Here is a 53160-nt window from a genome sequence, read left to right on the forward strand (position 1 = left end):
TGTCGAAGCTATGAAGGTTGTTCACCCGAGGCGGGGGTGAGAGGCTGGGGTTGCGAAGCCGACCAACCCTGACCGAGCGCCCCGGATGAACACGCATCAGCATGCCCGCATGACGGTCCATGGTCGAGCCCTCCTGGTGAACCGGATCCTGGTCGAAGGCTGGCGCGTGGCCGAGGCGGCGCAGGCCGCCGGCCTCAGCGAGCGCTCAGCCTACAAGTGGCTGGCCCGCTTTCGGGCGGGTGGCGCGGGGGCGCTTCGCGACAGAAGCTCGGCGCCCCTCCGACCGAAGGTGCGTGTCACGCCCGTGATCCGCACGCAGGTCGAGGCTCTGCGGCGCACGCGGCTGACGGGTCAGGTCATCGCCGAGCGCCTGGCCCTGCCACGTTCCACCGTCGGCCGAGTCCTGCGCGGCCTGGGCCTCGGCCGTCTCAGCGCGCTCGAAGCCCGACCGCCGGTCATCCGCTACCAGCGCGAGAGGCCGGGCGAACTCATCCACATCGACACGAAGAAGCTCGGCCGGATCGAGGGCGTCGGTCACCGCATCACCGGCAACCGGCGCGATGGCCGGCGCGGCATCGGTTGGGAGGCCCTGCATGTCGCCATCGACGACGCCTCGCGTCTTGCCTACACGGCGGTCCTGCCCGACGAGACCAAGCAGAGCGCGCTGACCTTCATGAACGAGGCGCTGGCGTTCTTTGCCCGGCACGGCGTCACCGTCGAGCGCGTGATGAGCGACAACGGCTCGGCCTACCGCAGCCATGCCTTCCGCGATCTGCTCGCCGAGGCCGGCCTGCGCCACGTTCGGACGCGGCCCTACACGCCGCGCACCAACGGCAAGGCCGAGCGCTTCATCCAGACCTCGCTGCGCGAATGGATCTACGCCGAGCCCTACGCCTCGTCCGCCGAGCGGATACGCGCCATGAGCCCCGGGATCGACCACTACAACACCAGCCGAACCCACTCCGCCCTCAGCCGACAGACACCCTGGCAAAGGCTGAACAACCTTCTGGGCAACGACACCTAGCGCACCCCGAACACCTTGGCCAGCCGCCTTCGAGACTTTGACTCCTCGGCACGAAACCGGCACCCCGGGATCCGAAACGATCACGATTCGTTCTCAGCCAGGATTCGTTCTCAGCCACGAGACGGATGCGATGGAGCCGGGAGGAGATGACGTCGATGTCCGGGCCACCCGCCTATGCCGAGTTGGTCGTCACCACGAACTTCTCCTTCCTGCGCGGGGCCTCGCATCCCGGCGAGATGGTGGGTCAGGCCGCCGAGCTCGGTCTGCACGCCATCGGCATCGCGGACCGGAACACCCTGGCGGGGGTGGTGCGCGGCCATGCCGAGGCGAAGCGGCGGGCCGCGGCCGGTGAGCCCGGCATCCGATTCCTGCCCGGCGTCCGCCTTGTCACGCAAGAGGGCTTCGAGGCCGTGGCCTATCCGATGGACCGGACCGCCTACGGCCGCCTGTGCCGGCTCCTCACCCTCGGCAACCGCCGCTCCGAGAAGGGCCGGTGCCGGTTCGACTTTTCGGAGCTGCTGGCCGCCAGCGAAGGCCAGATGCTGGTCGCGGTCCCGCCGGAGCGCCTCGGGGACGCCGATCCCTTTCTCGGCCATGTCCGCCAGCTCGCCGCCGAAGCCCCCGGCCGGGTCACCCTGGCGGGGAGCCACCGGCGGCGCGGCGACGAGCGCCGTCGCCTGGGGCGCCTCGCCGAACTGGGGCTACGCCTCGGCGCGCCCCTGGTGGCGGTGTCGGACGCGCTCTACCACCACCCCGACCGGCGCCCCCTGCAGGACATCGTCGCCTGCATCCGCGAGGGCTGCACGCTGAATGGGGCGGGCTACCGCCTGGAGGCCAATGCCGAGCGCCACCTGCGGCCGGCCGAAGAGATGGTGCGCCTGTTCACCGACCACCCCGAGGCCGTCGCCCGCACGATCGAGATCGCGCAGGCCTGCGACTTCTCCCTCGACGAACTCAAGTACGAGTATCCCGACGAGCCGGTACCTCCCGGCTTCGGTGCGCAGGATTACCTCGCCCACCGGGTCATGGAGCGGGCAGGCTGGCGCTATCCCGACGGCATACCAGAACAAATCGTGAACACGATCGAGGACGAGCTGCGCCTCATCGAGAAAATGGATTATGCGCGCTATTTCCTCACCCTGTTCGACATCGTCGAGTTCGCGAGGAAGCGCGGCATCCTGTGCCAGGGGCGCGGCTCGGCGGCCAATTCCGTGGTCTGCTACTGCCTCGGCATCACGGCGGTCGACCCCACCGAGATCCGCCTGCTCTTCGCCCGCTTCATCTCGGAGAACCGGGCCGAGCCACCCGACATCGACGTGGATTTCGAGCACGAGCGCCGCGAGGAGGTGATCCAGTACCTCTACGACCGCTACGGCCGCGACCGCGCCGCGATCTGCGCCACGGTGATCCACTACCGCCCCCGCAGCGCCATCCGCGAAGTCGGCAAGGTCCTGGGGTTGCCCCCCGACATCACCGGCGTGATGGCCGACACGGTCTGGGGCTCCTGGGGCAAGGACCTGCCCGACGCGCATATCCGTCAGGCCGGCCTCGACCCGGACAACCCGTCGATCCGGCAGGCGCTGGAACTCGCCCACGCGCTGATCGGCTTCCCGCGCCACCTGTCGCAGCATGTCGGCGGCTTCGTGCTGACCCGCGGGCGCCTCGACGAGACCGTGCCGGTGGGCAACGCCGCCATGGCGGACCGCACCTTCATCGAGTGGGACAAGGACGACATCGACGTGCTCGGCCTGATGAAGGTCGACGTGCTGGCGCTCGGCATGCTGAGCTGCCTGCGCCGGGGCGTGGATTTTCTGCGGGAGGATTACGGGCACGATTATCCGACGCTCGCCGACCTGCCGCGCGAGGACGAAGCCACCTACGCGATGCTGGCCAAGGCTGATTCCGTCGGCGTGTTCCAGGTCGAGAGCCGGGCGCAGATGTCGATGCTGCCGCGCCTGAAGCCGAAGGAATTCTACGACCTCGTGGTGCAGGTGGCGATCGTCCGCCCCGGCCCGATCCAGGGCGACATGGTCCATCCGTACCTGCGCCGCCGCCAGGGGCTGGAGCCCGTCAGCTACCCCTCCCCCCATCCCACTCACGGTCCGGCGAACGAACTCGAGGACGTCCTCAAGCGGACCTACGGCGTCCCCCTGTTCCAGGAGCACGCCATGCAGATCGCGATCACGGCCGCCGGCTTCCAGCCGCACGAGGCCGACGGCCTGCGCCGGGCCATGGCGACCTTCCGGCACAACGGCCAGATCGTGAACTTCCGCACCAAGTTCGTGGAGGGCATGGTGGCACGCGGCTACCCCCGCGACTTCACCGAGCGCTGCTTCAAGCAGATCGAGGGCTTCTCCACCTACGGCTTCCCGGAAAGCCACGCGGCGAGCTTCGCCCTGCTGGTCTACGCCTCGGCCTGGATGAAGTGCCGGCATCCGGACGTCTTCCTCGCCGCGATCCTGAATTCCCAGCCGATGGGCTTCTACCAGCCGGCGCAGCTCGTGCGCGACGCCCGCGCCCACGGGGTCGAGGTGCGCGGCGTCGACGTCAATGCCAGCGCCTGGGACTGCACCCTGGAGCCGGCCTCGGAACCGCCGCCGCCCGGCATCGCGCGTCGCTTCGCCGTGCGCCTCGGCCTGCGCCAGGTGAGCGGCGTGCCGCGGGCTGCCATGCACCGCCTCGTCGCCCTGCGGGGCAACGGCTACGCCAGCATCGAGGGCCTGCAGGCGGCCCTCGCCCTGCCCCGCAACGCCCTCGAACGGCTGGCCGAGGCGGATGCCTTCCGCTCCCTCGACCTCGACCGGCGGGCCGCCCTGTGGGCGGTGCGAGCCCTGGAGGGCACCTCCGCCCGCAAGGCGGCCCAGCGGAGCGACGGCGACCGGCGGGCGCATCTCCTCGACGCGCCGATGCCGCTCTTCGCCTTCCACGCCGACGACGGTCTGTTCCGGGGCGAGCCCGCCGTGGCCCTGCCCGCCATGGCGGCCTCCGAGCACGTGGCGGAGGATTACGCCGCCACCGGCCTTTCCCTGAAGGGCCACCCGGTGGCGTTCTTCCGGACGCGGCTCGCCCGGATCGGCGCGATCCCCGCCCGCGATCATCACGACGACACCCGCGTCGCGAACAACGCCCGGGTCACCGTGGCGGGCCTCGTCCTCACACGGCAGCGGCCGGGCACGGCGCGCGGCACCGTGTTCCTGACCCTGGAGGACGAGACCGGCATCGCCAACGTCATCGTCTGGCGCGACGTGTTCGAGGCCAACCGCGCGACCGCCATGGGCGCGCGGTTCCTCGCTGTGCGCGGCCGGGTGCAGCGCCAGGGCCTCGTGGTGCACCTGCTGGCCGAACAGTTCCGCGACCTTTCGGCGGCCCTGCGCGACCTGCGCGCCGGAGGCCTGCGGCTGCCGCCCGAGACCACCGATTTCGGCGTGCCGGAGGATCGGCGCATTTACCGCAGCCGCGATTTCCATTGAGGCCGAATCGCGGCCGCGGACCGGATCCGCTGGTCAGGGGGACCGGCCCAGACTAGAGCAGTTCCAACCCCGACGAGACCGACGACGCTGTTCCGATCATCGACACACGTATCCTGGTGGAAAGGCTGGCAGGTCGTCCATGCGACCGCGCGCCTGCGCGCGCGCCCGTGGCTCGGCGACGGCGCCGCCGTGGCCGCGTCGAGCCTGGCGCTGGGCCTGCGCTTCGCCCTCGACGACGTCCTGCCGCCGGGCTTCCCCTACCTGACGTTCTTCCCCGCCGTGATCCTCACGACCTTCTTCTTCGGCCTGCGGCCGGGCATCACCTGCGCCGCCCTCAGCGGGCTCGCCGCCTGGTACTTCTTCATCCCGCCGGTCAGCACCTTCATCATCGACGGGCCGACCGCCCTGGCCCTGTGCTTCTACGTCTTCATCGTCGCCGTCGACATCGCGCTGATCCACGTCATGCACCGGGCGGGCGAGCGGCTGCGCACCGAGCGGCAGATCTCGGCGGGCCTCTACGAGCAGCAACGCACGATGTTCCAGGAGCTGCAGCACCGGGTCGCCAACAACATGCAGTTCGTGGCCGCTCTCCTGACTCTGCAGAAACGCAAGGTCGGCAACGACCCGAAGGCGGCGCTCGCCGCCCTCGACGAGGCCCGGGTGCGGCTCGAAACCATCTCGCGCATCCACCGCCGCCTCTACGATCCGAGCAGCATCGATCGCCCGGTGGGGCAGTACCTCCAGGAACTCTGCACCGACCTCCTCGACGCCACCGGGGCGCGGAACATCGTCTGCCTCGTCGACACGCCGCCCGTGCGCTTCGACCTCACCCAGCTCACCACCCTGTCGCTCCTCGTGGTCGAGGTGGTGACCAACGCCCTGAAGCACGCCTTCCCGGAGGGCACGCGGGGCACCATCACGATCCGGCTCGAACGGCTCGATGCGGAGCGCCTGCAGCTCACCATCGCGGATGACGGGCGCGGCATGCCGGTGGATTTCGATCCGGACACCACCCGAAGCCTCGGCTACCGCATCGCGCAGGGCCTCGCCGGACAGCTCGGCGGCCAGCTCGCCTACAGCAACGCGGGCGGCACGGTGGTCCGGCTCGCCTTCACCTCCTGACCCCCCTTCCGACCGGACAGCCGGAGCCCGACCATGCGACCGCGCAGCGCCCTCCTTGCCCTCCTCCTCGGCGCGAACTCGCTCGGTGCGAGCCTGCTCGGCCCCACACCCGCGCACGCCGACGAATGCGACGGCCTCGCCGCGCGGATCGCCGGCGCGATGGGCGGGAAGGTCGGCAGACGCACCGGCCCCAGCATCGACCTCCGGGTCCCCGGCGGCCTCAAGCTCGACCTCACCTGCCGGGCCGAGCCCATCGTGCAGGCGGCCTCCTCCGACCCGACGCCCTCGGCGGCCTATTTCGCCGACCTCGCCCTCGCGGCCGAGATCGTGGTCGGCGAGAGCGCCGGCGCGGTCCAGGCCGCCATCGCCACGGCGCACGCCACCGCGCTGAAGGAGCGGCGCAAGTCCTTCATCCAGCAGAACGGCTGGTCGGCGAGCTGCTACACCGACAGCAGCGGCTCGATCCGCACGCTCTGCTCGGTGGGGCGGATCCCGCCGGGGTGATCCCGCGCCTCGGCGCGTTCGACGCGCTTCGCAGCTCCGTGAGCCTCCGCTGTCGGTCTCCGGAGGAGTGGAACCGTATCCGGCGCCGCTGGGCCAACAACATCCCCTGCTTCGGATAAGGCCGTGCAGGCATTCGTCGTGCGCCCGCAGGCAAGCGCTCGAACGAGCGGTCGGGGCAGTGATTTTTCGCGCTCGCACAGCTTGTCTGTCACGGAGGCGTGATCGATGCTGCGTTGCACCGACCCCGATCCGACGGAAGCCACACATGGAAACGATTGGCCGTGACCTGCGCGAGATGCAGCGCGTCCCCCTCGCCGCCGCCCACGTCACCGCTCTTCGGACCGCCGGAGCCGAGCGGCTCTACCCGGCCGGGACGTTCCTGGCCAGTGCCGGCGAACCGGCCGACCGCTTCGTCTATGTCGAGGACGGCGAGGTTGAGGTGGTCAACCCGTTCACGGACGAGCGCCACCTTCCCTCCACCCTCGGACCGACGCAGTTCATGGGCGAGATCGCGTTCCTGAACGGCGGCAACTGGTCGATGCCCATGCGGGCGGTGCGGGATACCCGGGTGGTCGAAGTGCCGCGGCTCGAGATGCTGCGCCTGATGTCCGAGATTCCCGAGATGTCGGACATCGTCATCACGGTCCTGGCCGCACGGCGGCGGCGTCAGCTCGACTCGCAGGACGGCACCCTGGTGCTCATCGGCGAGGACGTCGACCGGGCCGTCCGCCGCATCGCGGAATTCGCGAGCCGCAACCGGCTGCCCTATCGCTCCTACGCCCTGGGCAGTCCGGAGGCCGCGGCCGTCGCCACGAGTTGCGCGATATCCTCCGACCGGCCCGCCGTGATCTTCGGCCGTGAGAACGTCGTGGCGGACCCGACCCCCGACAAGGTCGCGCAGTTGCTGGGCCTCAACCACGACCTCACCGACGACGAGGCCTTCAACGTGCTCATCGTGGGTGGCGGTCCGGCCGGCGTGGCCGCCGGCGTCTATGCCGGCGCGGAAGGCCTGCGGGCCCTGGTGATCGAGGATATCGCGATCGGCGGGCAGGCCGGTACGTCGAGCCGGATCGAGAACTACATGGGCTTTCCGACCGGCATCTCCGGGGCGGACCTCGTCTGGCGGGGCGAGGTGCAGGCGCTGAAGTTCGGCACGCGGTTCGCGATGCCGCGCCGGGTCGCCAAGCTGGAACGCCTCGCGGACGGCACCTTCTGCGCGACCTTTGACAACGACCAGCGCGTTCGCGGGCACGCCGTCGTGGTGGCCACCGGCGTTCAGTACCGCCGCCTGCCGATCGATCGCCTCGAATCCTTCGAGGGCGCCGGCGTCTACTACGCCGCGACCGAGATCGAGGCCCGCTACTGCAAGAATGCCGAGATCGTCATCATCGGCGGCGGCAACTCGGCGGGTCAGGCGGCGATGTTTCTCAGCCGCTCGGCCGGGCATGTCCGCCTGCTGGTGCGCGGCTCCTCGCTCGCGACCTCCATGTCCAGCTACCTCTCCAGCCGCCTGGAGGCGGACCCGGCGATCACCATCGAGTACGGCGCCGAGATCAGCGCGCTCCACGGCACGGACCGGCTCGACGCCGTGACGATCCGCAAGGTCGGCGATGGAAGCATCCGTACCGTCACGACCTGTGCGGTGTTCGTGATGGTGGGGGCCGCCCCCAACACCCGCTGGCTCTCGGGCCTCGTCGACCTCGACCACCACGGCTTCGTGCTGACCGGGGAGGCCATCGGCGCAACCTCGCCCTACGCCACCTCGCAACCCGGAATCTTCGCGGTCGGCGACGTCCGCGCCGGTTCCGTCAAGCGGGTGGCGTCATCGGTGGGCGAGGGCTCGGTCGTGATCTCCAAGGTCTGGGAGCATGTCCGCGCCTGACGATCGTCCTGGCGCGGACGCGAACGCGGAGGTTCCGAAGCCTCCGCGCACCCTCTCTGGAAAAGCTCAGTACTCGATGACGTCTTCCAGGGCGTAGTGCTTCACCGTCTTCCGGTTCGCGATGAGCTCGTCGATCGTCGGCTCGCCCTTCATGGCGCGGGCGATGGCGAGCTTCGTCGCCTCGTAATTCGTCCGGTAGAGATCCTTGCGGTCGACGTTCGGGTCGGATCCGCAGCGCTCGTCCAGCCAGATCATGATGATCATGCAGAGTTCGTCGAGCCCGTCCTTGGGCAGGACGCCCTCGATCACGCAGTCGATGATGGCGTCCCCCGTGGCGGCCTGGACGACACCGCCGAGCAGTTCGGCATACTCGGCCGTATGGATCGTGACCTTCGTCGTCATGATCGTGGCCGGGCGCACGAGCTGGTTGAGGTCGCGCACCACGAACATCCGGGTGTGACCCTGGACCTGGCCCATCATGCCGGCGAAGGCGTGGCCCGCCGGACCGCGGGTCGAGCCGATCAGCACCTCGGGCATCGCGTCGGTGTACTGTCCTTCGGCCGCGAGCACGGTCGCCTCGCCGGTCCGGAACCAGATCTCGGACATGGGGTCTTCCTCCACTGTATGATTGCCGCGCCCGGCGGCGGGGATGGGTCGGGCGCACAAACACCAGGGGGCGGTACGGCGTCAATCGCGGGCCGCGTTCCCCCGCCCCTGGCCTCGCGCCGGCGGATCAGTCATGCAGGACCGGTCATGCAGGATCGCCGTCGACCGAGAGAGTCGGCGGCGCGGGAGAGGTGCGAGACCCCATGAGCGGAGAACGGGACTGGAGCATCGCGGTGGCGGCAGCACCCGACGGTGTCCGGATCGAGATCGGGCTGCCCGGCATCAGCGGGGCGCCGGTCACGGCGATCCTGGCCCTCAACCGGGACGAGGCCCGCACCCTGGCGCGGGCCTTGCTCGCGGCCTCCGGCGACGCGATGGAGCGGACGTTTCCGCGCGCCTCCGGCTCCGGCGAGCCTTAGAGACCGACGCGGTTGCTACGGCCCGGCAGGGTCTGCACCTTCGTGTCGCGGGGCTCGACCGGCCCGGCGCAGATGTAGGTGAACTCGGTCTGCAGATCGGTGAACACGGTCTCGCCGCGGATCCGGCAATCCTCGCGCCCCGTCTCGTTCAGGTAGGTGCGTGCGGCCTCGCGGAAGCGCTTGACCCGGGTCAGGCCCGGGTCGCCCCCGGCGAGCGCATCGTCGATGTCGCAGCCGGTGGTCTCGCGCAGGGCGTTGGAGACGATCAGCATCTTGCGCACCCGGCGCTGGTCGTAGACCTCGTAGGGGTCCTTGCAGCCGATGGTGACGACCTGCGGCGTCAGGCTGACATAGGTCTTCGAGATGTAGGCGAAGCCCGTGCAACCCGAGGCGATGAGCCCGAGCGCGACGGTGGCGACGAGGGAGCCGGTGAGCCGGTACACGATCGGGGCGCCCTTCGCTGGTCTCGGGCCATGATTGAGCCGGGCCGGCATTGAAGCGCAGCCGTGCCCACGGTCAAGCCTCGCCCGGCCACACTCCAGCGGTTTCGGGTGCCGCCGCCCCGCCAGAGGGGCGGCGGCAGCGCCCTACTCGGCGGCGGCTGCGAGATAGCGGGCCGGATCGTAGTTGAGGATCGGGCCGAGCCAGCGCTCGACCTCCCGCAGGTCCATGCCCTTGCGGACGGCGTAATCCTCGACCTGGTCGCGCTCCACCTTGGCGACGCCGAAATAATGCGCCTCCGGGTGAGCGATGTAGAGGCCCGAGACCGAGGAGCCCGGCCACATGGCGTAGGACTCGGTGAGCTTCACGCCGATGCGCGATTCCGCCTTGAGGAGGTCGAACAGCGTGACCTTCTCGGTGTGGTCGGGTTGCGAGGGATAGCCGGGGGCGGGACGGATGCCGGCATATTCCTCGCGCACGAGGTCCTCCGGCGCGAAGGTCTCGTCGGCGGCGTAGCCCCAGAACTCGCGGCGGACCCGCTCGTGCATGCGCTCGGCGAGCGCCTCGGCGATGCGGTCGGCCAGCGCCTTGACCAGGATCGAGCGGTAATCGTCGTTGGCCCGCTCGAAGCGCTCGGCGATGCGCACCTCCTCCAGGCCCGCCGTGACGACGAAACCGCCGACATAGTCGGCGATGCCGGTCTCGGCCGGGGCCACGAAGTCGGACAGGCAGGTATTGGCGCGTCCGTCGCGCTTCGTCAGTTGCTGGCGCAGCCCGAAGAAGGTCGCGAGTTTTTCGGACCTGCTCTCGCCGGTATAGAGCGCGATATCGTCACCGAGGCTGTTGGCCGGCCAGAAGCCGATGATGGCCTTCGGGTTGAACCAGCGCTCGGCGACGATCTGCTTCAGCATCTCCTGAGCGTCGTCGAACAGGGCTTTGGCCGCTGGCCCCTGGTTGGGGTCCTCGAAGATCGCCGGGTAGCGCCCCTTGAACTCGTAGGTCTGCAGGAACGGCGTCCAGTCGATGTAGGGCACCAAGTCCGCGACCTCGTAGGAGCTGTAGACCCGCACGCCGGTGAAGCTCGGCTTCTTCGGCTTGTAATCCGACCAGTCGATCCTGAACGGGTTGGCGCGGGCTTTCGCCAGCGGCAGGCGCTGCTTGTCGAGCTCCGACCGGGCGTGGGCGTCCGAGACCTTGCGGTACTCGGCGCGGATGTTGGCGATGGTCGAATCCCGCGTCTCCTTCGAGAGCAGGCTGGAGACGACGCCGACGGCCCGGCTCGCATCGGTGACGTAGACGGTCTGGCCCCGGTTGTACGAGGGATGGATTTTCACAGCCGTGTGGACGCGGCTCGTGGTGGCGCCGCCGATGAGGAGCGGCACGTCGAAGCCCTCGCGCTCCATCTCGGCCGCGACGTGCACCATCTCGTCCAGCGACGGGGTGATCAGGCCGGACAGGCCGACGATGTCGACATTCTCGCGCTTGGCGACGTCGAGGATCTTGGCCGCCGGCACCATCACGCCGAGGTCGATGATCTCGTAATTGTTGCAGGCGAGCACGACGCCGACGATGTTCTTGCCGATGTCGTGGACGTCGCCCTTCACGGTCGCCATCAGGATCTTGCCGGCGGCCTGGCGCTTGCCGTCGCCGCCGTTGGCGAGCTTCTCCGCCTCCATGAAGGGCTCGAGATAGGCCACCGCCTGTTTCATCACGCGGGCCGACTTCACGACCTGCGGCAGGAACATCTTCCCTGAACCGAACAAGTCGCCGACCACGTTCATGCCGGCCATGAGCGGCCCCTCGATGACGTGGAGCGGACGTTCGACGCCGAGTCGGGCCTCCTCCGTATCGGCCACCACGTATTCAGTGATGCCGTTGACCAGCGCATGCTCCAGGCGCTTGGCGACCGGCGCCTCGCGCCAGGACAGGTCGGCGGTCTTGGCCTGGACGCCGCCGCCGGACTTGAAGCGCTCGGCCGCCTCAAGCAGTCGGTCGGTGGAATCGTCCCGGCGGTTGAGGACGACGTCCTCGCACAGCTCGCGCAGCTCGGGCGGCAGCTCGGCGTAGATCGCGAGCTGGCCGGCATTCACGATGCCCATGTCCATGCCGACCTGGATCGCGTGGTAGAGGAACACCGCGTGCATCGCCTCGCGCACGGGCTCGTTGCCCCGGAAGGCGAAGCTGAGATTCGAGATGCCGCCCGAGATGTGGGCGTGGGGCAGCGTCTCGCGGATGGTCTTGGTGGCCTCGATGAAGGCGACGCCGTAGCCGTTATGCTCCTCGATGCCGGTGGCCACCGCGAACACGTTGGGATCGAAGATGATGTCTTCCGGCGGGAAGCCGATCTCCTCCGTCAGGACCTTGTAGGCCTTGGTGCAGATCTCGACCTTGCGCTCGTAGGAATCGGCCTGGCCCTGCTCGTCGAAGGCCATCACCACCACCGCGGCACCGTAGGAGCGGCAGACCCGGGCATCGGCGATGAACTTCTCGACGCCCTCCTTCATGGAGATCGAGTTCACGATCGCCTTGCCCTGGACGCACTTGAGGCCGGCCTCGATGACGTGGAACTTCGAGGAATCGATCATCACCGGCACGCGCGCGATGTCGGGCTCGGCGGCGACGAGGTTGAGGAACTCCACCATCGCCTTCTCGGAATCGAGCAGGCCCTCGTCCATGTTGATGTCGATGATGCTGGCGCCCGCCGCCACCTGGTCGCGGGCGACGTCGAGGGCGGCGGCGTAGTCGCCGGCGGTGATCAGCTTGCGGAATTTCGCCGAGCCGGTGACGTTGGTGCGCTCGCCCACGTTCACGAAGGGGATCTCCTTCGTCAGCGTGAAGGGCTCCAGGCCCGACAGGCGCATCAGGCGGGGCACTTGCGGGATGGCACGGGGCTTCACGCCCTCCACGGCCTGCGCGATGGCGCGGATGTGGTCCGGCGTGGTGCCGCAGCAGCCGCCGACCATGTTGACGAGGCCGCTCTCAGCGAACTCGCCCACCAGCTTGCCCATGGCCTCGGGGCTCTCGTCGTAGAGGCCGAACTCGTTGGGAAGACCGGCATTCGGGTAGGCGCAGACCAGGGTGTCGGCGATGCGCGACAATTCCGAGATATGCCCGCGCATCTCCTTGGCGCCGAGCGCGCAGTTCAGACCGATGGTGAGCGGGCTGGCGTGGCGCAGCGCGTTCCAGAACGCCTCCGGGGTCTGGCCCGAGAGAGTGCGGCCGGAGAGGTCGGTGATCGTGCCCGAGATCATGATCGGCAGGACCATGCCCCGCTCCTCGAACACCGCCCAGGCGGCCGCCACGGCGGCCTTCGCGTTCAGGGTGTCGAAGATGGTCTCGATCAGGATGAGCTCGGCGCCGCCATCCATGAGGCCGCGCACCTGCTCCTCGTAGGCTTGACGGACCTGATCGAAGGTCACGGCCCGGTAGCCGGGATTGTTGACGTCCGGCGAGATCGACAGCGTGCGGTTCGTCGGGCCGATGGCGCCGGCGACGAAGCGGCGGCGGCCGTCCTGCTTCTCCGCCAGAGCGGCGGCCTCGCGGGCGAGGCGCGCACCTTCCGCGTTCAGCTCGTGGATGATCGATTCCATGCCGTAATCGGCCTGGGCGATCGTCGTGCCCGAGAAGGTGTTCGTCTCGCAGAGGTCGGCCCCGGCCAGGAAGTAGTCCAGGTGAATCTGCCGGATCGCGTCGGGTTGCGTCAGGATCAGGAGGTCGTTGTTGCCCTTCTGGTCATGCGTGTGGTCGCCGAAGCGGCTGCCGCGGAAGTCCGACTCGCCGTAGCCGAGGCGCTGGATCACCGTCCCCATCGCTCCGTCGAGGACGAGGATTTTCTCGCCCGCGCGCTGACGCAGGGCGGCTTCGATCTCTTTTCCGTCGACGGGGCGCAGGTCGGTCATGGGTTTCTCACGCGTCATTCCGAGGCCGCGGCGCGGCGCCCGGAATCCAGAACCGCGACGGGTCCGGAGAATGAAGTTCGACAGGGTCGGCGTGTCGGGATCCCGGGCGGGCCTTCGGCGCCCCGGAATGACGTCGGGTCAGGCCGCCTTGGCCGCGACCTTGGGCGCCTGGGCCCGCAGGCCGAGCACGTGGCAGATGGCGTAGACGAGATCGGAACGGTTCATCGAGTAGAAGTGGAAGTCGTTGATACCGTGGTCGACGAGGTCGAGCACCTGCTCGGCCGCCACCGCCGCCGCCACGAGGCGCCGGGTCTCGACGTCGTTGTCCAGACCCTCGAACCGGGCTGCGAGCCAGTACGGCACCGAGGCGCCGGTGCGGCGGGCGAAGTTCGCCGCCTGCTTGAAGTTCTGCACAGGCAGGATGCCGGGGATGATCGGGATGTCGATGCCGGCCGCCCGGACCTTGTCGACGTAGCGCAGGTAGATGTCGTTCTCGAAGAAGAACTGCGTGATCGCCTGGTCGGCACCGGCATCGACCTTGGCCTTCAGGGCGTCGATGTCGGCATCGAGCGAGGACGCCTCCGGGTGCTTCTCGGGATAAGCCGAGACCGAGACCTTGAAGTCACCGATGCGCTTGATCCCGGCCACGAGGTCGGAGGTCTGGGCGTAGCCGCCCGGATGCGGCCGGTAGGCGGTGCCGATGCCGTCCTGCGGGTCGCCGCGCAGGGCCACGATGTGGCGCACGCCGGCATCCCAGTAGGACTGCACGACGGCGTCGATCTCCTCGCGGGTGGCGTCGACGCAGGTCAGGTGGGCGGCCGGTTGGAGGCTCGTCTCCTTGACCATCCGGGCGACGGTGTTGTGCGTGCGCTCGCGGGTGGAGCCGCCGGCACCGTAGGTCACCGAGACGAATTTCGGCTGCAGCGGCGCGAGGCGCTCGATCGAAGACCAGAGGATCTTCTCCATCTCCTCGGTCTTCGGCGGGAAGAACTCGATGGAGACCCGGATCGGACGATAGCTGTCGCGGCTGGCGCGATGGTGGGAAGCGGATGGCATCGGGTCGTCCTCTATGTCGGTCGGTTCAGACGGGCGTCGAAAGGTTTCGCGTCGAAGGGGTTCACTGGTCGCGGGATGCCGTCCTCAGGCGACGGCCAACTCCGGTTCGCGTGCGGGCGCCGCCATCTCGGCCGCATCGGTGGCGAGCCAGAGCGTCACGGTCAACTGGTCCTCGACTTCGCCGGTGGGGGCGAGGTCCCGGGTGGTGACGGTGGGCAGGCCCGCATCGTTCAGCCAGCCCGTCACCTGCTCGGGCGCGAAGCCCAGCCGGCGATGGGCCTGGGCCTCGCGCAGGAACTCCAGGTCGTGGGGCGCGAAATCCACCACCAGCAGGCGCCCGCCGGGCGCGACGAGGCGGGCGGCCTCGCGCAGGGCCCGGGCCGGATCGTCGAGGTAGTGCAGCACCTGGTGGACCACGACGAGATCGAACCCGCCGCGTCCGAAGGGCGGCGCGTGGATGTCTCCCTGGCGCAGGTCGACCCGCGACAGGCCCATGCGCTCCAGGTTGGCCCGCGCCACCGAGAGCATGGCGTGGTTCGAGTCGAGCCCGACCGCGCGGGCGGCGCGTCCGGCCAGGAGCCCGAGCATGCGCCCGGTTCCGGTGCCGAGGTCGACGAGGTTCTGGATCGGCCGGTCGCCGAGCACGTCGAGCACCGCGGCCTCGACGGTCGCCTCCGGCACGTGAAGCGAGCGAAGGCGGTCCCACTTCGGCGCGAGACGGGCGAAGAAGGCCTGGGCGGCCTCGGCCCGCTGGGCGCGCACGGCTTGCAGACGGGCGAAATCCTCGGAGAGCGGCGCGCGGGTGGCGTCGAGCCCGGCCACCAGCGGCTCGACCAGGGCGGCGCGGTCCTCGACCAGGCGGAAGAACGCCCAGGCGCCCTCGCGGTGCCGCTCCACCAGACCCGCCTCCACGAGCAGCTTGAGATGGCGCGAGATGCGCGGCTGCGACTGGCCCAGGATGTCGGTGAGATCGGAGACCGACAATTCCCCGGCGGCCAGCAGCGCGAGGATGCGTAGGCGCGTCTCCTCCGCCGCTGCCCGCAGGATGGCGAGGGCGTCGGGAAACGGCAGGGCCGTGGTCGGCGAAGATCCCGTGTTAGACATAAAGATATCTTTATGTGAAAACGGAAGCCTTGACAAGCGCCTCCGGCATCAGCGTCCGCCGCGACGATGCAGGCGTTTCAGGGTGCGTTCCAGAGCCAGGCCGCCCCGCGGACGCCGGAGGCATCGCCGTGCAGGCTCGCGCGGATGGGCGTGTCGAACGCATCCGAGAACACGTGCGGCGCTACCCGAGCCGGCAGGCCCGCGAGGATCTCCGGCACGCGCGAGAGGCCGCCGCCGATGACGATGACGTCGGGATCGAGCAGGTTGATCACCTGGGCCATGCCGCGCCCGAGGCGATCGAGGTACCGTTCCAGGGTCGCCCCGGCATCCGCGTCGCCCGACCGCAGGGCCGAGATCACGGCTTCGCCGCGCAGCGTCGCCCCCGTGCGGCGGGCATGATCGGCGGCGAGCGCCGGGCCGGAAACCCAGGCTTCGAGACATCCGTGCCGGCCGCAATAGCAGGCGGGGCCGGGGCGCTCGTCGTCGCGGGGAGAGGGCAGCGGGTTGTGACCCCACTCGCCGGCGATCCGGTCGCGTCCCGAGAGGGCGCGGCCCTGCAGGGCGATGCCGGAGCCGACGCCGGTGCCCAGGATGATCGCCCAGACGACGGGCAGGCCCGCCCCGGCTCCGTCGATGGCCTCGGACACGGCGAGGCAGTTGGCGTCGTTTTCCAGGCGCACCGGGCGGGCCAGGGCGCGCTCGAGATCCCGGGCGAAGGGCTGGCCGTTCAGCCAGACCGAGTTGGCGTTCTTGACGAGGCCGGTGCGCGGCGAGATCGCGCCGGGCATGCCGATGCCGACGGTGCCGGTGGCGCCCGCCTGCGCCTCCAGGTCCCGCACCAGATCCGCGATGGCCGCGAGGGTCGCCGCATAGTCGTCACGCGGTGTCGCGACCCGGTGCTCGGCCCGGGTCGCGCCGTCGGGCGCGAGGGCGATCCCGGCGACCTTGGTGCCGCCGAGATCGATGCCGATGCGCAGGGTTTCGGACAGGTCCGGGTCCCGTCAGCGCGCCGTGGCCGGGATCGGGGCCGCCGGGCTCGCGGCACTGCTCGCGTCCATGTTCGGCGCATGGTCGGAGATGTCGGTGCCGATCGAGACCGGATGCGCCATGACCTGACGCAGCTTCTCCGTGTCGAGCTCGCCCTCCCAGCGGCTGACCACCACCGTGGCGACGCCGTTGCCGATGAGGTTGGTGATCGCGCGGCACTCCGACATGAACTTGTCGACGCCGAGGATCAGGGTCATGGCCGCCACCGGGACCGGGTTGTTGGGAATGGCGCTGAGCGTCGCCGCCAGGGTGATGAAGCCCGCGCCGGTGACGCCGGAGGCGCCCTTGGAGGTCAGCATCGCCACCAGGATGATCGTGGCGTACTGGCCGAAGGACAGGTCGGCTCCCACGGCCTGCGCCAGGAACAGCGAGGCCAGGGTCATGTAGATGTTCGTGCCGTCGAGGTTGAACGAGTAACCCGTCGGGATCACGAGGCCGACCACCGAATCCGAGGCGCCCAGGCGGCGCATCTTCGTCATCATGTGCGGCAGCACCGTCTCGGAGGACGAGGTGCCCAGCACGATGAGGAGTTCGTCCTTGATGTAGGCTAGGAACTTGAAGATCGAGAACCCGGCCACCCGGGCGATGCCGCCGAGAACCAGGATCACGAACAGGAAGGCGGTGACGTAGAAGGTACCGACGAGCCAGGCGAGATCGATCACTTTGCCGATGCCGTACTGGCCGATGGTGAAGGCCATGGCGCCGAAGGCACCGATCGGCGCGAGCTTCACCACGAGGCCGATGATGCGGAAGAAGATCTGCCCCATCGTGTCGATGGCGTGGGTGATGGTCTCGCCGCGCTGGCCCATGCCGGTGACGACGACGCCGGTGAGGATCGAGATCAGCAGCACCTGCAGCAGGTCGCCGGTGGCGAAGGCGTCGAAGAAGCTCTTCGGGATCAGCGCCATGATGTGGCCGGTCACCGAATCGTCGGCGGCCATCTTGGCGTATTTCTCGACCGCCTTGCCGTCGAGCTTCGTCACGTCGGCGTTGAAGCCGGCGCCCGGCTTGACGACCTCGCCGACCAGGACGCCGATGAGCAGCGCGATGGTGGAGACCACCTCGAAGTAGACCAGTGCCTTCAGGCCGACGCGTCCGACCTTCTTCAGGTCACCGATCGAGGCGATGCCGTGCACGATGGTACAGAAGATGATCGGCGCGATCATCATCTTGATCAGGGCAATGAAGGCGTCGCCGAGCCACTTGACCGACTTGCCCCATTCGGGATGCAACCAGCCGAGGAGTACACCGAGGGCGATGGCGATCAGCACCTGGATATAGAGGACCTTGTACCAGGGCTCCTTGACTGGACGAGGCACTTCGGCCGGTGCCGTTCCATAGGTCGTCGTCTGGGCCATGATCCCTCCCGCTGCGCTCTGCGCAACCCACTGATTGTTAATCCCGACGCTAGCCAGTTTATTCGCGCCGCTCAATCGCAGGCGGTGGTCAGCGATGACAATCGACGGGGGCTCACATGCCCTTCGCGGTCATAAGGGGCGGGAGGACGCGCTGCCGGGCGCGGCGGGAAGGCGCCGGAGGATGCAGGCCAGCATGTGCCCCGGACCGGCCCAGCATCGGTTGTCGATGTCCGTGGACGGACCGCACCGTCATTCCGAGCCACCATGAGGGGGCCCGGACCGGGAGGTGTGCGCCGCCGGCGTGCGATCCAGAGCCGCCGAGGCTGGCGAGGCCGACGCGATCGGCCGGGATCCCGGGCTCCGCCGCACGGACTTCGGGACGCCCCGGCGCCGCGAACAGATTTGGGGGGCGACGCCCCGTCGAGGTGGCCCTCCCTCCTTGGAGAGGGCCACCGGGCAGGGGACTTGGCGTTCGAATCAGGTCTGCTGCGTGCGGCGCGGACGGACGGTCCAGCGCTCGAACTCGGCGGCAATATCGTCCTCTCCGCGCGCGCCGCCCTTCGACTGGGGCTGCGGATTGCCGAGGGCCTGCGACAGGCTCTCGATCACGTCGTCGATGCGCGAGTCGATGTGCGACGGGGTCTCGGCATGCGCTTCGGTCGCGCCGGACTCGGGCTGCGCATGGGCCTCCGCCGCTTCGGGCTCGGCGAGCGCGTGCGCCTCCACCGGGGCAGGCTCTTCGGCCGGGGGGGCCGGCGCTGGGACCGCCTCGGCGGCAACCGGGGCCGCGGCCGCGCCGCTGCCCACGACCCGGCGCAGGGCCTTCATCGTCCCGTCGCCATCGCCGCCGTTGTTGCCGGTGCTGGCCTTCGGACCGCCGAAGCGGCCGAAGCCGAAGCGCGGCTCGACCAGGTCGAGCACGGCATCGAGGGCGGCGTTGGACAGGGCGATCTCGCTGGGTTGCGGCACGCCCTGGAGGGCGACCGCGTGGCGGTCGTAGCTTTGATCGCCCGAGACCTCGGGGCCGAACCAGGTCGGCACCGCGAACGCTTGCGCCTCGTCGGCGCCGTCGAACGACACGCTCACGAGGTCGAACTCGCCCGGAGCCACGTAGCGGTCGATCAGCGCCTCGCGGCCGCCACCGAGGGCCAGCGCGGTGCGGTCATAGGCGGCCTTGCCGGAGCAGACATCCATCAGCGCGTCGCCATGGGCGCGCGGCACGTCGGTGCGCTCCTCGCTCGCGGTGCCGTCCGGCGCCGAGGTCACCAGGACGAGATGGCAGGTCTGCCCGTCGACCCGCACGTAGGAGACCCGGCCGGCCTGGGGCGCGAAATAGCCCTCGGTGATCCGGGCGCCACCGCGTTCCTTGCGGATCAGGCGCACCAGGGAGGGGGCCACGAGAAACCGGCGTACGAGGCTCATCGACATTCTCCGCGAGGTCGGTCGGTCCGGGGGCGTGGGTCCGGGCAGACGCTGACGTCAGGGCCGCAGACCTCCGACGACGCGAGGCGGGCGGACCGGGTTCCGAGTGTCCCCGCGCCGGGCCGGCGGCCCTCCACGTGGAACGATGACGTAGGCTATGATTTATGATCGTTCCCGGCAGCGCCGGGACAGATCGACCAATAATTCGTCATCCCGGACTAAGCAAAACGACGGCGAAATCAAGACCATCCTCGCCGCCGCACCGCCATGGGCTTCGCTCCGTCCCCATCGAAACCCGATGGAGAGGCCCGTCATGCCTCCGGTTCGAAGCGCAGCGAGAGCCCGTTCATGCAATACCGCAGACCGGTGGGCGGCGGCCCGTCGTCGAAGACGTGGCCGAGATGGCCCTTGCAGCGGGCGCAATGGACCTCGGTGCGGGTCATCCAGTGGCTGCGATCGACGGTGGTCTCCACCGCCTCGTCGAGGGGGTCGAAGAAGCTCGGCCAGCCGGTGCCGCTCTCGAACTTGGTGCCGGTGACGAAGAGCGGCGCGTCGCAGCCCGCGCAGTGGAAGACGCCCGGGCGCTTCTCGGCGTTGAGGCAGCTGGTGCCGGCCCGCTCGGTGCCGTGCTCGCGCAGCACGCGGTACTGGTCCGGCGTCAGGCGCTCGCGCCACTCCGCCTCGCTGCGGGTCTCGATCGCGTCCGCGGAATTCGAGGGTATCGCGGGGGAAGACATCGGAGGGGTAGACATCGGGCCTGTACTCCTGAAAGGGGCTCGGGACGTCGCCCCTTAGATAGGCGCCCGGCGGCTCCATGGGGAGACCGCCCTCAGGCCACGGCGCCGAGCGTGTCGGCCATCCGTGCCCGGCGCGCCCCCATGGGCAGTTCGGGTCCGGTGGTGGTGTCGCGCGCTGTCTGATGCTCCATCTCGGCGTTGATCTCGCCGCCGAGCAGAACGATCGTGGTGGAAATCCAGATCCAGGTCATGAAACCGATGGCCGCACCGAGGGATCCGTAGGTCTCGTTGTAGTTGCCGAAGCTGGACACGTACCAGGAGAACAGGATCGAAGCGCCGAGCCAGAGCAGGCCGGCCACAGCGCCGCCGACGCCGACCCAGCGCCAGCGTGGGCGCTCGCGGCTCGGGCCGTAGCGGTAGAGCAGGGACAGGCCCCCGAGCAGGACGAGCAGGAGGGCCGGCCAGCGCAGCAGGGCGATGAGCCAGGCGGTGTCGCTCAGGCCCACGAACTTGAAGACCACCGGCAGCACGACGATGCCGGTGAGCGCCAGGATGGTGAAGACCAGAGCCCCGATGGTGAAGGTGAGCGAGCGCAGGTTCAGCATGATGAAGGAGCGCTTCTCCTCCTCCTCGTAGACCACGTTCAGGGCGTCGAACATCGCCTTCATGGCGGCGTTGGCGCTCCAGACCGAGAGCAGAAGGCTGGTGAAGAAGGTCAGCCCGAGGCTGCCGGTGCCCTTGGCAGCGATGCGCTTGACCTGGTCGCCGATGATCTCGATGGCGCCGGAGGGCAGCACGCCCTGCATGCTGGCCAGATGCTCGTTGATGGAGTTCACGTCCGCCACGAGGCCGTAGCAAGAGACGAGCGCGGCGACAGCCGGGAACAGCGAGAGCAGGGAGTAGAAGGTCACCCCCGCGGCGACCGAGAGCACCCGGTCCTTGTTGAACTCCAGGTAGACCCGGTAGAGAATGTCCTTCCAGCCGGATGCCGAGATCTCGGCGGGCGAGCGCGCGGCGCGGCCCCGCTCGATCTGCGTGGCGGCCACCCGCTCGGCCACCGCCCCCGTATACGAGCGCGCCCCCTGCCCCTCGCCCGGCTCGGGCAGCGGGGCGGGCGCGCGTGGCGCAGCCCCGCGGCGCGGTCCCGCCGCGAGCACGATCAGGGTCGTTCCGAGCAGAAGCGTCCAGAGGACCGGGCTCCCCGCATCGCCTGCGTGCGCGGGGTTGGGGCGGGGCGAAGCGGGCATGGCTGGACCGGGAGGAAGCTGGACGGCACGGGACCGCGCGATGGCTCGGCGCGTGGCATCAACGTGATGCAGGCTTGACCGTTCCGGAGCCTGCCGGCCCGGCCCCCGCGGAGCCCTTCGCGCCAGCGGTCCGAAGTACAGCTCAGGGGACGGTCAAGTTCTCGCCGCCGGATTCGAAGCGTCTTTCCGGCACGAACCCGCCCGCCGCACGGCCGTCGCGTTCGCGAACCGGTGCTGGCGCATCACGCCCGCTCGCATCATCCGGATCTCTCGTCGAGACTCACACGAACCGTCCCGTCGGGATACCCGACATTCGATCCGATACACGATTCAAATCCCGAAATATCTCGGTATATTCAGTCAAAATACCATCAATATAGAAGCGACGACTGAATAATGGAATTTTAGGAAGACTAGAATAGAGACCCGTCTTGCCGACCCATGCGACGGGCGGCGCGTCGTCAAGACAGCGGGAGCGCAGATCGTGAAACTCGTCAACAGAGCCAGCGTGTTGGCCAAGATCGCCATCCCCCTCGTCGCCCTGGGTCTTCTGACGATCGGACTTGTCCTTTATGCACGGACCAAGCTGGACGGGGTCGCCGGCCAGACGCGGAACGTGATCGAAGTCCTCAGCGCGCGCCAGGAGGCGTATCTGAGGCTTCAGATGAACGTTTCCGAGGCCGGCCTGATGGCGCACAACGTCATCCTGGAATCCCGGCAGACGGAGATGGCGCGGTACCAAGAGCTGTATCGGGCCGCCGTCGCGCGAGCCGACGAGTCGATCGAAAAGCTGGTGACGCTGGCCGACTCGCCTGCGCGCCGAAAGATCGCCGAGGAAGTGCGTGTGGCGACGAACAGCTACTTCGCGGCCCTGAACCGCGGCCTCGAGCACGGACTCCGAAACGACGACGCCACCGCGATCGAGATCATCCTGCGGGAAGGCCCGCCCGCGCGATCCCAGTTGAACGCGCTGGTGGATCAGCGCACGCGCGTCATCGTCGAGCAGATGCAGGCCGGTAAAGTGGCCCTCGAGGCGGAGGTGTCCGGCACGATCGAGAACCTGATCGCGTTCGCGGTCATCGGGCTCGTCCTCGCCGCCCTCCTGTGCGGGAGCATCGTGGTGTTCGGGATCACCCGGCCGCTCGGCCGCCTCGTCGCGGTCCTGCGCCGGATGGCGGAGGGCGCCATCGACGCCGACATCGCGGAGGCGCGGCGCAGCGACGAGATCGGTGCGGTCGGCAAGGCCGTGGACGGCATCAAGACCATGGTGGCCCGCAAGGCCGCCGAGGAGGCCGAGGTCCGGCGCATCGCCGACGCGGCCGCGCTCGCGGAGCGCCGCCGCACGATGGTCGAGCTGGCCGACCGCTTCGAGGGGGCGGTGGGCGGCATCGTCGGCATGGTCTCGTCCTCCTCCAACGAGTTGCAGGTCACGGCGCAGTCCATGACGGCCACCGCCTCCCAGACCGCGTCGCAATCCACCACCGTGGCGGCGGCGGCCGAGGAAGCCGCCGTCAACGTCAACACCGTCGCCTCGGCCGCCGAGGAACTCGGCACCTCGGTCCAGGAGATCGGCCGTCAGGTCTCGAACTCGGCCGACCTCGCGCAATCCGCCGTCGCCGAGGCGGACACCACCTCGGCCCTCGTCCACGAACTCAGCGGCGCCGTGTCCCGGATCGGCGACGTCGTCGGCCTGATCTCGACCATCGCGGGCCAGACCAACCTCCTGGCGCTCAACGCCACCATCGAGGCGGCCCGGGCCGGGGAAGCCGGGCGCGGCTTCGCGGTGGTTGCCGCCGAGGTCAAGGAACTCGCCAACCAGACCGCCCGGGCGACCGGGGAGATCTCCCAGCAGATCGGGCATATCCAGGGCGCCACCGGGCAAGCGGTGGCGGCGATCGGCTCGATCACGACCCGCATCCGCGACATCAACGCGGTGGCGACGGCGATCGCGGCGGCGGTGGAGCAGCAGGGCGCCGCGACCCAGGAGATCGTCCGCAACGTCGCCCAGGCCTCGGCCGGAACCCAAGCGGTGACGGGCAACATCGCGGGCGTCGCGCAGGCGGCCGAGGAGACGGGGGCGGCCGCCACCGAGGTGCTCGGTGCCGCCGGCGAATTGTCGCGGCAGTCGGAGCACCTCAACGCCGAGGTGCAGCGCTTCCTCGGCAGCGTTCGGGCGGCGTAGCGGTCAGAGCGTCCGGACAGAGGGACGCGCCCGGGGCGCAGCCTCAGGCGCCGCCGGCTCCGTAGAGCCGTGCATGAGTTTCCCGCAGGACGTTCTTCTGAACCTTGCCCATGGTGTTGCGCGGCAGTTCGTCGACGAAGAGCACGCGCTTGGGACACTTGTAGCGGGCGAGACGCCCTTCGAGGGTGCGCAGGATGGCGGCCTCGTCCGGCACGTCGGCCCGGCCCACCACCACCGCCGTGACGCCCTCGCCGAAATCCGGGTGCGAGACCCCGATCACAGCGGATTCCACCACACCGGGGAGCGCGTCGATCTCGTTCTCGATCTCCTTCGGGTAGACGTTGTAGCCGCCCGTGATGATGAGGTCCTTGCCGCGCCCGACGATGTGGACGTAGCCGTCCGGATCGATCTTGCCGAGGTCGCCGGTGATGAAGAATCCGTCGGCCTTGAACTCGGCCGCCGTCTTCTCGGGCATGCGCCAGTAGCCCTGGAAGACGTTGGGGCCCTTCACTTCGATCATGCCGACGGCATCGGCGTGAAGGACCGCCCCCGTTTCCGGATCGACCACCCGCACGGCGACCCCGGGCAAAGCCGGACCGACCGTGCCGGCCACCCGCGCGCCCGCATAGGGGTTCGAGGTGTTCATGTTGGTCTCGGTCATGCCGTAGCGCTCGAGGATGGCGTGGCCGGTGCGGGCTTCCCAGTCCCGATGCGTCTCGGCGAGCAGCGGTGCCGAGCCCGAGACGAAGAGGCGGATGCCCGCGGTGACCTCCGGCGTCAGCGCGGCCTCCTTCAGGAGGCGGGTGTAGAAGGTCGGAACCCCCATCATGGCCGTGGCGCGCGGCATCAGGGCGAGCACCTGGGCCGGGTCGAACCGCCCGAGGAACAGCATCGTGCCACCGGTGGACAGCACGGTGTTGGTGGCCACGAACAGGCCGTGGGTGTGGAACACTGGAAGGGCGTGCAGCAGCACGTCCTCGGCCGTGAAGCGCCAGGCCTCCGCCAGGGTGCGGGCGTTGGAGGCCAGGTTCTCATGGCTCAGCATGGCGCCCTTGGAGCGCCCGGTGGTGCCAGAGGTGTACAGGATGGCGGCGAGGTCGTCCGGGCCGCGGGCCACGTCCGAGAAGGCCTCGGTCTGGGCGTCGGCGGCCTCCGCCAGGGTGCCGTGCCCCTTCGCGTCGAGGGTGTGCAGGGCGGGCACGCCGGCATCCCGGGCCACGGGCGCGAGGGCTTCGCGTTTGGCCGGATCGCAGACGAACAGCGCCGGCCGGGCATCGCCGAGGAAGTAGGCGATCTCGGTGGACGTGTAGGCGGTGTTGAGGGGCAGGAACACCGCCCCGGCGCGGACGGCACCCAGGTACAGGAACAGGAAGTCCGCGCTCTTCTCGGCCTGCACCGCCACCCGGTCGCCGGGCTTCACCCCCGCCGCCACCAGGGCCGCCGCATAGGCGCCCGAGCGCACGATGAGGTCGGCATAGGAGTAGCGGGCGCCCTCGCCGGTTTCCAGGAACAGCTTGGCGGCCGGATCGGCCGGCAGGTTCTGGCGAACGAGGTCGAAGAGGTGATTGGTCATCGGCGTTTCGGACGTGGGGGGACGGAAATGGTAACGACGGATACGCTGTCGATCGCCGGTTTCCTACGATCTTCGCTTCGCCCCATCGGAATGGCGGGAAATGCGGCGTCGCTCAAGCGCGGCGCGGGCGGATCAGGCCTCGGCGAGCGCCACCGCCCGCATCGGCGGAAGGTTGCTCCGCAATTCGCGGCTCACCGCGCTGGAGGCGGCCACGGTGCCGAGATTCGCATAGGTCTCGTGGTTCTTCTCGATGGCCGAGAGGTCGTAGAGGTAGTTGACCATCAATCCGCGGGACTGGGCGAGCCCCTTGGCCGAGACGTCGCCCAGGAAGTTCAGGCGCTCCAGACGGGCACCATTGCCGAGGTGGAAGCGCGCGACCGGGTCGAGGGGGCGGCCGCGCTCGTTCTTGGCGCGCAGGAAGTAGGCCGCCGCCGCCGGGATCATCGCCTTGCGGACGGCCTCGGACTTGGCCTTGTCGCTCTGCCAGTCCGGCTCGTCGATGAGGCGCAGGGCCTCGACGTCGTCGCGGGTCAGGCCCTGCGGCGCGTCGGAGCGGCGCTCGCGGTCGAGCCAGGCGGAGAAGCCCGGCACCGGCGAGAGGGTGACGAAGGTCTTCAGGCTCGGGATCTCCCGGGCGAGATCCTCGACCACCTGCTTGATCAGGAAATTGCCGAAGGTGACCCCGGCCAGTCCCTTCTGGCAGTTCGAGATCGAGTAGAAGATCGCGGTGGTGGCGGCCTTCAGGGCCAGGGCCTCGCGCTCATGGGCCAGGATCGGCGCGATGGCGGGAGCGATGCCGGCGGTGAGCGCGACTTCGACGAAGATCAGCGGCTCGTCCACCAGGGCGGGGTGGAAGAACGCGAAGCAGCGCCGGTCGGTCGGCTCGATCCGGCGGCGCAGGTCGTCCCAGCCGGTGATCTCGTGCACCGCCTCGTAGCGGATGATCTTCTCGAGGATGTGCGCCGGGGTCGTCCAGTCGATGTGGCGCAGCACCAGGAAGCCGCGGTTGAACCAGGAGGCGAACAAGTGCTCGAAATCGCTGTCGAGGCTGTCGGCGGCGTCGATGAGGTCGGGATCGGCCTCCTCGCGCCGGAGGTCGCGGCGAAGTCCGAACAGGTCCTCGCGCATCCGCACCAGGGCGCGGGTTCCGTCCCGGGCGAGATTCAGGCGGCGGATGAGCTCCTGGCTGCGCGGCTCGGCCGCGTCGTGGAGCGCCCCCAGGGCGGCCCGGGTCGGATCGGCCCGGTAGGCGGCGATCGCCTCGTCCACGGCGGCATGATCGGCCGCGAACTCGGTGGCGACGAGGCGCAGGAAGCTGGCGCGCTCGGGGCCCGCCAGGGTGGCGTAGCGCTCGAGGATGAGTCGGGCCAGGGCGACGCCGGAGGCCTCGCCCCGGCGGGAGATCAGATCCTCGCAGAGCTTGACCAGTTCCTGCGCGTTGGCGCGGGCCGCGAGATCGCCGCGGCCGATGCCGATCAGATCCCGGCCGCGGTCGCTGATCGTCTGGAGCAGATCGCCGAAGAAAGAGATCGCCGCCATGGCCCGCTGCCTGCCCCTTCGCTGGCGCCCGACCTGGGCGCGCCGGAGCCCCCGTGTCGTTGGGTCCCGGCTCGGTCGCTACCTTAGGGCGGCGGCGCGCGCAGGACCAGAGACCGTAGCCGTAAAGACGTGTGCGGCCAGGCCACCGCGTCGGGCTTGCCCGAGCTCAGTCCTGGCCGGAAGCGGCGGCGATCTCCGCCTGATCGGCCCGCTCGCGCCAGTCGACGACGCCGTGCTGCCGGGCGAAGCGCAGTTCGGCGGCGCGCAGGGCGCGCATCGGGTCGCGGGCGCGGGTGATGTCCACCGAGCCGACCGTGAACGGCACCCCGAGGATCTGCTTGGCAAAGTTGACGCGGTACGTCGCCATCCGAAACTCCCTGGTCGATGAGCGAGGCCTCTCCAGAACGCCTGCCCGATCTGCGCGAACACCGCGACTCACCGACTTCCATTTCAATCAGAGCGCAAGTCGCGAAGAATTCCAAGTGCAGGCTGCACGAAGCTCCCCGGAACTCTGGTCGCTCATAACAACTGGTATATGGGAATCTTGAAATCCAGCGGAAAGCGCCCCGCGACGACGTGGCCGATCCCAAGGTGCCAAGACAAAGGTCACGCTCCCGCAAGAGGAGGCCAAGGTCTGCCTATGCCGCGGAGCCGGTTGCGAAAGGCCGTTGCGCGTCGCGCCCGGGACCAGGCGAGGTTGCCGAAGCGGGTGCGCAGGCTTAACCGGGCTGCGGATGCCATCGCGGCACCTCGATCCCGTCGCGGCGCCGGCTTCGTCGACCTCCGAGATCCCATCCATGACCCTCCGAGTCTGTCCGTCGTCGCGCCCGCTCGGGCTCAGATCTGCCCTGGACCGCAGCGCATGAGCGGCGGGATGCGGACCGCCGGCACCGGGAGCCAGGGATTCACGCCGCGCGCCCGGCTCGGGCTGACCCTGATCGCGGGCGGAGCCGTTGCCAACATCTACTACAACCAGCCCCTGCTCGGGCTCCTCGTCGGGGAGTTCGGCGAGCGCGCGGCCCTCTGGGTCCCGACGGCCTCCCTCGTCGGCTACGGGCTCGGCATCCTCGGCCTGGTACCGCTCGGGGACAGCCTCTCCCGCCGCAGCCTGATCATCGGCCAGACCCTCGGCCTCGCCGTGGCGCTGCTGGCCGCCGCGCTGAGCCCGAACCTTCCCTGCCTGGCGCTGTCGGGCCTCGTCATCGGCATCCTGGCCTCGGCGGCGCAGCAGGCGGTGCCCTTCGCCGCGGAGCTGGCGCCGGACGCCACCCGCGGCAGCGTGGTGGGCCAAGTGATGACCGGCCTCCTGACCGGCATCCTGCTGGCGCGCACGGCCAGCGGCCTCGTCGGTGCCCAGTACGGCTGGCGCGCCGTGTTCTTCGCCGCCGCGATCGTGGCGCTGGCGATGGCCGGCATCGCCGCCGCCACGCTGCCCAAGATCCCGCAGACCCGGCCCCTGCGGTACCGCGCCCTGATGCTGTCGATCCTCCACCTCGTGCGCAGTCAGCCGGCGCTGCGCCGGTCGAGCTTGTCGCAGGGATTGCTGTTCGCGAGCTTCAACGCCTTCTGGGCGACGCTGGCCCTGCTGGTCGAGGCGCCGCCCTTCAACCTCACGGCAGCCGGAGCCGGGATGTTCGGCGTGATCGGCGTCGCGGGCGCCTTCGTGGCTCCGCTCTCGGGCCGCTTCACGGACAGGCGCGGTCCGCGGCCGATGGTGGTGGCCGGCGCCCTCTTCGTGGTCGCGGCCTTCGCGGTGCTGTGGGCCGGCGGCGCCTGGTCCCTGGTGGCGGTGGGCCTCGGCGTCCTCCTGATCGACATCGGCCTGAACGCCGCGCTCATCGCCACCCAGACCCGAGTCTACGCCCTGGTGCCGAGCGCGCGCGGGCGGATCAACACCGTACTGTTCACGGTGATGTTCGTATTCGGGGCACTCGGGGCCTTCGCCGGCTCGCAGGCCTTCCTCATGGCCGGTTGGTCCGGCGTCTGCGCCGTCGGCCTCCTCCTGTCGGGCGCGGGCTTCCTCGTGAACCTGCTGGAGCCGAGACGCGGCGTCTGACGCAGCCTCACCGGAGGATGCGCGACAGCCGGCACCAGGCCGCCTTGTCCGCCGGCAGGCCGAAGCGCAGGCGGGCCGGCGCCTCGGGGAAGCGCCGGACATAGATCCCGGCCGCGCCGAGGCGGTCGAACAGGCCGGCCGCGTCGGGGAAGTCCGCGGTGCGGAACAGGCGGGTTCCGCCGATGGGCGTGCCGCCGGCCCGCAGGATCATGCGGTCGAGGCGCGCGGCATCCTCGGCGCGGGCGATGGCGGCCTCCCGGCGCCAGGCCGCGTCGGACAGGGCGGCGCGACCGATGGCGAGAGCGGGCCCCGACACGGCCCAAGGTCCCAGCGCCTCGGCGAGCACGGCCGCGAGGCCGGGTTCCGCGAGGGCGAAGCCGAGCCGGATCCCGGCGAGCCCGTAGGTCTTCCCGAAGGAGCGCAGCACCACGAGGCCCGGGCCGAGGGAAGGCCCGAGGGTCTCGATCGGCTCGAGGTCGGCGAAGGCCTCGTCGACGACGAGGAGGCCGCCGCGGCCGGCGAGGTCGCCGGCCAGAGCCCGCAGCGTCCCGGCCTCCCAGCGGCGCCCGTCCGGATTGTTCGGGTTCACGACGACGACCACATCGGCATCCCGCGCCGTCCCGAGCCCCGGCACGGTCGCGACGGCGTGGCCGGCCCGGACCCAGGCGGCGGCGTGCTCGGCATAGGTCGGCCCCACCACGGCGACGCGGGCGCGCGCCACCAAGCGGGGCAGGGTTTCGATCAGGATCTGGGTTCCGGGTGCGGCGACGATCCGATCCGGATCGTCCACCCCGTAGGCTTGCGCGGCGGCCACCCGCAGGGCGCCGAGGTCGGCGGCCGAAGGCAGACGGTGGAAGGCGCTGGCCTCCAGGGCCGGACACGGATAGGGCACCGGATTGATCCCCGTGGAGAGATCGATCCAGGGCTCGGGCGCTTGCGGGAAGAGGCGCCGGGCGGCATCGAGGTCGCCCCCATGGGCGATCGCCTTCCCCATCCCCGGGCCGCGCGCCATCACCGAGACCGCATGTCCTGGACCGCCCTCACCCATCCGCCCGATACGCTCATCGTCCTGGTGCTCGCGCTGGCCGTCGAGGCAGCGGCCGGCTATCCGGACCGGCTCTACAGGGCGCTCGGCCATCCTGTCACCTGGATCGGTGCGCTGATCGCGGGCCTCGACCGGCACTGGAACCGCGGCGCGCCCGCGCGACGCCGGCTCGCCGGCGTGGCCGCGCTTCTCGTGCTCCTCGGAATCGTCGGCGGCCTCGCCCTGACCCTGACCGCGCTGGCCGGCGCCGCCGGCGCCTTCCCGGCGATCCTCGTCCTGGCCCTGCTCGCGGCGAGCCTGCCGGCGCAGCGCAGCCTCCACAGCCACGTCGCCCGGGTGGCGGCCGATCTCCGCCGGGACGGGCTCGCGGGCGGGCGGGTCGCGGTGTCGATGATCGTGGGACGCGACCCCGAGACCCTCGACGAGGCCGGCATCTGCCGCGCCGCCATCGAGAGCCTCTCCGAGAACTTCTCCGACGGCATCGTGGCGCCGGCCTTCTGGATCGGGGTCGGCGGCCTGCCCGGAGGCGCGCTCTACAAGGCGATCAACACCGCCGACAGCATGATCGGCCACCGTACCCCGCGCCACGAGGCCTACGGCTGGGCCGCCGCCCGCCTCGACGATCTCGTGAACCTGCCGGCCTCGCGGCTGACCGCCCTGCTGATCGTCGCGGCGGCCGCCCTCCATCCCGGCGCCTCGGCCGGCACTGCCTGGCGGGCGGTCCGGCGGGATGCCGGCCGCCACCGCTCGCCCAATGCCGGCTGGCCGGAGGCCGCCATGGCCGGCGCCCTCGGTCTTCGCCTCGCCGGCCCGCGCACCTACGGCACCACCCGCATCGAGGATGGCTGGATGGGCGACGGCCGCGCCGCGGCGACGCCCGCCGACGTGGAGCGGGCGCTTGCGCTCTACCGCACGGCGTGCGGATTCCTGTTCGGGCTCGCCCTCCTGATCCTCGTCCTCCTCAAGGTTGCCCTCCCATGATCCGGTCGATGAAGACGCGCGTCCGGCACGTCGCCGTGCCCGGGCTTGCCCTGGCCGCCCTCGGCATCGCGGTGCCGGCGCCCGCCCGCGCCGTCGAGGCACCGCCGACGCCCTTCACGGTGACCCGGGACTTCGACGGCGCGATCGAGGACGGTCAGGTCGGCCAGGCCTACGACATCAGCGGCATGGCCTGCCGAGCGGCGGACACAGACGGCACCCGCCTCTGCGTCGTGGTCAACGACGAGAATCGCGGCGCGCAATTCGTCCGCCTCGGCGCGACCACGCTGACACCCGGCGCCTCCGCCTACGACCTCGGCACGGCGCCCTCGCCGGGCATCCGCGGCACGCCCCCCACGCAGTCCCATTGCAGCGGCGGCCCGGGCAAGTTCAACCAGCTCGACGGCGAGGCCGTCGCCTATGCCGAGCCCTATTTCTACGTCACCGGTTCGCACGGCTGCACGCGGGGCAAGCGCAAGTACAAGCTCTCGTCGATGATCCTCACCCGCCTGCGCCCGAATGCCGACGGCACAGCCGCGGCGGAGACGGTGAGCACCTACCGCCTGTTCGACGCCCTGATGGCCGCCGGTCCCGTGCGCGACTTCGTGCTGCGCGACCTGGAATTCGACTGGAACGCCCGGCCCCCGGAGGGCACGACGCAGCCGAACGGGCTGAACATCGAAGGCCTCGCCGTCGTCGGCGGGCGGCTCTACGCGGGCCTGCGGGCGCCGAGTCTCGGCGGCAGGGCCTTTCTCGTCTCCGTTCCGGTCGAGGCGCTGTTCGCGGAGGGGCCGGCCGCCCTGTCGGCCGACGTCACGACGATCGCCCTGGAGGCCGGGACGGATGCGGGCATCCGCGACCTCACGATCCTGCCGGATGGACGGATGCTGGTGCTCACGGGCTCGTCCCGCAACGGCCTGCCCGTGCCTTACCGGCTGTCCCTCGCCGACTTGCCGTCCGGCACCCTGACCCCCGTCGCCACCCTCGCGCCGGTCCGCGGCGAGAACGGGAAGGGCAAGATCATCGACGGCAAGGCCGAGGCCGCGGTCCCGCTCGGGCCGGACCGGATCATCGTCTTGTTCGACAGCCTGCGGAACGGGGCGCCGCACGCCTACACGGTCTCGATCCCGCCCGCACTCACGCCACCCTGAGGCCGGGCTCCGCCTGCGCCGCGACCCGGCGCGCGGCGTCGCGGCGGAGCGCCGAGAGCACGACGAACATCAGGCTCGCGCCGAGGCCGAGACAGGCCGCCAGGAAGTACATCGGCGCGAGGTCGCTGCCGGTCCGGTCGCGGATGAACGGCACCGCGTTCTGGGAGACGAAACCGCCGAGATTGCCCACCGAATTGATGGCGGCGATCCCGGCCGCCGCGCTCGCCCCCTTGAGGAAGGTCGCCGGCAGGGACCAGAAGACCGGCTGGGCGGAGAAGACGCCGGCGGCGGCCACGCAGAGGCAGGCGAATTTCAGCACCGAGCCCGGGAGCAGGACGCTGAGGACCAGGGCCAGCGCCGCGACGAGGCCCGGCACCACCACGTGCCAGACCTGGTCGCCCGTCCGCGCCGCTCGCCGCGGCACCCACCACAGGGCCAGCGCCGTGATCAGCCACGGGATGATGTTGATGAAGCCGTTGACGGTGTTCGAGACCGCGAAGCTGCGCACCACGGTGGGCAACCAGTAGCTGAGCCCGTAGGCGGCCAGCGGGAAGGCGACGTAGACGGAGGCGAGCATCCAGACCCGCCGATCGAGGAGCGCGGCGAAAGGATTGCCGTGCTCGACCTTCCCGACGGATTCGCGCTCGGCCGCGAGGGTGCGGCTCAGCCAGTCGCGCCCTTCCCGGCTGAGCCAGGGCGCCTGGTCCGGCCCGTCGGGCAGGATGCGCAGGACGATGACCGCCAGGGCCAGGGCGGGGATTCCGGTGGCGACGAAGACCCATTGCCAGCCCTGGAGGCCGAGGGTGCCGTCGAGGTCGAGGAGCGCGCCGCCGATGGCCGCGCCGACCGCGTTGGCGAGCGCGCTCGCGATCATGAACCAGCCGATCATCCGCGCCCGGTGCGATTGCGGGAACCACAGGGTCAAGGCGAACAGGACGCCGGGGAAGAACCCCGCCTCCGCGACGCCGAGGAGAAGGCGGAAGATGTAGAACATCGTCGTGTTCTGGGTGAAGCCGAGGAGGATGGTGATCAGCCCCCAGGTGAGCATGATCCGGGCGAACCAGCGCCGCGCCCCCACCCGCTCCAGGATCACGTTGCTCGGCACTTCGAACAGGAAATAGCCGAGGAAGAACAGCGACGCTCCGAGGCCGTAGACGCTCTCGCTGAGGCCGAGGTCGCCCACCATCTGCAACTTGGCGTAGGAGATGTTCTGCCGGTCGATATAGGCGATGAGGTACATCACCCCGAGGAGCGGCATCAGCCGGAGCGTCACGGTGCGGATCGTCGCCTCGGCGACGCGCGCATCCACCTGGGGAGGGGCCGGGACCATCGGGTGCTTCCTCGCCGCGCCCGTCGTGAGCCGGGCGATCGAGGCCGAGCCTAATCTCTCCGGCCGCTACAACGCTAGGGCGTGGAGCGACTCGCAGGCGACATGCGCCTCGAGATGATCGGCCAGCCGGTCCAGCACCGCCTCGATGCCGGCTTCGTAGGCGAGCCCGCTCGGGGCCGCCCCGAGGCGGGCGAGCCAGGCGCCGCGCTGGCGGTCGTCGGCGAACAGGCCATGCACGTAGGTGCCGGTCACGCGGCCGTCGGCCGAGACCGCGCCGTCGGAGCGACCGTCCGCGAGCCGGATCGCCGGACGCGCCGTATCCGGCCCGGTGGTGTCGCCGACATGCATCTCGTAGCCCACGAACGGCACGCCGTCCGGCAGGCTGGTACCGGTGACGGCCGCGAGGTGCTTGAGCGGCGTCATCACGGTCTCGATGTCGAGGAGCCCGAGGCCCGGCACCGAGCGGGGCGCGCCTTCGATGCCGTGCGGGTCGTCGATGCGCCGGCCGAGCATCTGGTAGCCGCCGCAGAGCCCGAGCACCCGCCCGCCGCGGCGGACATGGGCGCGGATGTCGATGTCCCAGCCCTCGGCGCGGAGGGCTTCGAGGTCGTCGATGGTGGTCTTCGAGCCCGGCAGCAGCACGAGGTCGGCCACCGGGATCGGTTCGCCCGGGCGCACGAGCACCACCGCCACGTCGGGCTCGGCCCGGAGCGGGTCGAGGTCGTCGAAATTGGCGATGCGCGGCAGCACCGGCACGGCCACGACCTTGCGCCGGGCCGCCCCGGCGCCGGAGCCCGCGAGGCCGAGCGCGTCCTCCGCCGGCAGGCGGGCCGCGTCGGGAAAGTGCGGGATCAGCCCGAAGCTCGGCCAGCCGGTCGCCTGCGCGATGGTGGCCATGCCGTCCGCGAAGAGGCTCGGATCGCCGCGGAAGCGGTTGACGAGGAACCCCCGGATCATCGCGGCATCCGCGGGGTCGATGACCGCCTTCGTGCCGACGAGGCTGGCGATGACGCCGCCCCGGTCGATGTCGCCGAGCAGGATCACGGGCGTGCCGGTGGCGCGGGCAAAGCCCATATTGGCGATGTCGCCGGCCCGCAGGTTGACCTCCGAGGCCGAACCCGCGCCCTCCACCACCACGAGATCGGCCTCGGCCTTCAGATGCGAAAAGCTCTCCAGCACGGAGGCGAGGAGGCGCGGCTTCCAGGCTTGGTAGTCCCGCGCCTTGGCGGTGCCGACCATGCGGCCCTGAACCACGACCTGGCTGCCGGTCTCGCTCTGCGGCTTGAGCAGCACCGGGTTCATGTGCACCGAGAGCGCTACCCCGGCCGCCCGAGCCTGCAGCGCCTGCGCCCGCCCGATCTCGCCGCCATCGGCGGTGACGGCGGCGTTGTTCGACATGTTCTGCGGCTTGAAGGGCCGCACGGCGAGTCCCCGGCGCGCGAAGACCCGGCACAAACCGGCCACGATCAGCGACTTGCCGACATCCGAGCCGGTGCCCTGGATCATGATGGCGCGGGTCATGGCTGAGGCCGCGCCGACGGGGACGCGGCGCAGGCCGGATCGGCTGGCCGCACGGCGCGATGAAAGGCCAGGACGGCGGCCCCATAGGTCTCGACGACCTCCGCGAACGGCACCCGTTCCGCCGTGAACAGCACGGCCCGGTGCCGGAACAGCTGGTCGGGGATCGCGAGGGCGCCGCAGGTCGCAGCCGGGGGTGGCGCCTGCTCCCACCCGTGCGGCAGGGGCTGCCACAGGAACTCCGCACCGATGGTCTGCCGCGTCGTGCCGAGGGCCTGGACCGCCCGGCCGAACGGCGTGTCGGTCGTCGCGAGGAGGCGGTTCATCTCCGGCGTCAGGCGTTCCGGCACGTACCAGTTGTCCGCCTCGGACAGGACGTGGTCGCCGCAGGCGAGCTTCACCTGACGGTAGCGGAGGACCGTGTCCGAGCCGGCATTCAGGCGCCGTCGGGTCTCGTCCGAGGCCGGCTTGTCCAGCCCGCGCTGCAGATTCGCCGCGAGCCGGGGCTTGGCGGCCATCCCATGCTCGGCGCACCACCCTTCGAGGGTCGCGGTGGCGGAGCGGCTGGCGAGCAGCCGGGCGAGCAGCCCCTCCATCACCGCCAGGGCCTCGACGCGGCCGAGATAGGTGGCGGGCCAGGTCGGCGCAGGATCGGCGCGGACTCCGTGGGTTCCCGCCAGCATGGACAGCGCGACAGCAGCGATGGCCACCCGCATCAGAACTCGATCCCCTCCTGCGCCCTCACCCCGGCGGCGAAGTGGTGCTTCACGCTGCCCATCTCGGTGACGAGGTCGGCGGCCTCGATCAGGGCCGGCTTGGCGTTGCGCCCCGTGACGATGACGTGGAGGTCCGGTCGGCGCGCCCGGAAGGCCGCCACCACGGCGTCGAGGTCCAGGTAGTCGTAGCGCAGCGCGATGTTGAGTTCGTCCAGCACCACCAGGCGGATCGTCGGGTCGGCCATGAGGTCGAGGGCCTTGGCCCAGGCATGCTCGGCGGCGGCGATGTCGCGGGCCTTGTCCTGGGTCTCCCAGGTGAAGCCCTCGCCGAGGGTGTGCCAGTCGATCCGATCGCCGAAGGCCTTGAGGGCGTGCTTCTCGCCCGTGTCCCAGGCGCCCTTGATGAACTGCACGACGCCGACCCGCCAGCCATGGCCGAGGGCCCGCAGCATCAACCCGAGCGCCGCCGTGGTCTTGCCCTTGCCCGGGCCGGTATTGACGATCAGGAGCCCCTTCTCGATCGTCTTCTCCGCAACCTCAGCGTCCTGCACGGCCTTGCGCTTCTCCATCTTCTCGCGATGGCGGTCGGCATCGTTCATGGGGTGGCTCCGGGCTGGGGTTTCACGATCAGGGGAAGGCCCGCCACCGTGAGCACCACGCGGTCCGCCTGCGCCGCGAGGCGCTGGTGCAGGCGTCCGGCGGCGTCGCGGAAGCGGCGGGCCAGCGCATTCTCCGGCACGATCCCGAGGCCGACCTCGTTGCCGACGAGGACCACCGGGCCGGGCGCCGCCGCGCAGGCCGCGAGCAGCGCGGCGGTGGCGGCCTCCAGGTCGGCCTCCGACAGGATCAGGTTGGTGAGCCAGAGGGTCAGGCAATCGACGAGCACCGGCCCGGTCGCGGCGGCGACCGCCTCGGCCAAGGCGAGCGGCACGTCCTGCGTGATCCAGCCGTCCGGGCGGCGGTCGCGGTGGAGCGCGATGCGCGCCCGCATCTCATCGTCCCAGGCCTGGGCGGTGGCGAGGTAGAGCCAGGGTCGCGGGAACGCCTCGATCAGCGCCTCGGCGTGAGCACTCTTACCCGAGCGCGCGCCTCCGAGCACGAGGGTCATTCGGGGCGTGGGGTGCGGCATGCGGAATGCTGTGCCCGAAATCGGGGCTCGAGGTCAAAGGCGCGAAACCGCCCGGGTCGCGTTGTCAGGAGATCGGCAACCGCGTAGAAGCGTGGATCGGACGGTGCCCCGGGAACGGGGTGAAAAGGGAATGCGGTGAGGGGGCGACCCTGAAACCGCGGCTGCCCCCGCAACTGTGAGCGGAGACGGGACTGCCATCGGCCACTGGAGCGATCCGGGAAGGCGGCAGGACCAGCGACCCGCGAGCCAGGAGACCTGCCTCCGAGAGTGGACCTGCCGTCCACCCGCGCGATTCGTGACGGCCGCCGGCGGGGCGGCCAGGAGATGACCTGATGTCGACCAACACCCTCGTCCTGACCGGCACCCGCACCAACGAGCGCCTCGGCGCCGTGCTCGTGGCCGCCTTCCTCGGCCTCGGCCTCGTGTTCATGGCGGGCTTCGCCCCGGCGATGGCGCTGCACAACGCGGCGCACGACTTCCGCCACAGCCAGAACTTCCCCTGCCACTGAGCGCCTCCGCTTAAGGCAGCACCTCTCATGATCATCCGGCTCGTGTCGGCGGCCCTGGTCGCCGGCTTCCTCGCGGCTGTCGTCGCGACGGGCCTGCAGCTCGCGCTCACCTCGCCGCTCATCATCGCGGCCGAGCGCTACGAGACGCAGGCCTCCGCCGCACCCGTCCTGCCGACCCGCGCCTCGCTGATCGTGCGCGTGCACGGCGGTCACGATCACGGCACCAAGGACCCGTCCGTCGCGGGCGGCGAGGTCGCACCCGCGTGGCAGCCCGGCCCCGGCCTGCCGCGCATGGCCTTCACGGCCCTGGCCACGCTCGTGGGCGGCGTCGGCTACGCGCTCCTGCTCGGCGCCGTCCTGCTCGCCTGCAACCGCGAGCCCAATCCCGAAACGGGCTTGCGCTTCGCCGTCGGGGGCTTTCTCGCGGTGGCGCTGGCCCCCGCCCTCGGCCTCGCGCCGGAACTCCCCGGCATGGAGGCCGCGCCCCTGGCCGACCGCCAGTTCTGGTGGGTGATGACGGCCGTGGCCACCGCCGTGGGGCTGTATCTCATCGCGATCCGGCGGGCGCCGATCACGATCGCGGGCGGCATCGTCCTCCTCGTCGCGCCGCATCTGGCGGGCGCGCCGGAGGCGAGCCACGCCGCCTCGAACCTGCCGGCCTCCTACGCGGCACAATTCGCCGCGCGCTCGCTGGGCATCGCCTTCGTGTTCTGGGCGGTGATCGGGCTGGCCTATGGCTGGGCCTGGGGCCTGTTCGGCCGGAGCCGGGCCGTCCATGCCTGAGCTGGAAACCGCCGCGCCCGTGACCCTCTACGTCTGCGCCACCTGCCGGGCGACGGGCGACGCGTCGGAGCCGCGCGCCGGCGCCCGCCTGCTCGCCGCCCTCCAGGAGGCCGTCAGCGCCGGCGGCCACCCCGGCATCACGGTCGAGAGCGTCGAATGCCTCTCCGTCTGCAAGCGGCCCTGCACGGTGGCGGTGGCGTCGCAGGGGCGCTGGACCTACGTCTACGGCGACCTCGACCCGGTGGAATCCGCCGCCACCATCCTGGACGGCCTCGCGCTCTATGCCGAGACGCCGGACGGCATCGTGCCGTGGAAGGCGAGGCCCCAGGAATTCCGCAAGGGCGTCGTCGCCCGCATCCCGCCGTTTCCCGCTCCCTTGCCGCCTGTCGCGGCGACCCCCCATCCGGACGCCGCCGAATGACCCTCGTCGCCAAGATCCCCTGCACCATCGTCACCGGCTTCCTCGGGGCCGGCAAGACCACCCTGGTGCGCCACCTCGTGGAGAACGCCAACGGGCGGCGCCTCGCCATCATCGTCAACGAGTTCGGCGATATCGGCTTCGACGGCTCGTTCCTGGCCGCCTGCGGCATCGAGGGCTGCGGCGACGAGGATATCGTCGAGCTCGCCAACGGCTGCATCTGCTGCACCGTGGCCGACGATTTCGTCCCCGCCCTGAACAAGCTTCTCGACCGGGCCGATCCGCCCGAGCACATCCTCATCGAGACCTCGGGCCTCGCCCTGCCGAAACCCCTGGTCCAGGCCTTCCAGTGGCCGGCGATCCGCTCGCGCGTGACGGTCGACGGCGTGGTCGCGGTCATCGACGGTCCCGCCGTGGCCGCCGGCTTCTTCGCCGACGATCCGGCGGCGCTGGCCGCCCAGCGCGCGGACGACGCCAGCGTGGATCACGACAATCCCCTGGAAGAGGTGTTCGAGGACCAGCTCCTCTGTGCCGACCTCGTGGTGATGAACAAGGCCGACCTCCTCGACGAGGCCGGGCGCGCCAAGGTCCGCGCCGAGGTGGCCGGGCACCTGCCCCGCGCGGTGAAGATGGTGGAGGCCGAGCACGGCCGCCTCGACCCCCGCGTGATCCTGGGAATCGAGGCCGCCGCCGAGGACGACCTCGACGCGCGTCCCTCCCACCACGGCGAGGGCGAGGACCACGACCACGACGACTTCGACTCGGTGGCGCTGCCGGTGGCGGTCGCGGCCTCCGCCGAGGACCTGGCCATCCGGGTCGCCCGCGCCGCCGAGACGGAGGGCGTATTGCGCATCAAGGGCTTCGCCGAGGTGACCGGCAAGCCGATGCGGCTCGTGGTCCAGGGCGTCGGCGCGCGCATCGCCCACCATTACGACCGGCCCTGGACATCCACCGAGCCGCGCGACGGCCGCCTCGTGGTGATCGGCCTCAAGGGCTTCGATCAGGACGCCGTCGCCGAGGCCCTGGCGGGATGAACCGCCGCGCGGCCCTGCGGCGTGGTGCGGCCGGCTTCCGGCGGCGGCCGCTGGTCGCCTTCGGCCTCGCGGCGCTGATCGGCCTCGGAGGCTGCACGGATTCCAGGGAGCGGGCCGCCCCCGACGCGGCCCGCAGTGCCGCCCCCGTCAGCCCGCTCGCCCAGGCCCAGTGGAACCCCGCCAAGCTCGCCTACGCGCACGACCTGACCATCGGCCTGCCGGCGGATCGCGTCGGCGCGCATTTCACGGCGGCGCGGGACCGCTGCCTGACCGGGACCGCGCCGGGCTGCGTCCTGGTGTCCGCGTCGCTGGAGGAGGGCTCGCGCCCCTCCGGCCGGCCTCAGGCGCAGATCCAGGTCCGGCTCCCCCACGCGGCGGTGGACGCGTACGTCGCGTTTCTCACGGCGCCCCTGGCCGGCGAGCAGTCGGGCGACGTCGTGGTGCGGCGCCAGGCGACGCGGGCCGACGACCTGACCCGTGCCATCGAGGACGGCGGGCGGCGCCTCGCGCAGCGCACCGCCTATCGCGAGCGCCTCGACGCCCTGGCGGCCAAGCCCGATACCCGAGTCGAGGACCTCATCCGGATCGCCCAGGAACTGGCCCAGGTCCAGTCTCAGATCGAGGAGGGCGAAGCCCAGCAGCGCGGCCTCCAGCAGCGGGTCGACACCGAAACCGTCGCCGTCGCCTTCCGGGCGGACCAGGCCCGTTCCGGCCCCCTGGCACCGGTGCAGGAGGTCTGGGATCAGGCCGGTGCCACCCTCGGGGCCAGCGCGGGGGCCGCCCTGCGCCTCGCCATCGTGAGCCTGCCCTGGCTCCCCCTCGTCGCCCTCGGAACGCTCATCCTGCGCGGCCTCTGGCGCCTGCGCCGCCGCCGGCGTGGCGGGCTCCGGAGGCCCCTGAGGCAGGAGCGGCCATGAACGGGGCCAAGACGCCGCGGCAGCCGCCATGCACCTGATCCGCATCGATACGGTCTCCCTCGACGAGGGCGAAGCCGCGGTGGATCTCGGCCAGGCGCCGGGAGACATCGTCTTCCTGTCCTTCACCGATTCCGACCTGTTCGGCATGGCCGCCGCCCATGCGGCGGCCTTTCCGACGGGCTCGGCCGCGGCCCCGACCCTGCGGCTCGCCAAGCTCGCGAAGCTTCGCCACCCGATGTCGGTCGACCTCTACGTCGAATCGGTGATCGCAAGGGCGCGAATCGTCGTGATCCGCTGCCTCGGCGGGCTCGACTACTGGCGCTACGGCCTCGAGCGCGCCAGCGCGGCCGCCCGCGCCGCCGGGGTGGTGCTCGTGGTGCTGCCGGGGGACGACCGGCCCGATCCGCGCCTCGACGGCTATTCCACGAAGCCGGAGCTCGCCCCCGACTTCGACGCCTATTTCCGGGCCGGAGGGGCTGCGAACCTGCGCCGCCTGATCGGGCGCATCGCCGCCGAGATCGGGTCCGCCGGGGCGGTCGAGCCGCCTCGGCCCCTGCCCCGCGGCTTCGTCTGCTGCCCGGGCTGCGGCCCCGTCGACGAGGGGCAGGCCCTCGCCGCCGGGCGGCCGTTCCAGGCCGATCCGGAACAGGCGCCGGTGGCGCTGCTCGTGGTCTACCGGTCGAGCGTGCTCTCCGGCGACACCGCACCGCTCGCCGCCCTCGGCACCGCATTCCAGGCGCGCGGCCTTGCGGTCCTGGTGGTGGCCGTGTCGAGCCTGAAGGATCCGGCCGCGACCGCTCCCCTCAAGGCGGCCATCGCCACGCACCGACCCGCCATCGTGATCGCCGCAACCGCCTTCTCGGCCCGGGAGGATGCGGATTTCGTTCTCGACGGCGCCGATTGCCCGGTGATCCAGGCCTTCAGCATCGGCGCGACGCGGGATGCCTGGACCGCCTCGGCCCGTGGCATGGGGGCCGCGGACCTCGCCATGCAGGTCGCCCTGCCGGAATTCGACGGGCGGCTCTCCGGATTTCCGATCTCGTTCAAGGAGGAAGGCCCGGCGAGCGAGGGCTTCGCCGAGCGCCGCGCCGTGCCCCATGCGGAGGGCATCGCGGCCCTGGCGGAGCGCGCCGCCGCCTGGGTCCGCCTCGCCCGCCTCCCCCGCGCCGAGCGCCGGCTCGCCCTGGTGCTCTCGGACTATCCCGCCCGCGGCGGTCGCGCGGGCTTCGCCGTCGGCCTCGACACGCCGGAAAGCGCCCGAGCGATCGTCGCGGACCTGCGGCAGGCCGGCTACGGCGTCGGCGCGCTGCCCGAGGCCGATGCCCTGATGCACAGGCTAACGCGGGGGCCGAAGGACTTCACGATCCCCCTCGATGCCTATCGCGACTGGCTCGGCAGGCTCCCCGACACCGCCCGCGCCGCCCTCGACGCCGAATGGGGGCCACCGGAGGCCGATCCGGCCTGTCGGGAGGGCGCGTTCCACTTCGCGAGCGTGACCCCGGAGGGCGGGCGCCTCGCCGTCTTTCTCCAGCCCGATCGCGGGCGGTCGGCGGACCGCAAGGCCGCCTATCACGACCCCGACGCGGTGCCGACCCATGCCTATCTGGCTTTCCATCTCGGCCTGCGCGGCCGGTTCGATGCCCTGATCCATCTCGGCACCCACGGCACCACCGAGTGGCTGCCGGGCAAGGCCGTGGCGCTCTCGCCGGATTGCTGGCCGGCCCGCGCCGTCGGGGCACTCCCGGTGGTCTATCCCTTCATCGTCGACGATCCCGGCGAGGCCGCGCCCCTGAAGCGGCGCCTCGGGGGCGTCGCCCTCGGGCACCTGACGCCGCAGACCGGCGTGACGGGGCTCGACCCCGACGCCGCCCGCCTGCGCGAGCTCGTGGAGGAATACTCCGCCGCCAGCGTGCTCGATCCGCGCCGCGCGGCGATCCTGGCGCGCACCATCCTGGACGAAGCGATGTCGGCGGGCCTCCTCGCCGACGCCGGGATCGACGCCGACACCCCGATGCCGGACGCGCTGGCGTCCCTCGACGCACATCTGTGCGACCTCGGCGAGGTGACCGCGCGCGACGGGCTGCACGTCTTCGGCCGCGCGGCCCCGGAGGCGCCCGCCGCCGTGGCGGCCTGCGCCGAGGGGGAGCGCCTCGGCCTGATGCGTGCCCTCGACGGACGCTTCGTGACGCCCGGCCCGGCCGGCTCGCCGTCGCGCGGGCGCACCGACGTGATGCCGACCGGGCGCAACCTCGCCACCCTCGACCCGCGCAGCCTGCCGACCCGGGCCGCGACGACCCTGGGCGCCCGGGCCGCCGACGCCGTGGTCCTGCGCTACCTGCAGGACGAGGGCGAGTACCCGGCCCGGATCGTGATGGACCTCTGGGCCTCGCCGACCTTGCGCACCGGCGGCGAGGACATCGCCCACGCCCTGGCGCTGATGGGCGTGCGCCCGGTCTGGGACCATGCCTCGACCCGCGTCACCGGTTTCGAGGTGCTGCCGCTGGCCCTCCTCGACCGGCCGCGCATCGACGTGACGGTGCGCGTCTCGGGCGCCTTCCGCGACACCTTCCCGGAGACCCTGTCGCTCCTCGCCCGGGCCGCCGAGACGGTGGCCGCCCGCGAGGAGGACGACGACGAGAACCCCCTCGCCGCCGCCCGCCGCCGCGGGGAGGCGCAGGCCCGGGTCTACGGCGCGGCGCCCGGGCGCTACGGCGCGGGTGCGGGCGGCCTCGCGCTGGACGGCGCCTGGGACAGTCGCGACGATCTCGGACGCGCCTATCTCGAAGCGACCTCCCACGCCTATGGCGGCGCGGCCGAGACGGCGGATGCCGGCTTCGCGGCGCGGGTCGCGGGCGCCGACGCCTACGTGCACGCCTTCGACGTCGCCGAGCGCGACCTCCTCGACGGCGACGCCGCCGTGGAGGCGATGGGCGGATTCTCGGCCGCCGCCGCCCTGACGGGGGCGAGCCCCGCCCTCTACAGCCTCGACGTCGCCACGCCCGAGGCCCCGAAGGCCCGCACCGCCCGCGAGGACGCCGCCCGCCTGATCCGGGGCCGCCTCGCCCATCCGCGCTGGATCGCGGCGCAGCTCCGGCACGGCTATCGCGGCGCCCAGGAACTGGCGCAGGGGATCGACGCGGTCTTCGTCCTCGCCGCCACCACGGACGCGGTCTCCGACGCCGATCTCGACCGGCTCTACGGTGCGATGATCGCCGACCTCGAGACCTTCGAGGCCCTGCGGGCGGCCAATCCGGAGGCGGCCCGCGCCATTCTCGAGCGCTTCGACGAGGCCCGCCGGCGCGGGCTCTGGACCACCCGACGCAACGCCATGGCTGCGGACGAACTGCTGCGCGAGGCGGCCGAATGAACGCGCCCCGTCGCGCCGCTCCGGAAGCGCCGAGCCGGCGCGGCTGGTGTCCGAGCCTCGCCCGGCCGATGCCCACCGGCGACGGCCTGCTCGCCCGCGTCCACCCGCCCCTCGGACGCCTCACCCCAGCCCAGACCCGGGCGGTGGCGTCGGGCGCGCGCCGCTTCGGCAACGGCCATGTCGACGTCACCGCCCGGGCCAACCTGCAGGTCCGCGGCGTCACCGAGGCGACCCGCTGCGGTCTGGCCGAGACCCTGGCTGCCGCCGGGCTCGGCGATGTCCGCCGCGACGGAGGTCCGCAGCGCCTCACCCTGACCACGCCGCTGGCGGGGTTCGAGCCCGCCGGAGTGAACGATGTCCCGGCCCTGGCGCGCCGGATCGAGGCGATCGGGCTGGGGATTGCCGGCCTGCCGCCGAAATCGCTCGTCGCCGTCGAGTCGGCCATCCAGGGCATCACCCTCGGACCGGCGGAAGCCGACCTTCACTGCGTCGCCATCCAGGAAGGCTGGGCGCTCCACCTCGCCGGCGATGCCGTCTGGTGGCGGCTGCCCGACGAGGACGCCGAGACGGTGGTGGAAATGGCCCTGCGCCTGCTGGCGGCGAGCGGGCAGCGCCGGATGCGCGACGTCGCCGCCGAGGCGAGGGCGGTCGCTCCGGCTCGCTTCGCGCTGCAGCCCATCCCGGCCCCCGCTGGTCGGTCCTTACTCCATCCGGGGCCATTCCCCCTCGACGCAGCGTTGCCGACCTTGGCTGGCTGGCGCGGGTCCCCTCTCCCGAAGGGAGGCGCCTTGCGGTCCTCGACCCCGATGGCGGATGGCCCCGTCGGCCTCCTCGTCGATGCCCCCTTCGGCCGCTGCACGGCCGACGCGCTCGGTAGCCTCGCCGATATGGCGGACGCCGTCGGCGCTGCGGATCTGCGCCTCTCCCCGACCCGCGGCTTCCTCCTCGTCTGCGCCGACGCACACGCCGCCGAGACCGCGCGCGACACCCTGGCCGAGGCCGGCTTCCTGACGCGGGCCGACGATCCGCGCGGGGCGGTGGCGGCCTGCCCCGGCGCACCGGCCTGCGCCTCGGGCTCGACGCCGACCCTGCACGACGCGGCCCGCCTGGCCGAGGCGTTCCGGCCCTTCGCGGCGCGGGGCCTGCGCGCCCATGTCTCGGGCTGCCCCAAGGGCTGCGCCCATCCGGGCACCGCCGACCTCACCCTCGTCGGGCGGGACGGACACTACGACGTCGTGCTGTCCGGGCGCCCCGATGCGTTGCCGGCGACGCGCCTCCCTTTCGAGGCCGCGCTGGAGCGCGTAAGGAGGGCGGATTCGGCATCATCCCTCGCCCAGATCTTTCCAGAACACCCGCCAGGACCGCGACCGTCATGAGTTCCCGCCTCGACTACCTGCGTGACGGAGGGGCGATCTATGCCCGCTCCTTCGCGATGATCCGGGCGGAGGCCGATCTCGCGCGCTTCCAGGGCACCGCCGAGCGGGTCGTGGTGCGGATGATCCATGCCTGCGGCATGACCGACCTGCCGGGCGACGTGGAGGCCTCTCCCGATTTCGCGCAGGCCGGCGAGGCGGCCCTGAAGGCCGGTGCGTCGATCCTGTGCGACGTCCGCATGGTCGCCGACGGGGTCACCCGGGCGCGGCTGCCCGCCGACAACCGGGTGATCTGCACCCTGAGCGATCCGCGCGTGCCGGATCTCGCCGCCGCCATGGGCACCACCCGCTCGGCCGCCGCGATGGAACTCTGGCGCGAGCACCTGCCCGGCAGCGTCGTCGCGGTGGGCAACGCCCCGACCTCGCTGTTCCGCCTGCTCGAACTCCTCGACGAGGGCGTTCCGCCACCCGCTGCCGTCATTGGCATCCCGGTCGGCTTCGTCGGCGCCGCCGAATCGAAGGAGGCGCTCGCCCGCGACGGCCGCGTGCCCTTCATCGTCGTTCATGGCCGGCGCGGCGGCAGCGCCATGACGGCAGCGGCCGTCAACGCGCTCGCGCAAGAGATCGAGTGAGTGATCGAGTGATGGATTCGGGCGAGCGGCTTCCCCCCGACGCGGCGGAGCGGACCGAGATTCCGCGCGCGGCGACCACCGGCACCCTGTTCGGCGTCGGCATGGGCCCGGGCGAGCCGGACTACCTCACCCTCCGCGCCATGCGGGTGCTGGAGCGGGCTCCGGTGCTGGTGCATTTCAGCAAGAAGGGCCGGCGCGGCAATGCCCGCACCATCGCGGATGCCGTGCTGGCCTCGGAGCCGGGCCGCGAGTGCGCGCTGGTCTACCCCTACACCACCGAGCTTCACCCCGAGCATCCCGAATACGTCGCGGCGCTCGCCGCCTTCTACGACGACGCGGCCGGACGCCTCGCCGACCATCTCGGGGCGGGCCGGGACGTCGCGATCCTGTCGGAGGGCGATCCGTTCTTCTACGGCTCGTTCATGCACCTGTGGCGCCGCCTGAAGGATCGCTTCCCCGTGGAAGTGGTCCCCGGCGTCACCGGCATGTCCGGCTGCTGGACCCGGGCCGGCACCCCGATCACCTGGGGCGACGACGTCCTCACCGTGCTGCCCGCCACCCTGGGGGCCGCCGACCTCGCCGAGCGCCTGAGCCGCACGGACGCCGCCGTGATCATGAAGCTCGGGCGCCACCTGCCCAAGGTCCGCGCGGCCCTGGCGCAAGCGGGCGTGCTGGAGCGCGCGGTCTATGTCGAGCGCGGCACCATGGCCGGCGAGCGGGTGATCCCGCTCAGCGAAAAGCCCGACGACGTGGCGCCCTACTTCTCCATGGTGCTCCTGCCCGGCGAGGGCCGCCGGCCGTGACCGGCTCCGTGACCGTCATCGGCCTGGGCCCGGGCGACCCGCGCCTGCTCACGGCCGCCGCCCGGGAGGCCCTGGCCCAGGCGCAGGACCTCATCGGCTACATCCCCTACGTCGCCCGCGTGCCCGAGCGACCGGGGCTCGTCCGCCATGCGAGCGACAACCGCGTCGAGGTCGACCGGGCGCGTCACGCCCTCGAACTCGCCGCCTCCGGCCGGCACGTGGCGGTGGTCTCGGGCGGCGATCCCGGCGTCTTCGCCATGGCGGCGGCCCTGTTCGAGGCGGTGGAGGCCGGCGACCCGGCCTGGGCACACTTGAACATCACGGTGGAGCCCGGCATCACCGCGATGCTGGCGGCGGCGGCCCGCCTCGGCGCACCGCTGGGCGGCGATTTCTGCGCGATGTCGCTCTCGGACAACCTCAAGCCCTGGGAGGTCATCACCGCCCGGCTGGAGGCGGTGCTGCGGGCGGATTTCGTGGTGTCCCTCTACAACCCGATCTCCTCGGCCCGGCCCTGGCAGCTCGGCAAGGCCCTCGACCTGGCCGCCGGGATCCGGCGCGGCGACACGCCGGTGGTCTTCGCCCGCGCGGTCTCGCGGCCCGACGAGGCGATCCGGGTGCTCACCCTCGACGAGGCCCGCGTCAGCACCGCCGACATGGCCACCGTCGTCATCATCGGCGCTTCGGCCACCCGCCTGATCCCGCGTGGCGAGGCGACGCCCTTCGTCTACACGCCGCGCAGCGTGCCGGCGGCGTGATGCGCGGGTCGGCGCAGGCCTCAGAGGGCGGCGATCCGCGCGAGGGCTTCCGCGACGCCCGGCACGCTCGGCACGTCCGGCTTGTCCGGACGCATGACCATCACGACCGGCAGGCCCAGCGCCCGCGCCGCGGCGATCTTGCCGTAGGTGGCGCCGCCCCCGGAGTTCTTGCTGACCAAGACCTCGATCGCGCGCTCGGTCAGGAACGCCGCCTCGGCGGCCTCGTCGAACGGGCCGCGCGCCCGGACGGGCGTCAGCCTCGGGACCGCCAGATCGATGCCCTCGATGGCGCGCACCACGTAATCGTGCTGCGGCGCCGCGGCGAAGGCGCCGATTTCCTGCCGTCCGATGGTGAGGAAGACCCGGCGCGCTGCGGAGCCGAGCGCCCGGGCGGCGGCCGCCATGTCGGGCACCGTCGTCCAGCGGTCGCCGGCGATCGGCTTCCAGGCCGGACGGCGGATCGCCAGCAGGCGCGTTCCGGTCCGGGCGCAGGCCTCGGCGGCGTTGGCGCTCATCCAGGCCGCGAAGGGATGCGTCGCGTCGACCACGAGATCGGTGCGGTCCTGCCCAAGCCAGGCGGCCAGGCCCTCGGCGCCGCCGAAGCCGCCGACCCGCGTCGGCACCGGCTCCGCCTTCGGCTGGCTGGTGCGTCCGGCGAGCGACAGGGTGACGGCGAGGCTGCGATCCACCGCCAGGAGCCCGCGCACCAGCGCGCTCGCCTCGCCGGTGCCGCCCAGGACCAGAATCCGCATGCTCCCCCCGCCCTTCAGGGCGTTCTCCATGACCGGTGACACCGAGTCCACCCTGCGGGCGGCTGCCCCCTGGCTCACCATCGTGGGCATCGGCGAGGATGGCCGGGCGGGCCTGAGCCCCGCTGCCGCCGCCGCCCTCGACGGCGCGCACGTCGTCTATGGCGGGCGCCGGCACCTGGCGCTGGCAGCCCCCCTCGCCGCCGAGACGCGGGTCTGGCCGAGCCCGATTTCCGACGCGTATCCGGGTCTCCTCGCCCGGCGCGGGACATCCACCTGCATCCTGGCGACGGGCGACCCGTTCCATTACGGCATCGGCGCCGAGATCGCCCGGCTGGTCCCGGCCGAGGAGATGCGGGTCCTGTCCCACCCCTCCGCCTTCAGCCTCGCGGGCGCCCGCCTCGGCTGGCCCCTGGCCGAGGCGGTCTGCCTCACCCTCCACGGCCGGGCTCTGCCCCGGCTGATCCCCCATCTCCAGCCCGGCGCCCGCCTCCTGGTGCTGACCTGGGACGAGACCACGCCGGCAGCGGTCGCCGCACTCCTGGCCGAGCGCGGCCTCGGCGCGTCGCGCCTGACCGTCCTGGAGGCCATGGGCGGCCCGCGCGAGCGCCGGCGGAGCGCGACGGCCGAGAGTTTCGACATCACCGGGATCGATCCCCTCAACACCCTCGGCATCGAAGTGGTCGGTCCGTCCACGGCGCGGGTCGTCACCCTCAGCCCGGGTCTCGACGATACCTGGTTCGAGAACGACGGCCAGCTCACCAAGGCCGATATCCGGGCCGTGACGCTGGCGGCCCTGCGCCCGCGTCACGGCCAGACCCTGTGGGACATCGGCGCCGGGGCCGGCTCGATCTCCATCGAATGGATGCTGCGCCATCCGAGCCTCGGGGCCATCGCCGTCGAGGGCAATCCGGCCCGGGCCGCGCGGATCGCCCGCAACGCGGCGCGCCTCGGCGTCCCCGACCTGCGCGTGGTGGAGGGCCACGCCCCGGCGGCGCTTGCCGGCCTGCCGGCACCCGACACCGTCTTCATCGGCGGCGGCGTCACCGCGCCGGGGGTGCTCGATGCGGCCGTGGCGGCCCTGCCCCCGGGCGGGCGGCTCGTCGCCAACGTGGTGACCCTGGAGGGCGAGGCCGTGCTGCTCGCCGCCTTCGCGCAGCGCGGCGGACGCCTGAAGCGCCTGACGGTGGCCCACGCCGATCCGGTCGGGCACCTGCACGGCTGGCGCAGCGCGATGCCGGTGACGCAATGGGCCTGGGTCAAGGAATGACACCGGCCGAGCGTGAGCTCGTCGCCGGGATCGGGTTCCGCCAAGGGACCGCGCCCGCCGAGATCCTCGCCCTGATCGAGCAGGCCTGCGACGCGGCAGGCCTGCCGCGCCTCCGCCTCGCCCGCCTCGCCACCGCCGGCGACCGGGCCGGGGAGCCGGCGATCCGCGCCGTCGCCGAGATGCTTGGATGCCCTCTGGACGCGGTTGCGCCCGAGGCCCTGATCGCCGTGGATGCGGACGTCCCCACCCGTTCGCAGCGGATCGAAGCGTCGCGCCGAGTCGGCTCGGTGGCGGAGGCCGCCGCGCTCGCGGCCGCCGGACCCGGCGCGACCCTGCTGGTGCGGCGAATCGCCAGCGCCGGGGCGACCTGCGCCCTTGCGCTTCGCGCACAATCCGTCACGCAGGGACCATGACCGTTCACTTCATCGGCGCCGGCCCGGGCGCCGCCGACCTCATCACCGTCCGCGGCCGCGACCTAATCGCGCGCTGCCCCGTCTGCCTGCATGCGGGCTCCCTCGTCGCGCCCGAGATCCTGGGCTGGTGCCCACCGGGTGCCCGCATCGTCGACACGGCTCCGCTCGACCTCGACGCCATCGTGGCCGAATGCGCGGCCGCCCACGCGGCGGGCCAGGACGTCGCGCGCCTGCATTCGGGCGACCTCTCGATCTGGAGCGCGCTCGCTGAACAGACCCGCCGCCTGACCCAGGCCGGCATCCCCTTCACGGTGACGCCGGGCGTGCCGTCCTTCGCCGCTGCCGCCGCGCTCCTGCGGCGCGAACTGACCGTGCCGGGCCTCGCCCAATCCGTCGTGCTCACCCGGACCTCGGGGCGCGCCAGCGCGATGCCGGAGCGCGAGACCCTGGCGGCCTTCGCGAGCACCGGGGCGACGCTGGCCCTCCACCTCTCGATCCACGTGGTCGACACGGTGGTCGCCGCGTTGATCCCCTTCTACGGCGCGGATTGCCCGGTCGCGGTGGTGTTTCGCGCCACCTGGCCCGACGAGCGGGTGCTCACCGGAAGCTTGGCGACGATCGCGGGCCAGGTGGCGGAGGCGGGGCTGGAGCGCACGGCGCTGATCCTGGTCGGTCCCGCCCTCGACCCGGCGGAGTTCCGGGAGAGCGCCCTGTATTCCACCGATTACGACCGGCGCTTCCGGCCGACGGGCGAGACCGTCCTGAGCGCGCGCGTGGACGGAGACCCCCGTTGAGCGTGCCCGGCCTCCTCGTCGCCGCCCCTCGCTCGAGCTCGGGCAAGACCACCGTGACCCTGGCGCTGATGCGGGCGCTCGCCCGCCGGGGGCTCGCCGTGCGTGGCGCCAAGTGCGGGCCGGACTACATCGACCCCGCCTTCCACCAGGCCGCCACGGGGCATCCGAGCTTCAACCTCGACAGCTTCGCCATGCCGGAGCCGATGCTCGACGCGGTGGCGGCTTTCGCGGCCACGGATGCCGACCTCGTGGTCGCCGAGGGCTCGATGGGGCTGTTCGACGGCATCGTGGCGACGGAGGGGCGCACGGGCGCGAATGCCGACATCGCGGCCCGCTATGGCTGGCCGGTCATCCTCGTCCTCGACGTCTCGGGCGCCGCGCAGTCGGCCGCCGCGCTCGCCCTCGGCTGCCGGGCCTACGATCCGCGCATCCGCATCGCCGGGGTGATCCTCAACAAGGTCGCGAGTGCCCGCCACCGCCGCCTCGTCGAGACCGGACTGAGCCGCATCGGCATGCCGGTGCTCGGGGCACTGATGCGGGATGCGAGCCTCGTCCTGCCCGAGCGCCATCTCGGCCTCGTCCAGGCCCGCGAGACCAACGACCTCGAAACCCGCCTCGACCGGCTCGCGGACCTCGCCGAGGCCGGCCTCGACCTCGACGCGATCCTGGCCGTCGCGGCCGGGGTGGCGCCCGCTCCGGGCGCGGGCCTCCTGCCGCGCCCGCCGGGTCAGCGCATCGCCATCGCATCGGACGCGGCGTTCTCGTTCCTGTATCCGCACATGGCGACGGGCTGGCGGGCGGCGGGCGCCGAACTCATCCCGTTCTCACCCCTGGCCGACGAGGCGCCCCCGGCCGATTGCGATGCCTGCTGGCTACCCGGCGGCTATCCCGAATTGCATGCCGCGCCCCTGGCGCGGGCGGAGCGCTTCCTCGGCGGCTTACGGGAATTCGCGCGCGGCAGGCCGGTGCACGGCGAGTGCGGCGGCTACATGGTTCTCGGCGAGAGCCTGGAGGACGCCGAGGGCGTCACGCATCCCATGGCGGGCCTGCTGCCGGTGGCGACCTCCTACCGGACGCGCCGGCTGCACCTCGGCTATCGGGTGGCGACGCTCCTGGCCGCGGGGTCCCTCGGGGCAGCGGGTGCACGCCTGGTCGGGCACGAGTTCCACTATGCCAGCGAGCGGAGCGGGCCGCCGACGCCCGAGACGGGGCTCGCGGCGGTAACCGATGCGGAGGGGGTGTCCCTCGGACTCGCCGGGCATCGCCGCGGCTCCGTCACCGGCAGCTTCTTCCACTGGATCGGTTAGGCGCTCGCAGCGCGCGCCCTAACTGGCAACGACGGCCGCGGGCGGCGCGGGCTTGGCGGCGGGCTCGGGCGCCTGCTTGCCCATCTTCGCGGCCGTCCGCACGATGGCGAGCACGTCGCGTCGCAGCTGATCGTCCTCGATCAGCGCGTAGGCCCGCAGGAGTTCGATGGCCCCCTGCGCGCTGAGAAAGCCGAACACGTCGGACTGGGTGCCGCCGACCTCGTCCTCCTCGAAGAACGCCGAGACCGGAACCTCCAGGAGGCGGGCGATCTCGCGCAGGCGCCCGGCGCCGACGCGGTTCTGCCCCTTCTCGTACTTCTGAACCTGCTGGAAGGTCACGCCGACGGCGGTTCCGAGCGCAGTCTGGCTCAGACCGCGCGCCTTGCGCAGGGCGGTGATCCTCAATCCGACGAGGCGATCGACGTCGGTGGTCTGCTTAGGCATCATCTCTCGATTCAGTCCCTATAGAATTTCCCAGCCCCCGCCCGGACCAGCCCGGGGACGATGAGGTTTGACCGCTTTCGTACGAAGGCGTGCAGGATTCCTTAAGTTCACTCGCCACGAAACCCGGGCAGTCGATCGTCGATAGAACGAGGTGGAAGAGACTATCCTTGTCTGCAGTCAAATGCCACTGGATGTTTACTCCGGATCAGCATCGACCGTGACCGTTCTGACAGCTTGACCACAAAGCCGGCACAAATTGCAAGCCTGACGTCGTGTCCGTCCCTTGCCAGTTTCGCTGCACTGCGAGCGGGCCGGTGCTCCGCGGATGCGTGACGATCCGGACCCGGCGCCGGTTTCGGCGGGTGCATCTCAGCGTGCGGAGCACGACGCATGCGCCGAGGCGATGACTTTCGGCCGCTGCCGCCCCAGGTTTAAGAGGTCGGACCGGATCGTTCGAGACGCCGAAAAACCCAGGTGGATCATGTATATCGCAATGAATCGCTTCAAAGTCGTCAAGGACGCGACGGAAGATTTCGAACAGGTTTGGCTCGGGCGCGACAGCCTTCTGGGCGAAATGCCGGGCTTCGTCGAGTTCCATCTGCTGCGTGGCCCCGAAGCCGAGGACCATGTCCTTTATGCCTCGCACACGATCTGGTCGTCCAAGGCCGATTTCGAAGCCTGGACCCGCTCGGAGCAGTTCCGGAAAGCCCATGGCCGCGTGCCGTCGACCAAGCCCCTCTACCTGGGGCATCCGCAGTTCGAAGGGTTCGAGACGATCCAAACCGTCGCGCGCTGATTCGGACGCGGCAACCTGATTCGTCGATCGGGTCCGCGCCCGCAGCGCCTGCACCGAGACGGCGGCGGCGCCGGACCCGCGCCACACCCGCCTTCCATGGAGGAAAACAGCCGTCGATCCACGCAGGATCGACGGCAAACGCCTGAGTCGGCAGCGCCTAGGTGTTTGATCCCGCGGTGTGGTGATACGGTCGAGCACCATGTTGCGAGGGAAGCGCTATGGGCCAAATTCTTCATGGAAG

46 protein-coding genes and 1 riboswitch are annotated in these 53160 nt (G+C 71.3%); of the genes, 25 read left to right on the forward strand and 21 right to left on the reverse strand.

What is annotated here, in order from left to right; genetic code table 11:
* The first annotated feature begins 85 nt into the window (after positions 1-85).
* From ACLBWX_RS19130 to ACLBWX_RS19150, 5 genes are all read left to right on the forward strand, one after another.
* On the forward strand, positions 86-1024 hold the full coding sequence (locus ACLBWX_RS19130) for an IS481 family transposase (protein ID WP_447676926.1): 939 nt from the start codon (positions 86-88) through the stop codon (positions 1022-1024).
* 155 nt (positions 1025-1179) lie between these two features.
* Positions 1180-4494: an error-prone DNA polymerase gene (locus ACLBWX_RS19135; RefSeq protein ID WP_447678579.1), complete on the forward strand. Its 3315-nt coding sequence runs from the start codon at positions 1180-1182 to the stop codon at positions 4492-4494.
* An 87-nt stretch (positions 4495-4581) separates the two neighbouring features.
* On the forward strand, positions 4582-5616 hold the full coding sequence (locus tag ACLBWX_RS19140) for a sensor histidine kinase (protein ID WP_447678617.1): 1035 nt from the start codon (positions 4582-4584) through the stop codon (positions 5614-5616).
* Positions 5617-5649: 33 nt separating this feature from the next.
* Positions 5650-6120 carry a hypothetical protein gene (locus ACLBWX_RS19145; RefSeq protein ID WP_447678580.1) on the forward strand — a complete coding sequence of 157 codons (471 nt, stop codon included), beginning with the start codon at positions 5650-5652 and terminating at the stop codon, positions 6118-6120.
* Between the two features lie 265 nt (positions 6121-6385).
* A complete protein-coding gene (locus ACLBWX_RS19150; RefSeq protein WP_447678581.1) occupies positions 6386-8002 on the forward strand; it encodes an FAD-dependent oxidoreductase in 1617 nt (538 codons plus the stop codon).
* A 66-nt stretch (positions 8003-8068) separates the two neighbouring features.
* Here ACLBWX_RS19150 and fae read toward each other — a convergent pair whose 3' ends face one another.
* On the reverse strand, positions 8069-8608 hold the full coding sequence (gene fae / locus ACLBWX_RS19155) for a formaldehyde-activating enzyme (RefSeq protein ID WP_056466213.1): 540 nt from the start codon (positions 8606-8608) through the stop codon (positions 8069-8071).
* A 203-nt stretch (positions 8609-8811) separates the two neighbouring features.
* Here fae and ACLBWX_RS19160 point away from each other — a divergent pair, with 203 nt between their 5' ends.
* Positions 8812-9027, forward strand: coding sequence for a hypothetical protein (locus tag ACLBWX_RS19160; RefSeq protein ID WP_447678582.1), 216 nt, complete (start codon positions 8812-8814; stop codon positions 9025-9027).
* On the opposite strand, the gene ACLBWX_RS19165 is transcribed toward ACLBWX_RS19160, so the two are convergent.
* The 9 genes from ACLBWX_RS19165 to ACLBWX_RS19205 all read right to left on the reverse strand — a co-directional run bounded on the left by ACLBWX_RS19165 (position 9024) and on the right by ACLBWX_RS19205 (position 21338).
* Complete coding sequence (locus tag ACLBWX_RS19165; protein ID WP_447678583.1) at positions 9024-9470, reverse strand: hypothetical protein; 447 nt, start codon at positions 9468-9470, stop codon at positions 9024-9026. The two genes, ACLBWX_RS19160 and ACLBWX_RS19165, sit on opposite strands and share 4 nt — an antisense overlap.
* 144 nt (positions 9471-9614) lie before the next feature.
* Positions 9615-13367 carry a methionine synthase gene (gene metH / locus ACLBWX_RS19170; protein ID WP_447678584.1) on the reverse strand — a complete coding sequence of 1251 codons (3753 nt, stop codon included), beginning with the start codon at positions 13365-13367 and terminating at the stop codon, positions 9615-9617.
* Between the two features lie 138 nt (positions 13368-13505).
* Positions 13506-14423: a methylenetetrahydrofolate reductase [NAD(P)H] gene (metF, locus tag ACLBWX_RS19175; RefSeq protein WP_447678585.1), complete on the reverse strand. Its 918-nt coding sequence runs from the start codon at positions 14421-14423 to the stop codon at positions 13506-13508.
* Between the two features lie 84 nt (positions 14424-14507).
* Positions 14508-15527: an ArsR/SmtB family transcription factor gene (locus ACLBWX_RS19180; RefSeq protein ID WP_447678586.1), complete on the reverse strand. Its 1020-nt coding sequence runs from the start codon at positions 15525-15527 to the stop codon at positions 14508-14510.
* Positions 15528-15604: 77 nt separating this feature from the next.
* Entirely contained in the window at positions 15605-16504 is a 900-nt protein-coding gene (locus ACLBWX_RS19185; protein ID WP_447678618.1) for an ROK family protein, read from the reverse strand.
* Positions 16505-16528: 24 nt separating this feature from the next.
* Positions 16529-17932 carry a dicarboxylate/amino acid:cation symporter gene (locus tag ACLBWX_RS19190; RefSeq protein ID WP_447678587.1) on the reverse strand — a complete coding sequence of 468 codons (1404 nt, stop codon included), beginning with the start codon at positions 17930-17932 and terminating at the stop codon, positions 16529-16531.
* Between the two features lie 477 nt (positions 17933-18409).
* Positions 18410-19354: a hypothetical protein gene (locus ACLBWX_RS19195; protein ID WP_447678588.1), complete on the reverse strand. Its 945-nt coding sequence runs from the start codon at positions 19352-19354 to the stop codon at positions 18410-18412.
* A gap of 311 nt (positions 19355-19665) precedes the next feature.
* Positions 19666-20091 (reverse strand): peptide-methionine (R)-S-oxide reductase MsrB, encoded by a 426-nt coding sequence (gene msrB / locus ACLBWX_RS19200; protein WP_447678619.1) that lies wholly within the window; start codon positions 20089-20091, stop codon positions 19666-19668.
* Between the two features lie 92 nt (positions 20092-20183).
* Positions 20184-21338 (reverse strand): YihY/virulence factor BrkB family protein, encoded by a 1155-nt coding sequence (locus ACLBWX_RS19205; RefSeq protein ID WP_447678589.1) that lies wholly within the window; start codon positions 21336-21338, stop codon positions 20184-20186.
* 484 nt (positions 21339-21822) lie between these two features.
* On the opposite strand from ACLBWX_RS19205, the gene ACLBWX_RS19210 reads away from it, so the two are divergent.
* On the forward strand, positions 21823-23520 hold the full coding sequence (locus ACLBWX_RS19210) for a methyl-accepting chemotaxis protein (protein ID WP_447678590.1): 1698 nt from the start codon (positions 21823-21825) through the stop codon (positions 23518-23520).
* Between the two features lie 43 nt (positions 23521-23563).
* Here ACLBWX_RS19210 and ACLBWX_RS19215 read toward each other — a convergent pair whose 3' ends face one another.
* The 3 genes from ACLBWX_RS19215 to ACLBWX_RS19225 all read right to left on the reverse strand — a co-directional run bounded on the left by ACLBWX_RS19215 (position 23564) and on the right by ACLBWX_RS19225 (position 26999).
* Positions 23564-25093, reverse strand: coding sequence for a malonate--CoA ligase (locus ACLBWX_RS19215; protein WP_447678591.1), 1530 nt, complete (start codon positions 25091-25093; stop codon positions 23564-23566).
* Between the two features lie 132 nt (positions 25094-25225).
* Positions 25226-26632, reverse strand: a complete 1407-nt coding sequence (locus ACLBWX_RS19220) for a malonyl-CoA decarboxylase (RefSeq protein ID WP_447678592.1) — start codon at positions 26630-26632, stop codon at positions 25226-25228.
* 166 nt (positions 26633-26798) lie between these two features.
* Positions 26799-26999, reverse strand: coding sequence for a hypothetical protein (locus ACLBWX_RS19225; RefSeq protein WP_447678593.1), 201 nt, complete (start codon positions 26997-26999; stop codon positions 26799-26801).
* A gap of 495 nt (positions 27000-27494) precedes the next feature.
* Between ACLBWX_RS19225 and ACLBWX_RS19230 the strand changes: the two genes are divergently transcribed.
* Positions 27495-28688 carry an MFS transporter gene (locus ACLBWX_RS19230; RefSeq protein WP_447678594.1) on the forward strand — a complete coding sequence of 398 codons (1194 nt, stop codon included), beginning with the start codon at positions 27495-27497 and terminating at the stop codon, positions 28686-28688.
* A gap of 7 nt (positions 28689-28695) precedes the next feature.
* Here ACLBWX_RS19230 and cobD read toward each other — a convergent pair whose 3' ends face one another.
* Positions 28696-29700, reverse strand: coding sequence for a threonine-phosphate decarboxylase CobD (gene cobD, locus ACLBWX_RS19235; protein WP_447678595.1), 1005 nt, complete (start codon positions 29698-29700; stop codon positions 28696-28698).
* Positions 29701-29712: 12 nt separating this feature from the next.
* Between cobD and cbiB the strand changes: the two genes are divergently transcribed.
* Both cbiB and ACLBWX_RS19245 read left to right on the forward strand, forming a co-directional pair.
* Positions 29713-30714: an adenosylcobinamide-phosphate synthase CbiB gene (gene cbiB / locus ACLBWX_RS19240; RefSeq protein ID WP_447678596.1), complete on the forward strand. Its 1002-nt coding sequence runs from the start codon at positions 29713-29715 to the stop codon at positions 30712-30714.
* An 8-nt stretch (positions 30715-30722) separates the two neighbouring features.
* Positions 30723-31862: a DUF3616 domain-containing protein gene (locus tag ACLBWX_RS19245; RefSeq protein WP_447678597.1), complete on the forward strand. Its 1140-nt coding sequence runs from the start codon at positions 30723-30725 to the stop codon at positions 31860-31862.
* Here ACLBWX_RS19245 and ACLBWX_RS19250 read toward each other — a convergent pair.
* The 5 genes from ACLBWX_RS19250 to cobU form a co-directional block, all read right to left on the reverse strand.
* A complete protein-coding gene (locus ACLBWX_RS19250; RefSeq protein WP_447678598.1) occupies positions 31849-33192 on the reverse strand; it encodes an MFS transporter in 1344 nt (447 codons plus the stop codon). The two genes, ACLBWX_RS19245 and ACLBWX_RS19250, sit on opposite strands and share 14 nt — an antisense overlap.
* Positions 33193-33258: 66 nt before the next feature.
* Positions 33259-34713 carry a cobyric acid synthase gene (locus ACLBWX_RS19255; RefSeq protein WP_447678599.1) on the reverse strand — a complete coding sequence of 485 codons (1455 nt, stop codon included), beginning with the start codon at positions 34711-34713 and terminating at the stop codon, positions 33259-33261.
* Positions 34710-35426 (reverse strand): hypothetical protein, encoded by a 717-nt coding sequence (locus ACLBWX_RS19260; protein WP_447678600.1) that lies wholly within the window; start codon positions 35424-35426, stop codon positions 34710-34712. The genes ACLBWX_RS19255 and ACLBWX_RS19260 overlap by 4 nt, the downstream gene beginning before the upstream one ends.
* Positions 35426-36025 carry a cob(I)yrinic acid a,c-diamide adenosyltransferase gene (gene cobO / locus ACLBWX_RS19265; RefSeq protein ID WP_447678601.1) on the reverse strand — a complete coding sequence of 200 codons (600 nt, stop codon included), beginning with the start codon at positions 36023-36025 and terminating at the stop codon, positions 35426-35428. Before cobO ends, ACLBWX_RS19260 begins: the two co-directional genes overlap by 1 nt.
* A complete protein-coding gene (gene cobU / locus ACLBWX_RS19270) occupies positions 36022-36555 on the reverse strand; it encodes a bifunctional adenosylcobinamide kinase/adenosylcobinamide-phosphate guanylyltransferase (protein ID WP_447678602.1) in 534 nt (177 codons plus the stop codon). The genes cobO and cobU overlap by 4 nt, the downstream gene beginning before the upstream one ends.
* Before the next feature lie 83 nt (positions 36556-36638).
* Positions 36639-36832: riboswitch (cobalamin riboswitch) on the forward strand.
* Between the two features lie 55 nt (positions 36833-36887).
* Between cobU and ACLBWX_RS19275 the strand changes: the two genes are divergently transcribed.
* From ACLBWX_RS19275 to cobJ, 10 genes are read left to right on the forward strand one after another with little or no spacing between them, the layout of a single operon-like run.
* Positions 36888-37064, forward strand: coding sequence for a CbtB domain-containing protein (locus ACLBWX_RS19275; RefSeq protein ID WP_055947494.1), 177 nt, complete (start codon positions 36888-36890; stop codon positions 37062-37064).
* A 27-nt stretch (positions 37065-37091) separates the two neighbouring features.
* On the forward strand, positions 37092-37847 hold the full coding sequence (locus ACLBWX_RS19280) for a CbtA family protein (RefSeq protein ID WP_447678603.1): 756 nt from the start codon (positions 37092-37094) through the stop codon (positions 37845-37847).
* Complete coding sequence (locus ACLBWX_RS19285; RefSeq protein WP_447678604.1) at positions 37840-38268, forward strand: DUF1636 family protein; 429 nt, start codon at positions 37840-37842, stop codon at positions 38266-38268. Before ACLBWX_RS19280 ends, ACLBWX_RS19285 begins: the two co-directional genes overlap by 8 nt.
* Positions 38265-39299 (forward strand): cobalamin biosynthesis protein CobW, encoded by a 1035-nt coding sequence (gene cobW, locus ACLBWX_RS19290; RefSeq protein WP_447678605.1) that lies wholly within the window; start codon positions 38265-38267, stop codon positions 39297-39299. Before ACLBWX_RS19285 ends, cobW begins: the two co-directional genes overlap by 4 nt.
* Positions 39296-40216: a DUF4349 domain-containing protein gene (locus ACLBWX_RS19295; protein WP_447678606.1), complete on the forward strand. Its 921-nt coding sequence runs from the start codon at positions 39296-39298 to the stop codon at positions 40214-40216. Before cobW ends, ACLBWX_RS19295 begins: the two co-directional genes overlap by 4 nt.
* 28 nt (positions 40217-40244) lie before the next feature.
* The gene (gene cobN / locus ACLBWX_RS19300; RefSeq protein ID WP_447678607.1) at positions 40245-43583 is read left to right on the forward strand and encodes a cobaltochelatase subunit CobN; all 3339 of its coding nucleotides are present in this window, start codon (positions 40245-40247) and stop codon (positions 43581-43583) included.
* Positions 43580-44959, forward strand: a complete 1380-nt coding sequence (locus ACLBWX_RS19305) for a hypothetical protein (RefSeq protein WP_447678608.1) — start codon at positions 43580-43582, stop codon at positions 44957-44959. The genes cobN and ACLBWX_RS19305 overlap by 4 nt, the downstream gene beginning before the upstream one ends.
* Positions 44956-45588, forward strand: a complete 633-nt coding sequence (locus ACLBWX_RS19310) for a precorrin-8X methylmutase (RefSeq protein WP_447678609.1) — start codon at positions 44956-44958, stop codon at positions 45586-45588. Before ACLBWX_RS19305 ends, ACLBWX_RS19310 begins: the two co-directional genes overlap by 4 nt.
* Before the next feature lie 11 nt (positions 45589-45599).
* Positions 45600-46391 (forward strand): precorrin-2 C(20)-methyltransferase, encoded by a 792-nt coding sequence (locus ACLBWX_RS19315; protein WP_447678620.1) that lies wholly within the window; start codon positions 45600-45602, stop codon positions 46389-46391.
* Positions 46388-47146, forward strand: coding sequence for a precorrin-3B C(17)-methyltransferase (cobJ, locus tag ACLBWX_RS19320; RefSeq protein ID WP_447678610.1), 759 nt, complete (start codon positions 46388-46390; stop codon positions 47144-47146). The genes ACLBWX_RS19315 and cobJ overlap by 4 nt, the downstream gene beginning before the upstream one ends.
* 20 nt (positions 47147-47166) lie before the next feature.
* Here cobJ and ACLBWX_RS19325 read toward each other — a convergent pair whose 3' ends face one another.
* On the reverse strand, positions 47167-47898 hold the full coding sequence (locus tag ACLBWX_RS19325; RefSeq protein ID WP_447678611.1) for a cobalt-precorrin-6A reductase: 732 nt from the start codon (positions 47896-47898) through the stop codon (positions 47167-47169).
* A 28-nt stretch (positions 47899-47926) separates the two neighbouring features.
* On the opposite strand from ACLBWX_RS19325, the gene cbiE reads away from it, so the two are divergent.
* The 4 genes from cbiE to ACLBWX_RS19345 are packed head-to-tail and all read left to right on the forward strand — an operon-like array spanning position 47927 to position 51679.
* A complete protein-coding gene (cbiE, locus tag ACLBWX_RS19330; RefSeq protein WP_447678612.1) occupies positions 47927-49165 on the forward strand; it encodes a precorrin-6y C5,15-methyltransferase (decarboxylating) subunit CbiE in 1239 nt (412 codons plus the stop codon).
* A complete protein-coding gene (locus ACLBWX_RS19335) occupies positions 49144-49578 on the forward strand; it encodes a cobalamin biosynthesis protein (RefSeq protein ID WP_447678613.1) in 435 nt (144 codons plus the stop codon). Before cbiE ends, ACLBWX_RS19335 begins: the two co-directional genes overlap by 22 nt.
* Complete coding sequence (gene cobM / locus ACLBWX_RS19340) at positions 49575-50372, forward strand: precorrin-4 C(11)-methyltransferase (protein ID WP_447678614.1); 798 nt, start codon at positions 49575-49577, stop codon at positions 50370-50372. Before ACLBWX_RS19335 ends, cobM begins: the two co-directional genes overlap by 4 nt.
* Positions 50369-51679 carry a cobyrinate a,c-diamide synthase gene (locus ACLBWX_RS19345; RefSeq protein ID WP_447678615.1) on the forward strand — a complete coding sequence of 437 codons (1311 nt, stop codon included), beginning with the start codon at positions 50369-50371 and terminating at the stop codon, positions 51677-51679. Before cobM ends, ACLBWX_RS19345 begins: the two co-directional genes overlap by 4 nt.
* Positions 51680-51697: 18 nt before the next feature.
* Here ACLBWX_RS19345 and ACLBWX_RS19350 read toward each other — a convergent pair whose 3' ends face one another.
* Positions 51698-52126, reverse strand: coding sequence for a helix-turn-helix domain-containing protein (locus tag ACLBWX_RS19350; protein ID WP_447678616.1), 429 nt, complete (start codon positions 52124-52126; stop codon positions 51698-51700).
* Between the two features lie 478 nt (positions 52127-52604).
* Between ACLBWX_RS19350 and ACLBWX_RS19355 the strand changes: the two genes are divergently transcribed.
* Positions 52605-52919 (forward strand): antibiotic biosynthesis monooxygenase family protein, encoded by a 315-nt coding sequence (locus tag ACLBWX_RS19355; protein WP_447678621.1) that lies wholly within the window; start codon positions 52605-52607, stop codon positions 52917-52919.
* Positions 52920-53160: the final 241 nt, after the last annotated feature.

The organism is Methylobacterium sp. M6A4_1b (assembly GCF_053345175.1).

Excerpts from the sequence above, each read along its gene's own strand:
- ACLBWX_RS19255 (WP_447678599.1), bottom strand. The coding sequence starts at position 34,713 with ATGACCCGCGCCATCATGATCCAGGGCACCGGCTCGGATGTCGGCAAG.
- cobM (WP_447678614.1), top strand. The coding sequence starts at position 49,575 with ATGACCGTTCACTTCATCGGCGCCGGCCCGGGCGCCGCCGACCTCATC.
- ACLBWX_RS19135 (WP_447678579.1), top strand. The coding sequence starts at position 1,180 with ATGTCCGGGCCACCCGCCTATGCCGAGTTGGTCGTCACCACGAACTTC.
- msrB (WP_447678619.1), bottom strand. The coding sequence starts at position 20,091 with ATGTCTTCCCCCGCGATACCCTCGAATTCCGCGGACGCGATCGAGACC.
- ACLBWX_RS19220 (WP_447678592.1), bottom strand. The coding sequence starts at position 26,632 with ATGGCGGCGATCTCTTTCTTCGGCGATCTGCTCCAGACGATCAGCGAC.
- ACLBWX_RS19335 (WP_447678613.1), top strand. The coding sequence starts at position 49,144 with ATGGGCCTGGGTCAAGGAATGACACCGGCCGAGCGTGAGCTCGTCGCC.
- ACLBWX_RS19190 (WP_447678587.1), bottom strand. The coding sequence starts at position 17,932 with ATGGCCCAGACGACGACCTATGGAACGGCACCGGCCGAAGTGCCTCGT.
- cobU (WP_447678602.1), bottom strand. The coding sequence starts at position 36,555 with ATGCCGCACCCCACGCCCCGAATGACCCTCGTGCTCGGAGGCGCGCGC.
- ACLBWX_RS19285 (WP_447678604.1), top strand. The coding sequence starts at position 37,840 with ATGCCTGAGCTGGAAACCGCCGCGCCCGTGACCCTCTACGTCTGCGCC.
- ACLBWX_RS19350 (WP_447678616.1), bottom strand. The coding sequence starts at position 52,126 with ATGATGCCTAAGCAGACCACCGACGTCGATCGCCTCGTCGGATTGAGG.
- cobN (WP_447678607.1), top strand. The coding sequence starts at position 40,245 with ATGCACCTGATCCGCATCGATACGGTCTCCCTCGACGAGGGCGAAGCC.
- ACLBWX_RS19295 (WP_447678606.1), top strand. The coding sequence starts at position 39,296 with ATGAACCGCCGCGCGGCCCTGCGGCGTGGTGCGGCCGGCTTCCGGCGG.
- ACLBWX_RS19355 (WP_447678621.1), top strand. The coding sequence starts at position 52,605 with ATGTATATCGCAATGAATCGCTTCAAAGTCGTCAAGGACGCGACGGAA.
- ACLBWX_RS19260 (WP_447678600.1), bottom strand. The coding sequence starts at position 35,426 with ATGCGGGTGGCCATCGCTGCTGTCGCGCTGTCCATGCTGGCGGGAACC.
- ACLBWX_RS19215 (WP_447678591.1), bottom strand. The coding sequence starts at position 25,093 with ATGACCAATCACCTCTTCGACCTCGTTCGCCAGAACCTGCCGGCCGAT.
- metF (WP_447678585.1), bottom strand. The coding sequence starts at position 14,423 with ATGCCATCCGCTTCCCACCATCGCGCCAGCCGCGACAGCTATCGTCCG.
- ACLBWX_RS19245 (WP_447678597.1), top strand. The coding sequence starts at position 30,723 with ATGAAGACGCGCGTCCGGCACGTCGCCGTGCCCGGGCTTGCCCTGGCC.
- ACLBWX_RS19160 (WP_447678582.1), top strand. The coding sequence starts at position 8,812 with ATGAGCGGAGAACGGGACTGGAGCATCGCGGTGGCGGCAGCACCCGAC.
- ACLBWX_RS19230 (WP_447678594.1), top strand. The coding sequence starts at position 27,495 with ATGAGCGGCGGGATGCGGACCGCCGGCACCGGGAGCCAGGGATTCACG.
- ACLBWX_RS19150 (WP_447678581.1), top strand. The coding sequence starts at position 6,386 with ATGGAAACGATTGGCCGTGACCTGCGCGAGATGCAGCGCGTCCCCCTC.
- fae (WP_056466213.1), bottom strand. The coding sequence starts at position 8,608 with ATGTCCGAGATCTGGTTCCGGACCGGCGAGGCGACCGTGCTCGCGGCC.
- cobD (WP_447678595.1), bottom strand. The coding sequence starts at position 29,700 with ATGGCGCGCGGCCCGGGGATGGGGAAGGCGATCGCCCATGGGGGCGAC.
- ACLBWX_RS19280 (WP_447678603.1), top strand. The coding sequence starts at position 37,092 with ATGATCATCCGGCTCGTGTCGGCGGCCCTGGTCGCCGGCTTCCTCGCG.
- ACLBWX_RS19180 (WP_447678586.1), bottom strand. The coding sequence starts at position 15,527 with ATGTCTAACACGGGATCTTCGCCGACCACGGCCCTGCCGTTTCCCGAC.
- ACLBWX_RS19275 (WP_055947494.1), top strand. The coding sequence starts at position 36,888 with ATGTCGACCAACACCCTCGTCCTGACCGGCACCCGCACCAACGAGCGC.
- ACLBWX_RS19205 (WP_447678589.1), bottom strand. The coding sequence starts at position 21,338 with ATGCCCGCTTCGCCCCGCCCCAACCCCGCGCACGCAGGCGATGCGGGG.
- ACLBWX_RS19195 (WP_447678588.1), bottom strand. The coding sequence starts at position 19,354 with ATGAGCCTCGTACGCCGGTTTCTCGTGGCCCCCTCCCTGGTGCGCCTG.
- ACLBWX_RS19130 (WP_447676926.1), top strand. The coding sequence starts at position 86 with ATGAACACGCATCAGCATGCCCGCATGACGGTCCATGGTCGAGCCCTC.
- ACLBWX_RS19225 (WP_447678593.1), bottom strand. The coding sequence starts at position 26,999 with ATGGCGACGTACCGCGTCAACTTTGCCAAGCAGATCCTCGGGGTGCCG.
- cbiB (WP_447678596.1), top strand. The coding sequence starts at position 29,713 with ATGTCCTGGACCGCCCTCACCCATCCGCCCGATACGCTCATCGTCCTG.
- ACLBWX_RS19315 (WP_447678620.1), top strand. The coding sequence starts at position 45,600 with ATGGATTCGGGCGAGCGGCTTCCCCCCGACGCGGCGGAGCGGACCGAG.
- cobW (WP_447678605.1), top strand. The coding sequence starts at position 38,265 with ATGACCCTCGTCGCCAAGATCCCCTGCACCATCGTCACCGGCTTCCTC.
- metH (WP_447678584.1), bottom strand. The coding sequence starts at position 13,367 with ATGACCGACCTGCGCCCCGTCGACGGAAAAGAGATCGAAGCCGCCCTG.
- cobO (WP_447678601.1), bottom strand. The coding sequence starts at position 36,025 with ATGAACGATGCCGACCGCCATCGCGAGAAGATGGAGAAGCGCAAGGCC.
- ACLBWX_RS19145 (WP_447678580.1), top strand. The coding sequence starts at position 5,650 with ATGCGACCGCGCAGCGCCCTCCTTGCCCTCCTCCTCGGCGCGAACTCG.
- ACLBWX_RS19250 (WP_447678598.1), bottom strand. The coding sequence starts at position 33,192 with ATGGTCCCGGCCCCTCCCCAGGTGGATGCGCGCGTCGCCGAGGCGACG.
- ACLBWX_RS19325 (WP_447678611.1), bottom strand. The coding sequence starts at position 47,898 with ATGCGGATTCTGGTCCTGGGCGGCACCGGCGAGGCGAGCGCGCTGGTG.
- ACLBWX_RS19310 (WP_447678609.1), top strand. The coding sequence starts at position 44,956 with ATGAGTTCCCGCCTCGACTACCTGCGTGACGGAGGGGCGATCTATGCC.
- cbiE (WP_447678612.1), top strand. The coding sequence starts at position 47,927 with ATGACCGGTGACACCGAGTCCACCCTGCGGGCGGCTGCCCCCTGGCTC.
- ACLBWX_RS19305 (WP_447678608.1), top strand. The coding sequence starts at position 43,580 with ATGAACGCGCCCCGTCGCGCCGCTCCGGAAGCGCCGAGCCGGCGCGGC.